49 protein-coding genes and 1 pseudogene are annotated in these 46,332 nt (G+C 50.1%); 34 read left to right on the forward strand and 16 right to left on the reverse strand.

All coding sequences use genetic code 11. The features are described 5' to 3' along the window. Positions 1-2 precede the first annotated feature (2 nt). Both AC9UG7_RS04260 and AC9UG7_RS04265 read left to right on the forward strand, forming a co-directional pair. Positions 3-128, forward strand: a complete 126-nt coding sequence (locus AC9UG7_RS04260; protein ID WP_509584757.1) for a DUF1330 domain-containing protein — start codon at positions 3-5, stop codon at positions 126-128. 96 nt (positions 129-224) lie between these two features. Then, positions 225-584 (forward strand): winged helix-turn-helix transcriptional regulator, encoded by a 360-nt coding sequence (locus AC9UG7_RS04265; protein WP_509584628.1) that lies wholly within the window; start codon positions 225-227, stop codon positions 582-584. A gap of 617 nt (positions 585-1,201) precedes the next feature. Here the strand turns inward: AC9UG7_RS04265 and AC9UG7_RS04270 are convergent. From AC9UG7_RS04270 to AC9UG7_RS04280, 3 genes and pseudogenes are all read right to left on the reverse strand, one after another. Further along, the gene (locus tag AC9UG7_RS04270) at positions 1,202-2,692 is read right to left on the reverse strand and encodes a sensor histidine kinase (protein ID WP_509584631.1); all 1,491 of its coding nucleotides are present in this window, start codon (positions 2,690-2,692) and stop codon (positions 1,202-1,204) included. A 74-nt stretch (positions 2,693-2,766) separates the two neighbouring features. Then, a pseudogene (locus AC9UG7_RS04275) lies at positions 2,767-3,810 on the reverse strand (rod shape-determining protein). A gap of 60 nt (positions 3,811-3,870) precedes the next feature. Then, positions 3,871-4,233, reverse strand: coding sequence for a helix-turn-helix domain-containing protein (locus AC9UG7_RS04280; protein ID WP_509584634.1), 363 nt, complete (start codon positions 4,231-4,233; stop codon positions 3,871-3,873). Between the two features lie 189 nt (positions 4,234-4,422). On the opposite strand from AC9UG7_RS04280, the gene AC9UG7_RS04285 reads away from it, so the two are divergent. Next, on the forward strand, positions 4,423-5,037 hold the full coding sequence (locus tag AC9UG7_RS04285) for a response regulator transcription factor (RefSeq protein WP_509584636.1): 615 nt from the start codon (positions 4,423-4,425) through the stop codon (positions 5,035-5,037). 240 nt (positions 5,038-5,277) lie between these two features. Here AC9UG7_RS04285 and AC9UG7_RS04290 read toward each other — a convergent pair whose 3' ends face one another. From AC9UG7_RS04290 to AC9UG7_RS04315, 6 genes are all read right to left on the reverse strand, one after another. Beyond that, the gene (locus AC9UG7_RS04290) at positions 5,278-6,042 is read right to left on the reverse strand and encodes a formylglycine-generating enzyme family protein (RefSeq protein WP_509584639.1); all 765 of its coding nucleotides are present in this window, start codon (positions 6,040-6,042) and stop codon (positions 5,278-5,280) included. Between the two features lie 12 nt (positions 6,043-6,054). Continuing rightward, positions 6,055-6,954, reverse strand: coding sequence for a hypothetical protein (locus AC9UG7_RS04295; protein WP_509584642.1), 900 nt, complete (start codon positions 6,952-6,954; stop codon positions 6,055-6,057). Next, the gene (locus AC9UG7_RS04300; RefSeq protein ID WP_509584645.1) at positions 6,945-7,301 is read right to left on the reverse strand and encodes a Rap1a/Tai family immunity protein; all 357 of its coding nucleotides are present in this window, start codon (positions 7,299-7,301) and stop codon (positions 6,945-6,947) included. The genes AC9UG7_RS04295 and AC9UG7_RS04300 overlap by 10 nt, the downstream gene beginning before the upstream one ends. Then, positions 7,288-7,599, reverse strand: a complete 312-nt coding sequence (locus AC9UG7_RS04305; protein WP_509584647.1) for a c-type cytochrome — start codon at positions 7,597-7,599, stop codon at positions 7,288-7,290. Before AC9UG7_RS04305 ends, AC9UG7_RS04300 begins: the two co-directional genes overlap by 14 nt. 81 nt (positions 7,600-7,680) lie before the next feature. Beyond that, the gene (locus tag AC9UG7_RS04310; RefSeq protein WP_509584650.1) at positions 7,681-8,934 is read right to left on the reverse strand and encodes a PQQ-dependent sugar dehydrogenase; all 1,254 of its coding nucleotides are present in this window, start codon (positions 8,932-8,934) and stop codon (positions 7,681-7,683) included. A 260-nt stretch (positions 8,935-9,194) separates the two neighbouring features. After that, positions 9,195-9,641 (reverse strand): tetratricopeptide repeat protein, encoded by a 447-nt coding sequence (locus tag AC9UG7_RS04315; RefSeq protein WP_509584653.1) that lies wholly within the window; start codon positions 9,639-9,641, stop codon positions 9,195-9,197. A 436-nt stretch (positions 9,642-10,077) separates the two neighbouring features. Here AC9UG7_RS04315 and AC9UG7_RS04320 point away from each other — a divergent pair, with 436 nt between their 5' ends. The 7 genes from AC9UG7_RS04320 (at position 10,078) to AC9UG7_RS04350 (ending at position 16,506) form a co-directional block, all read left to right on the forward strand. Beyond that, a complete protein-coding gene (locus AC9UG7_RS04320) occupies positions 10,078-10,836 on the forward strand; it encodes a hypothetical protein (RefSeq protein ID WP_509584656.1) in 759 nt (252 codons plus the stop codon). A gap of 135 nt (positions 10,837-10,971) precedes the next feature. Continuing rightward, complete coding sequence (locus AC9UG7_RS04325) at positions 10,972-12,603, forward strand: long-chain-fatty-acid--CoA ligase (protein WP_509584659.1); 1,632 nt, start codon at positions 10,972-10,974, stop codon at positions 12,601-12,603. A gap of 24 nt (positions 12,604-12,627) precedes the next feature. Further along, complete coding sequence (locus AC9UG7_RS04330) at positions 12,628-13,869, forward strand: branched-chain amino acid ABC transporter substrate-binding protein (RefSeq protein ID WP_509584662.1); 1,242 nt, start codon at positions 12,628-12,630, stop codon at positions 13,867-13,869. Positions 13,870-13,972: 103 nt separating this feature from the next. Continuing rightward, positions 13,973-14,323: a bactofilin family protein gene (locus AC9UG7_RS04335; protein ID WP_509584665.1), complete on the forward strand. Its 351-nt coding sequence runs from the start codon at positions 13,973-13,975 to the stop codon at positions 14,321-14,323. Between the two features lie 126 nt (positions 14,324-14,449). Next, positions 14,450-15,331, forward strand: coding sequence for a dienelactone hydrolase family protein (locus AC9UG7_RS04340; protein WP_509584668.1), 882 nt, complete (start codon positions 14,450-14,452; stop codon positions 15,329-15,331). Between the two features lie 20 nt (positions 15,332-15,351). Continuing rightward, positions 15,352-16,167 carry a ZIP family metal transporter gene (locus AC9UG7_RS04345; protein WP_509584671.1) on the forward strand — a complete coding sequence of 272 codons (816 nt, stop codon included), beginning with the start codon at positions 15,352-15,354 and terminating at the stop codon, positions 16,165-16,167. A gap of 99 nt (positions 16,168-16,266) precedes the next feature. Then, positions 16,267-16,506 carry a CDGSH iron-sulfur domain-containing protein gene (locus AC9UG7_RS04350; RefSeq protein ID WP_509584674.1) on the forward strand — a complete coding sequence of 80 codons (240 nt, stop codon included), beginning with the start codon at positions 16,267-16,269 and terminating at the stop codon, positions 16,504-16,506. A 35-nt stretch (positions 16,507-16,541) separates the two neighbouring features. Here AC9UG7_RS04350 and AC9UG7_RS04355 read toward each other — a convergent pair whose 3' ends face one another. Genes AC9UG7_RS04355 through AC9UG7_RS04365 form a run of 3 tightly spaced genes read right to left on the reverse strand, consistent with a single transcriptional unit; the run spans position 16,542 to position 19,413 of the window. Beyond that, the gene (locus tag AC9UG7_RS04355) at positions 16,542-17,390 is read right to left on the reverse strand and encodes a sulfurtransferase (RefSeq protein ID WP_509584677.1); all 849 of its coding nucleotides are present in this window, start codon (positions 17,388-17,390) and stop codon (positions 16,542-16,544) included. 2 nt (positions 17,391-17,392) lie between these two features. After that, positions 17,393-18,289, reverse strand: coding sequence for a DMT family transporter (locus AC9UG7_RS04360; RefSeq protein ID WP_509584679.1), 897 nt, complete (start codon positions 18,287-18,289; stop codon positions 17,393-17,395). Further along, positions 18,289-19,413 carry an aromatic ring-hydroxylating oxygenase subunit alpha gene (locus tag AC9UG7_RS04365; RefSeq protein WP_509584682.1) on the reverse strand — a complete coding sequence of 375 codons (1,125 nt, stop codon included), beginning with the start codon at positions 19,411-19,413 and terminating at the stop codon, positions 18,289-18,291. The genes AC9UG7_RS04360 and AC9UG7_RS04365 overlap by 1 nt, the downstream gene beginning before the upstream one ends. Positions 19,414-19,542: 129 nt before the next feature. Here AC9UG7_RS04365 and AC9UG7_RS04370 point away from each other — a divergent pair, with 129 nt between their 5' ends. The 17 genes from AC9UG7_RS04370 (at position 19,543) to AC9UG7_RS04450 (ending at position 34,671) form a co-directional block, all read left to right on the forward strand. Then, the gene (locus AC9UG7_RS04370; protein WP_509584685.1) at positions 19,543-19,803 is read left to right on the forward strand and encodes an exodeoxyribonuclease VII small subunit; all 261 of its coding nucleotides are present in this window, start codon (positions 19,543-19,545) and stop codon (positions 19,801-19,803) included. Next, positions 19,800-20,708, forward strand: coding sequence for a polyprenyl synthetase family protein (locus tag AC9UG7_RS04375; protein WP_509584688.1), 909 nt, complete (start codon positions 19,800-19,802; stop codon positions 20,706-20,708). The genes AC9UG7_RS04370 and AC9UG7_RS04375 overlap by 4 nt, the downstream gene beginning before the upstream one ends. A gap of 54 nt (positions 20,709-20,762) precedes the next feature. Further along, on the forward strand, positions 20,763-21,353 hold the full coding sequence (locus AC9UG7_RS04380) for an NnrU family protein (RefSeq protein WP_509584690.1): 591 nt from the start codon (positions 20,763-20,765) through the stop codon (positions 21,351-21,353). A gap of 180 nt (positions 21,354-21,533) precedes the next feature. Beyond that, the gene (locus tag AC9UG7_RS04385) at positions 21,534-22,439 is read left to right on the forward strand and encodes a polyprenyl synthetase family protein (RefSeq protein ID WP_509584693.1); all 906 of its coding nucleotides are present in this window, start codon (positions 21,534-21,536) and stop codon (positions 22,437-22,439) included. Between the two features lie 12 nt (positions 22,440-22,451). Continuing rightward, positions 22,452-23,612: a methyltransferase gene (locus AC9UG7_RS04390; protein WP_509584696.1), complete on the forward strand. Its 1,161-nt coding sequence runs from the start codon at positions 22,452-22,454 to the stop codon at positions 23,610-23,612. A gap of 118 nt (positions 23,613-23,730) precedes the next feature. After that, entirely contained in the window at positions 23,731-24,738 is a 1,008-nt protein-coding gene (locus tag AC9UG7_RS04395; protein ID WP_509584698.1) for a chlorophyllide a reductase iron protein subunit X, read from the forward strand. Positions 24,739-24,745: 7 nt separating this feature from the next. Continuing rightward, positions 24,746-26,275 carry a chlorophyllide a reductase subunit Y gene (gene bchY / locus AC9UG7_RS04400; protein ID WP_509584700.1) on the forward strand — a complete coding sequence of 510 codons (1,530 nt, stop codon included), beginning with the start codon at positions 24,746-24,748 and terminating at the stop codon, positions 26,273-26,275. Next, positions 26,275-27,747 (forward strand): chlorophyllide a reductase subunit Z, encoded by a 1,473-nt coding sequence (gene bchZ, locus AC9UG7_RS04405; RefSeq protein WP_509584703.1) that lies wholly within the window; start codon positions 26,275-26,277, stop codon positions 27,745-27,747. The genes bchY and bchZ overlap by 1 nt, the downstream gene beginning before the upstream one ends. A 136-nt stretch (positions 27,748-27,883) precedes the next feature. Continuing rightward, positions 27,884-28,030: a light-harvesting antenna LH1, beta subunit gene (pufB, locus tag AC9UG7_RS04410; protein WP_509584706.1), complete on the forward strand. Its 147-nt coding sequence runs from the start codon at positions 27,884-27,886 to the stop codon at positions 28,028-28,030. A 31-nt stretch (positions 28,031-28,061) separates the two neighbouring features. Then, positions 28,062-28,289, forward strand: coding sequence for a hypothetical protein (locus AC9UG7_RS04415; RefSeq protein ID WP_509584709.1), 228 nt, complete (start codon positions 28,062-28,064; stop codon positions 28,287-28,289). Positions 28,290-28,300: 11 nt separating this feature from the next. Then, positions 28,301-28,501, forward strand: coding sequence for a light-harvesting antenna LH1, alpha subunit (gene pufA, locus AC9UG7_RS04420; protein ID WP_509584712.1), 201 nt, complete (start codon positions 28,301-28,303; stop codon positions 28,499-28,501). Between the two features lie 90 nt (positions 28,502-28,591). Then, positions 28,592-29,425 (forward strand): photosynthetic reaction center subunit L, encoded by an 834-nt coding sequence (pufL, locus tag AC9UG7_RS04425; RefSeq protein ID WP_509584714.1) that lies wholly within the window; start codon positions 28,592-28,594, stop codon positions 29,423-29,425. 21 nt (positions 29,426-29,446) lie between these two features. After that, positions 29,447-30,424, forward strand: coding sequence for a photosynthetic reaction center subunit M (pufM, locus tag AC9UG7_RS04430; protein ID WP_509584717.1), 978 nt, complete (start codon positions 29,447-29,449; stop codon positions 30,422-30,424). Beyond that, complete coding sequence (gene pufC / locus AC9UG7_RS04435) at positions 30,421-31,473, forward strand: photosynthetic reaction center cytochrome PufC (protein WP_509584720.1); 1,053 nt, start codon at positions 30,421-30,423, stop codon at positions 31,471-31,473. The genes pufM and pufC overlap by 4 nt, the downstream gene beginning before the upstream one ends. A gap of 42 nt (positions 31,474-31,515) precedes the next feature. Then, positions 31,516-32,280: a hypothetical protein gene (locus AC9UG7_RS04440; protein WP_509584723.1), complete on the forward strand. Its 765-nt coding sequence runs from the start codon at positions 31,516-31,518 to the stop codon at positions 32,278-32,280. Beyond that, positions 32,273-33,805, forward strand: coding sequence for a 1-hydroxycarotenoid 3,4-desaturase CrtD (gene crtD, locus AC9UG7_RS04445; RefSeq protein WP_509584726.1), 1,533 nt, complete (start codon positions 32,273-32,275; stop codon positions 33,803-33,805). Before AC9UG7_RS04440 ends, crtD begins: the two co-directional genes overlap by 8 nt. 29 nt (positions 33,806-33,834) lie before the next feature. Continuing rightward, the gene (locus tag AC9UG7_RS04450) at positions 33,835-34,671 is read left to right on the forward strand and encodes a carotenoid 1,2-hydratase family protein (protein ID WP_509584760.1); all 837 of its coding nucleotides are present in this window, start codon (positions 33,835-33,837) and stop codon (positions 34,669-34,671) included. 28 nt (positions 34,672-34,699) lie between these two features. Here the strand turns inward: AC9UG7_RS04450 and AC9UG7_RS04455 are convergent, their stop codons facing one another. The 4 genes from AC9UG7_RS04455 to AC9UG7_RS04470 all read right to left on the reverse strand — a co-directional run bounded on the left by AC9UG7_RS04455 (position 34,700) and on the right by AC9UG7_RS04470 (position 37,585). Then, complete coding sequence (locus tag AC9UG7_RS04455; protein WP_509584729.1) at positions 34,700-35,485, reverse strand: enoyl-CoA hydratase/isomerase family protein; 786 nt, start codon at positions 35,483-35,485, stop codon at positions 34,700-34,702. A gap of 10 nt (positions 35,486-35,495) precedes the next feature. Beyond that, complete coding sequence (locus tag AC9UG7_RS04460; RefSeq protein WP_509584732.1) at positions 35,496-35,891, reverse strand: type II toxin-antitoxin system VapC family toxin; 396 nt, start codon at positions 35,889-35,891, stop codon at positions 35,496-35,498. After that, entirely contained in the window at positions 35,888-36,163 is a 276-nt protein-coding gene (locus tag AC9UG7_RS04465) for a YlcI/YnfO family protein (RefSeq protein ID WP_509584735.1), read from the reverse strand. Before AC9UG7_RS04465 ends, AC9UG7_RS04460 begins: the two co-directional genes overlap by 4 nt. Before the next feature lie 231 nt (positions 36,164-36,394). Then, positions 36,395-37,585, reverse strand: a complete 1,191-nt coding sequence (locus AC9UG7_RS04470) for an amidohydrolase family protein (RefSeq protein WP_509584738.1) — start codon at positions 37,583-37,585, stop codon at positions 36,395-36,397. Positions 37,586-37,682: 97 nt separating this feature from the next. Here AC9UG7_RS04470 and AC9UG7_RS04475 point away from each other — a divergent pair, with 97 nt between their 5' ends. The 7 genes from AC9UG7_RS04475 to AC9UG7_RS04505 form a co-directional block, all read left to right on the forward strand. After that, positions 37,683-39,281: a 6-hydroxynicotinate reductase gene (locus AC9UG7_RS04475; protein WP_509584763.1), complete on the forward strand. Its 1,599-nt coding sequence runs from the start codon at positions 37,683-37,685 to the stop codon at positions 39,279-39,281. Beyond that, the gene (locus AC9UG7_RS04480; protein WP_509584741.1) at positions 39,248-40,189 is read left to right on the forward strand and encodes a UPF0280 family protein; all 942 of its coding nucleotides are present in this window, start codon (positions 39,248-39,250) and stop codon (positions 40,187-40,189) included. Before AC9UG7_RS04475 ends, AC9UG7_RS04480 begins: the two co-directional genes overlap by 34 nt. Further along, positions 40,186-40,839 carry an amino acid synthesis family protein gene (locus AC9UG7_RS04485; RefSeq protein ID WP_509584744.1) on the forward strand — a complete coding sequence of 218 codons (654 nt, stop codon included), beginning with the start codon at positions 40,186-40,188 and terminating at the stop codon, positions 40,837-40,839. Before AC9UG7_RS04480 ends, AC9UG7_RS04485 begins: the two co-directional genes overlap by 4 nt. A gap of 16 nt (positions 40,840-40,855) precedes the next feature. Further along, positions 40,856-41,440, forward strand: a complete 585-nt coding sequence (locus tag AC9UG7_RS04490) for an amino acid synthesis family protein (protein WP_509584746.1) — start codon at positions 40,856-40,858, stop codon at positions 41,438-41,440. Positions 41,441-41,489: 49 nt separating this feature from the next. Then, positions 41,490-42,212, forward strand: coding sequence for a bifunctional nicotinamidase/pyrazinamidase (pncA, locus tag AC9UG7_RS04495; RefSeq protein ID WP_509584749.1), 723 nt, complete (start codon positions 41,490-41,492; stop codon positions 42,210-42,212). A 27-nt stretch (positions 42,213-42,239) separates the two neighbouring features. Then, complete coding sequence (locus tag AC9UG7_RS04500) at positions 42,240-42,731, forward strand: (2Fe-2S)-binding protein (protein ID WP_509584751.1); 492 nt, start codon at positions 42,240-42,242, stop codon at positions 42,729-42,731. Then, the coding region (locus AC9UG7_RS04505) for a molybdopterin cofactor-binding domain-containing protein (RefSeq protein ID WP_509584754.1) at positions 42,728-46,332 on the forward strand (3,605 nt) is incomplete at its 3' end. The genes AC9UG7_RS04500 and AC9UG7_RS04505, both read left to right, overlap by 4 nt.

Consider the following 46,332-nt stretch of genomic DNA (forward strand, 5'->3'; position numbering starts at 1 on the left):
TTTTGAAGTTTCCAAGTTTAGAAATGGCTCAGAATTGGTATAACTCCTCAGAATACAAGCCATTGAAGGAGCTTAGGATCAACGAATTGACAGAGCATGGACAAATTCTGTTAATTGAAGGTATGTGAATGGACTCGGAAATGTCAACAATCTAGAGTTAGATTGATGCTTGGATTCTTCATTTGCTATTGAAAATAAAATATCTCTTCAACAAGGAGTTGCAAGTGGGAAACAAAGACAGTCAAATGGAATGGCGTTCTCAATGTCCGATAAGTTCGGCATTGGACGTCATTGGCGATAAATGGTCGCTTTTGGTTATTCGTGATTTGATTATTCACGGTGCGCGAACTTACTCTCAATTGCTAGACTCAGCAGAGCATATTTCTACTAATATCTTGGCAAGCAGACTTGAGCTTCTGACATTTTTCAAAGTTATTGAACGAACAAATCCAGTAGGTTCGCGAAACAATGCATTCAAACTTACAAAAGCAGGGCTTGCACTAAAGCCTGCTATTGAATCATTGGCAAAATGGTCAGGTAAGTATTTACAAGACTTTCATGAAAACATAGTTCAATTACGCTAAAGCGTGTATTCATCTCTGAAATGCACTATTTTCCTCGCAACATATTCAAGTGCTGTTGCATCTCTAGTTCAAGAAGATGACGCTGGTCGTGGAGTTTGGGGGGTGAATTCGTTTTGGCATCGTCCTGTTGCTGGACGAATGTCAAGGTGTCGGTTCAACCGACACTGTTGCCCCAGGGTAGATAGATCTATAGGGTCTAGACACAGTTTGCTTGCTGCGCCGCCGGGGCAGGGTTGAGAAGTAGAAGGGGTGGTAGGAGGTGTCGTGAGAAATGACACTCCAACATCAGCAGATGGATTCAAACATCAACTCAATATCAAATTGAATTTACTGTTCAAACTTTAGAATCAAACAAGAAATAAATATGCTGTAAAAAATCCTTCAACGAAGAGCGAAATGGATTTGTGAAAGGATAAGCGAGCTGCAAGGCTCGCTATCAATACACCGCTAATGGATTAAGTAATTTCACAAATGCCATGTCATGGGTTCAAGCATACAAAGTCTGGTGTGGGTAAAAATCACCACCTTGAAAAGTCAAGTACTGGGTGCTAATTTTTCACAATGAAAAAAATAATTTGAACTCACCTCAAACTTCTATAAAAGTTGATGTTGGATTTTTAATAACACATAGAAGTAGTTGTAATAGGTAGATCAACAGTAAAGGTGGATCCTTTATTGATTTCTGTCTCAAAATTTATTGTTCCTTTATGTGACTCAACAATAGTCTTTGACAGCCACAAACCAATACCCATACCAGAATCCTTATTGGTTCTAAGTAAGTCAAACACTACGGCTTGTATTTCTGGTGAGATACCACTGCCATTGTCCATAACCGTTAGTCGAGTTTGGTCTACATTTAATTCAGTATATATTTGGATATGCTTAGAGCCTTTGAAATCTTGAGTGAATGCTTCACTGGCGTTTGTAATTAGGTTCAAAAGTACTTGTTGCAATTGGGATTTGTCGCCTGTGATGGTTAATGGCTGTGAACTTAGATCCACCTCTAAATGAATTGATTGTTTCTGTAAAGTAGAGCGGCACAACAAAACCACATCATTCACAAGTTCGTTTAAGTCAAATTCCGAGATTGACTTTCTACCACTGCCAAACATATTTCGAAGAGTGGAAATAATAGTAGCTGCTCGTTGATTGGCATTTCGCAAACCAGCCATTGCAATATCAATATTTTCGTCATGATTTAGCTTAGATTCATGATCATTGAGGACCAATTCAATCATGTCTGTATTTAGTTGAATCACAGTTAGTGGTTGATTCAACTCATGTGCCAAGCTCGCTACCAGTGCACCCATACCAGCAGTTTTATTGAAGAGACTAAGCTGTCTAATGATTTCCTCTCTCTCCTCAAGTAATTTTTTAAGGGTAAGACCGTTACGTTGCATGGCATCTGCTCGCTCACTTGTTAGTGACAGTTCAAGAGCTACGGCTGATTTTTTTCGTTCAGCAATTTCAAGAAAAATGCGAAGAAACGCAATATTTGAAAGTGTGATCGCCATGAATTGCCCAATGACCATTTGAGCTTGATGCCAGCTTGGTGCATAAATATCTTGGATGGATCCTGCCGTCCATACGCCAATTGCACGAACAGCAAGAGTGCTGGTGAGTATCAATCCTGCCCACATTAATAGTCTCGCACCCAGTGAATCTTGCTTTCTTTGTAGCTTGAGGCCAATCCGAAAATAATCAAAGCAAAGTAATGCATAAAAAGCATTGAACACAATCAACGCTTCCCAATCGGCTTGCATAAATTCAATCAAGTAGACAAAAAAAATGAAATAGCAAATGTTGAATATGTTGTAAGCCCTGTAAACCTGTGTCTGTGGTTCTGGCAGCAAGTACATTCGAAGAGCGACCATGCGTCCCCAGTTTCCTATTAACATCAAAAGCTGAGCTACGTAGTAAAAAAATATATCGGGTACATGACCACGCATGGCTAACAAAACAACCGCCATACCGCTAAACATGCCCGAAGCACACCACAGCTTTACTTGAAGACTTCGGTACTCTTGCAAGGCAAGCCAAATTGCTCCGTGCAAGATCAAATACACGAAGCAGATCATGAAAATAGTTGTTTGGGTATCTAAAGGCATTTGTAGCAGACTATAAGATCATTTAATGTATGCCATCAGTCATATATCAGTTCAATGATGGCATGATAGCCAATTCATTCACTTGAGAATATTCCGCTCAAGCCTTCTAATCGCTCTAGAGCCATTCCACATCCTCTGACAACGCAGGTTAAAGGTTCTTCAGCAACAATTACAGGAAGGCCAGTTTCCTCAGAAATCATCTTGTCTAAATCTTTCAATAGTGCCCCACCACCAGTGAGCACTATGCCTCTCTCGGCAATGTCAGAACTTAGTTCAGGGGGTGTACTTTCTAAAGCCATTTTGATTGCATTCACCAAGCCATTGAGTGGCTCAGTAAGTGCTTCCATGATTTAACTCGTTGATACGGAAAAAGACTGCGGTATGCCAAGCGCCAAGTTTCTGCCAGTTATCTCCATCTCTTTGAACTCAGCACTGGGGTATGCAACACCTATATTTTTTTTCAATGATTCTGCTGTTTGGTCCCCAATTAACATCCCGAAGTTTCTTCTTATATAGTTAATGATGGCTTCATCAAATTTATCACCGCCAATACGGACACTTCCTTTGTAAACCATGCCCCCTAATGAAATAATCCCTACCTCGGTTGTTCCGCCACCTATATCTACAACCATTGATCCACATGCATCTGCCACAGGCAGTCCAGCACCAATCGCAGCTGCCATGGGCTCCTCGATTAAAAATACTTCGGAAGCTCCGGCACCAATAGCTGATTCACGTATCGCTCTGCGCTCTACTTGCGTGGAACCACATGGCACACAAATGATGATGCGAGGGCTGGGTCGCAAAATACTTTTGGGATGTATGGTACGAATGAAGTGCTTGAGCATTTGCTCAGTGATTGTGAAATCTGCAATCACGCCGTCTTTCATCGGTCGTATAGCCTCTATGCTGTATGGCACTCTTCCCAGCATGGACTTGGCTTCTGTGCCTACAGCAATGACATTTTTCTTTCCACCGACTCCAGCAACATGCTGTATAGCAACAACGGAAGGTTCATTAAGAACAACACCTAATTTTTTAGCATAAATTAACGTATTGGCAGTGCCAAGATCTATTGCTAAATCTGTTGAGTACCATTGCGTTAGAAAAGTAAACAGTCTCATCTGGAACTGTTAGTCATGTGATCCTCAGGAATATACAAATCATTGGCTTTAGGGTTAATTTCTTCCATCATTGGTCTTCGTGGGTTCAGTGTGTGAAATCGATTTCAATAGAAAAGCTGGAATTTTCTGCGCAGGATTTGATGGTGTACTGGATGATCGTGTAATGTCGGTGAATACTAATTCTGGCAACACAACACCAAACTTTTTTGCATACAACCGAGCATGCCAAATTAAAGATTGCGTACTTTTTTTGAAGAATGCTGTGTTGCCTTCTTCAATTGCATTAACGTGGTCCCGGCTCATACCCAGCAGTTTGCTGGTTTGATCAAGGGATAAACCTTTCGAAGTTCGCGCTTCTTTGAGTAAAAGCCCAGTCGCAATTACTTTGTCTGGGTCTGATGCAGAGTCATTTGACATAGATTACTCATAGCATTCAAAAATGATCATTTAATATCACATTAACGATGCATTTACAGCATCCCTAAAGGGGGATGAATTTCATTTCAATATGCAATGGTAAACCCTAATAACTAATGCTTTTTTAATAATGTGTATTGAAATCCGTGCCCGATCAGAATTGAAGTTTCTTGTGTAATAGTAGTGACCATGTCAAAGATTGGGCACATTTTTTTAGTTGACGACGATAGCGATATACGCATCCATTTAGGAAACATGCTGCGGCAACTTGGTTACGCAGCAAGCGAATATTCAAATGCCGCAGAATTTCTCAACTCAGCCAAACCTGTGTCTCCAGCAGTACTTGTCTTAGATATGCGTATGCCTTTAATGAGTGGCTTAGAACTCCAAAATTCATTGCTCTCGCGAGGTTGGGATTTGCCTATCATTTTTATGAGTGGTGAAAGTCAGAATCAAGAAATCATAGATGCAATGAAAAACGGTGCACTTGATTTTTTATGGAAACCATTTTCCTATAAGCAACTCATTGATGTAATCGATAAAGGAATCCAGATTGATATCGTCAGAACTTCAAAAAAAAATCGTTTAGATAAAGTGTCGAATCTTTACCAAGAACTTAGTGAGAGAGAAAAAACCATGTTCAAGTTGATTCTGTCAGGACATGGGAATAAATCCATAGCTTTGTCTACTGGTTTGATGTCAGATACTGTTAAAAAACATAGGGCTCAAATTTTTGCAAAGATGCAAGTTGAATCTTTAGCAGAGTTAATTGAATTTTGTAATGATTTTTTGCCATCTTCTTAAAATTTTGGTTACTGAATAAATTTCCTGCTGCCGACACAAATAAGGTGCTTAGCTTATAAATTAAGCCCTACAGCGAAAGATCAACTGAGCCCAGCAGCCAACGCTACCCAGCTGGTGAATAACATCTTGTCTGACCACGGAGTTCCAAACATTCAGCGGTACTCAAGTGGCTTCGCGGATGCATTAACAGTCACGGAAGTGGATAGCAGCAGGTGGTTTGAATGGCAGCCGTCTAAAGTTTTATTCTTCTCTAACTACACGTAACCCGCTGAAACTATAAGAAATTTCAGACTCGACAAAGAATCGGGTAGTGGTTTTAAGAAATTGAGGGCTAAGATTCCACGATCCTCCTCGTAAAACACGTAAGGAACATTCACCAGTCTCCCAAGCTTTGCCATCATCAGGGGCTGAAACGTACTCTACATTCCAACAATCTTGTATCCACTGGTAGACGTTTCCAACCATGTCATACAAGCCAAATGGGTTGGGTTTTTTTTGACCAACCGCTTGCGTTTTCCCATTCGAGTTTTCTGAGTACCAAGCATAGTCGTATGCTAATTTTTCATCACTACCCCAAAAAAAATCAGATGTGGTTCCAGCTTTTGCTGCATATTCCCACTCAGATTCAGAAGGTAATCTGTATTTTTTTTCGGTTACTTGACTGAGTTTTTGAACAAACAATTGGGCATCATCCCAAGATATATTTTCGACAGGTAATAAATCGCCTTTGTTTTTACTGGGGTTGTTTCCCATTAATGCAAACCACTGCGCTTGAGTGACTGCATATTTACCCATTGCAAATCCACGTACATGAACCAAGTGCTGAGGCTTCTCGTTATTGTGTCGTGGTTTTTCGTTGCTGTGTTCTCGTTGATGTAAGGAGACTGAACCCATTAAAAAGCTACCAGATGGTATTTCCACCATCTCGGGACACTCTGAGCAGTCTTTGAATGCCCAGGACGAACCCGCATACATCATCAAAGAAATAGCCAGTATTTTTCTCATGATTCTCAATTGTTATTGGCGATCAAAAGCTTCTGTGAATTCCACGGCAAGTTCTGAAGAATTCCCCAAGCCTTGATAATGGATTTTTATTTTCATCCCAGCGAGCGGTTGTTGCGGTTCTATAAGACTGCCCAAACTCAGTAAGTCACCGGCTTTGAGTTTTATTCCCGCTTGCTTTAAGGCTTTGGCAAGCCAAATAGCAGCATTCAGAGGATGACCCATCAATACATCAGCTTGGCCTGAACCAAGCTCTATACTGTCTCGGCTTTCGTCCACCATTCGCACTTTCAAGGTAGCCAAGGCATCAGCAAAATCTTGTGTTGCTTGAACAGGTATTTCAGCCCCTTTGATACCACCGCGGAATGAAAGATTGGTGGCTACCCATTCGTTAGCAGTATGAGTCCCAGAAAGCATGAGATCGCTGAGTTCAATGAATGGCATGACAGAATCAATGTGCTTCAACGCTTCCAGCGGACTGGTCGATTCAGCCAAGCCTTCGTCTTTGACTTCAATCAACAAATTGGCATCAAACAAAGGGTATGCCCCGAAATTAGCGGGAATGACAGCGATGATATCGATCAAATTGCGCTCAAACATGAAGCCCCAGCGAGGCTGCTCCGTGTTGTAAGCCATGCGTGAGTTTTGAGTCACGAAGCCTATTTTGTAACCGCTCAGGGCACCAAGGTGCTTGGGCAATTTTTTGGCCAGCTTGAATTTGGCGCATTCGGCATCACTCTCGCTTAAGCCCGAACCAAAACCAGTGGTGGAAACACCTTTGGCAAAAGCAGCCAAATACTTGTCAACAGTTGCGTCGTCTGGACAAAGCGAATTAGCTGCAGTTGAGCATAACAATGCCCCAATACAAGCTGTAAGTCTGCAATGCCCTTTCAATGTCAAAAACATCAAACGCATGGAAAGTTAGCCACCATGATCTCTCGCACGACGCTGGCTGCGTTGTAACGCAAGAGTTCAGGTCGTTGTTGCAACTGAAGAACTACCAACTCCGTAATCTGGTTGATTTCGGTATTTTCATTCATACAAACAGGTACAGATTTCGTGAGCATCAAGGTATCCACAACACCCATGATGTAATTTCGCCCACTGAAGCGCACGTCCTCTTGCGGGGAAAGCAAGCTTGACTGCAATTCAGAGGCCGTCAAAAAGCGGATACTCTGCGCCGCATGGATAGACGCTACAGGCCCAACGCACATTAAGCCGGCAAGACAAACTGCTTGCACAAAATGATCAGGGAGCTTCAACGGTGACCTTGATTGAGTTGTACCAAGCAGAGAGTTGATTGATTTCCGCATCGGTCAATGGCTTGGCTATGTAACTCATGACTTCATGCTGACGTTTTCCACTGCGATAGTTTTTTAACTGCTCGCTCAAATAAATAGCTTGCTGACCTGCAAGGTTCGGTGCGCCGGGCATGGTTGCCAGGCCATTAGGTCCGTGGCAAAGAGCGCAGGCGGCATCTGCTTTTACACGGCCGTTTTCAGCGTCGTCTGCAAAACTGTTGAGGACGCAAAACGCTAATAAAAAAACTAATTTCTTCATTTTTCTCTTGTAAAAAAGCGGGGACTCGTGAGAGACCCCGCTAGTAAACACAACACAGACCGAAGCCTGTGTCAAAACTGATTACTGACCGGTGTAGCTGATGCGGTAGATTGCACCTGCGTAGTCATCAGAGACCAGGATAGAGCCGTCAGGCAGGTTTGCCACGTCAACTGGGCGACCAAGCGCACGTTGGGTGGTTTTGTCTAAGAAGCCGTCAGCAAAAACTTCTGCAGGACCTGCGTTGCCATCGGCCTTGATTGGCACGAAGTTGATCAGGTATCCGCTAGGTGTGCTGCGGTTCCAAGAACCGTGTGAAGCCACAAACAAACCACCTTGGTACTTGGCAGGGAAAGCCTTGCCAGTGTAGTGAGCCACGCCCAATTGTGCTTGGTGAGCAGGGAACTCGACTTGAGGATAGGTCATGCCTGCTGGCTCTTTCATGTCTTTCAGGTCAGGAGCTGCAGAAGAACCAGCCACTTTGAAATGACCGTTGTAGAAGGGAAAACCGAAGTGTTCGCCAGCCTTGGTCAACTTGTTCAGTTCGCCTGGAGGAATGTCGTCACCCAAACCGTCGACTTGGTTGTCGGTTGTCCAGATGTCGCCCTTTGGCCCAATGGTGATACCAGCAGGATTACGCATGCCTTTAGCGTAAACCATGCGGCCAGTACCATCTAAGCCGTTATAGCGAACAACACCACCGATACCGACTTCGTCATACAAAGCAACTTTGTCTTTGGGCTGAACGTTGTAAGGCTGGCCCAATGTCACGTAGATTTTGCCGTCGTTGGCAACTTTACAAACGCGACCGGTGTGGTTGAATGACTGCTCTTCGACAGGAATCAACTTACCTTCTGGAACGATAGTGCCGACAGCAACGTCCGGACCTTCGTAGAAGTATTCGGCAGCTGGGAAGTGCAGAATGCGGTTAGATTCAGTCACCACTAGGAAACCGTCTTTGGTAAAGCAAACACCATTGGGGTTGCTGAATTTGATGGCTGGAGCAAAAGGTTTGACTTCAGTTGCTGCGTCACCGTTGTTGCGGTTGGTCACTGCCCAAACAGTTGTTTTACGTGTACCGACAAACAACATGTTTGTTGAAGGTGCGACAGCCATGTAACGCGCATCAGGCACAACAGCGTACAAGTCGATTTTGAAACCCTCGGGCAACTTGATTTTTTTCAAGTTTGCACGGATGGCATCTGCATTCTTACCTTCTTGTGGAATGGTAGGAATGTTCATGTTGGTGTCTGTGTTGCCCATGCGTTGCAGGGTGGACAGATTTTTGTCTTGAGCAAATGTTGATGTAGAAACCAACGCAGCTATAGCAAAAGTCATGGCTGAGATTTTTTTAAAGCTCACTTGATAGTCCTTAAACTTACTGTAGGCAAAATTACCTGCGAATATCTTATCAATAAAGGAGACTTCCCATACAAAATATCCTTACTAGGGTTTATCTTAGATCAAATGTATTTGAATCAATTTGGATTCAATATTATTCAAATTCAGATCGACACGCAGCGCGATCCACGACCCGTCAAGTCCGACACCTGTTAAGAGGTTGGGCCGATCCGTCTGGCCATTGAAGAATGCCTGACCTATTTGTTTGATTTAAATGCTTGAATGCTCTTCTTGAGATCGCGGTATTCTTCGCAGCTGAAAGTGCAAATCTGGTCTAGTCGCTTCAGTAGTGACTCCGCACCAGTTAAATCATTTTTTAAAAGCAAAAGTTCACCGTAATATTCTAGTGCTCCTTTGTGCTTAGGATCGATGTCAAGTGCAGTTTGATAGTAATTTTCTGATTTAACCAAATCGGGTGGAGATTTCTTTCTATGGGTGTATCCCATCAGATTATTCCAATCAGCTGAATTCTTTTGCTCTGAGTTTTTAGCCAATATTTCAATGGCTGCTTCATATTTTTTAGCTTTGATAGCTTGACGTGCCTCAGTTAACCAAGTTGGCGTTTGTTGGAAATTGTTAGGCGTATCGTCTGCAACTGCGAAAAATGCAAAAAACAAAGCTGTTATGAACAATACAAATTTCATACATTCTTTCATCAACCAATTAAAAACTTAATATCAAGAAACACCTGATTTACAGCTTAGCATATGGATTGTTCGATGAGGATTTAAACAATATTCATTAAAAAATATGTTCTATAGCCATCAAAGTTGATTTGCGAGACTGGGGCAAAGGTATGGCCTGGCATTTTTTACCAATCCAGTCGGAGTTAAATTGGCTGAATTTATCAACCTTAGGTTTTTTACTAGACACGTTGGTCAAATTAAGTGGTACAAGGTAGGCATTGAGCCAAGTGATTTTTTTGTCAATAGAAAGGAAAGGGTCTGCCAATCTGAGCAGTTTGGATTTCCAAACAGGTTTTGGCAGTTTGCATCAAAGGAAAGAAAACTTAGCAAAAAGAATAAACTAGCGTTGTGGCGTATTGACATAAGCAATGTAAAAATTTTTATGAATCATATCTTGGCAATCAAATTGGAATTGGAGTCACTGAGTTGGACATCCAAGTTTTTAATAATCTATGGGTTGATGATGTTTTTCGCATTGATATTGACCTACGCATGGTCAATCAACGACGATAGGTTTATCCGAGGGGTAGGTATTTGGGTTAAACCCATGAAATTCATGGCAGCAACAGCCATGTTTGCATTGACTACAGTGTGGGTGCTCAAAGTTGCGAATTCACATGTTGATCAAACCAATACCTATGTCTGGATAGTGGCATTGTTGGTATCCACCTCTTTATTTGAAGTCGTTTATATCAGCTACCAAGCTTCCCAAGCCTCTGCATCGCACTACAACGTCAGCGATCCCTTTCATGCGTTCATGTTTGGCGTTATGGGGCTTGCCGCCGTTGGATTGACTGCGTCACAAGCTTGGTTGGCATGGGAAATTTGGAAGGAGCAACGTGGCGCAAACATGCCTGTTGAAACCTTGGGAGTTGTTATTGGATTGACCATGACCTTTGTTCTCTCCACGGTCAGCGGTTTCATGCTGGGTGGCAATCAACCACCTGCAGGGCAAGGATTACCCATAGTTGGTTGGCACATGGTTAAAGATATTCGACCTGCACACTTTCTTGGCGTACATGCCCAGCAATTGATCCCTTTGTGGGGTTTGATAGCTGCCAAATACATGGACTCATTGGCTCAAGGTATGTTGATTTCAGGCTCTATGTTGTATTTTGTCATCTGGGGTATCACGACTTGGCTAAGCATTTAGTGCAGCTTAAGCCATCATTGTCGAATCAACCCACACAACGGCATCTGTCTGAAAAACAAAAGCCTAGATCAAAGATCTGTTTTGTCTATGCCTACAATGTGAACGGTTTTTGACAATCCATCGAAAAGGTCTGAAATGAGTTTAATCGGAAGCATGATGGATAGGCCACTGCTGATCTCAGCTATTTTGGAGCATGGGGCAGATCAATTTGGCCAACAAGAAATTGTCAGTCGCGAAACTCACGGGCCTTTGCATCGTTATTTATTCATAGACATGGCCAGAAGATCAAAAAAACTGGCTAATGCTTTATCAGGTTTGGGTTTAAAGCCAGGCAGCGTAGTTGGCTCAATTGCTTGGAATAACTATAGACATATAGAAGCGTATTTCGGCGTTTCTGGCAGTGGCATGGTCATGCATACTTGCAATCCCCGCTTACACACAGAACAACTTGCTTTCATCATCAACCACGCAGAAGATGACGTTATCTTATTTGATGCGACTTTTGCGCCGTTGATACATTCACTTGTTGCCCATTGTGCGAATGTGAAGCATTGGATTTGTTTAAGTGATTCTGAGAACACGCCAACCATTGACGGCGTAAAGTTGATGAGCTACGAAGACCTCATTGCGTCACACAGCGAAATTTTTGAATGGCCCGAGCTCGATGAAAAATCGGGAGCTGCTCTTTGTTACACCTCAGGCACTACCGGTAACCCCAAAGGGGTGATGTATTCGCACAGAGCCATTGCGCTGAGTGCATTATCTGCATGCGCACCTAACGTTTTGTGTATTTCTTCTCAAGATACGGTATTGCCCGTAGTTCCCATGTTCCATATCAATGCTTGGTGTTTACCTTATGCATCAATGATTGCTGGTGCGAAATTGGTGCTGCCAGGACCTAAGTTAGATGGTGCAAGCTTGTATGAAATGATGGAGTCAGAGAAGGTGACCATCAGTGCAGGCGTTCCCACTATTTGGATGGCGCTGATTCAACATTTAGAGCACCATAATCTCGCCTTTTCAACAATGCGCAGAACAGGTGTAGGTGGTTCAGCCATGCCTCAATCGTTGATTGCAAAATTCAATGATGTTTACAACGTAGATGTTCGGCATGGGTGGGGAATGACGGAAACAACTGCAATTGCAACCATGAGCAATATCGGTTTGGAAGAATCAAATTTAACGCATCAACAACGCCAAGAAATTATTGCTAAGCAAGGCAAAACAGTGTTTGGTGTTGAATTAAAAGTGGTAGATGAAGAAGGAAATTCTTTACCTAGAGATGGTTCTTCTCAAGGTGAATTGATGGTGCGTGGGCAGTGGATAGTTGACAACTACCACAAGGCGGATAAGTCGGCGCTGGTCAACGGTTGGTTTCCGACGGGGGATATTGCAACTATTTCTTCAGACGGGATCATGCATATTCGAGATCGTTCAAAAGACGTCATCAAGTCTGGCGGCGAATGGATCAGCTCTATCGATATGGAAAATGCAGCCATGTCCCATCCCCATATAGCGATGGCCGCGGTGATTGGCGTCAAGCATCCGCAATGGGATGAACGTCCATTGCTTTTATTGGTACTTAAGCCTGAGATGTCGCTAGGCAAGCAAGAAGTGAAAGATTTTCTCAGTGAGCGGGTGGCCAAATGGTGGATACCAGATGAAGTATTGTTTGTGAATTCCTTGCCTGTAGGTGGTACGGGCAAGGTGCAAAAAAATGAGTTGAGAAATAAGTACGGAAATATTTACACATCCTTTGATAGTTAATTAAAAAATTTTTTGGAGTTTGTCATGAGTTACCTATCGGTTTTTCGAGTTCTGATCTGCCCCATTTTCTTGATCCTAGCTTTCCATGTACAAGCAGCTGAAACTGTCAAGATCGGATTTATTGATTTGCTGTCTGGGCCTTTTGCTTTGACAGGGCAGGGGTCATTGAAGCAATTGAAAGAAGTGGTCGATCAACTGAATGCGAAGTCCGCGCCAACAGATCCCAAATTCGAAGTGGTTGAATTTGATAACAAAGGATCCACGCAGGAAAGTGTCAATATGCTCAAAGCTGCGACAGATCGCGGCATTCATTTCATTACGCAAGGGGGCGGATCGGGTGTTGCACTGACACTGGTCGATGCCATCAATAAACTTGCAGAGCGCGAGCCTGAAAGAGCGGTAGTCTATTTAAATTATGCGGCGATGGATCCGTCGCTGACCAATGACCGTTGCAGTTTCTGGCATTTCCGCTTTTATCCATCAAGTGAAATGAAAATGGAGGCGCTGACAACGTATTTGGTCGGACGTAAAGATATACAAAAAGTGTATCTCTTCAACCAAGACTATACCCACGGTCGTCAAGTATCCAAGGCAGCCAAAGAATATGTGGCGAGAAAAAGAGCTGACATACAACTGGTAGGTGATGAATTCATTCCCATAGCTCAGGTCAGGGATTTTGCGCCCTACATTGCAAAAATAGCTGCCACTGGTGCAGATACCGTCATTACATCTAACTGGGGCAGTGACTTAACACTTCTTTTAAAAAGTGCGAAAGATTATGGTTTGAATGTGAACTTCTTCACTTTGAACGCCAACAATCCAGGGACTCCTGCACAAATTGGGTCTTGGGGTGTTGGCAAAGTGAATGTCATTTGGAATTGGAACCACAACGCCAATACGCCTGAACTTGAAAAAATTTACGTGGCCTACAAAAAGAAATTTAACGAAGACTTTATATTTGCCGCACACTGGAATTCAATGAATATGCTGCTTGCAGCCATTCGCAAAGCCAAATCAACTGATGCAAAACAAGTAGCCTTTGCGTTAGAGGGTATGACCTACCAAAGTCCATTGGGCGAAGTAAAAATGCGAAAGACAGACCATCAACTCGAAGCGCCTTTGTATTTAGGCGTATGGGCCAAGCAAGGCAGTAAAGGCGTGAAATACGATGCTGAGAACACCGGTTACGGCTTTCGAACAGAGGTGGTTTGGGATAGCTACATCAGCTCTCAACCCACATCGTGTCAGATGAAGCGACCGTCTTAGCCAAACCCTGAATAAGTCGATTTTCAGGGTTGCAAGCAATTGCAAGCCGGTTTTTTGACATATGCCATATGATTAGACTTAATTAATTAATTCAAATATCCCAATGTCTACCGAACCTATTGCAAAAAAATCCAATCTCAATAATGATTTATTTATACCTAGCGGTGTCACATTTGTAGGAACTATCAATGTGCCAGGACTGGCTCAGATTAATGGAGACATCACAGGTGAGATTACTTGCAAAGAACTTGATGTGGGGCCGCAGGGCAATATCAAAGGGAAAGTGCATGCACAGTTAATTGAAGTGCATGGTCAATTAGAAAACGATATCAATTGCACTGGATTGGTAAAGATACACAACACGGGCAAAGTTTCTGGCAAGCTTACCTATTCCGAGATTGATATTGAACGTGGCGGGCAATTTGTGGGTGTAATGAGTAGCACCAAGTCTTAAAGACTCTCATTTCTCATCACTACTTTTTAAAAGTAAACTATGCTTGGCTAAAGCTAATGGCTAAGATAAAAAATGCTTGGCTTTTGAAAATGCTTAATCATTATTTTTTCCAGGGCTGAATCCAATATGAATCCTTCAACTGGCAAAGATTCTCAATCGACACAGATGCAACTGAGCCACTCAACCAGACGAACTTTGTTAAAGACGGCATTAGGTGTTGGATATGCTGCTTGCTTGCCTTTGCCCGCCCAAACGGCCATACGTACATCAGGCGAGAATTTATTGCACGGCGAGGTCTTGATTGATGTCAATGGTTTTCAAATGCCAGCTTACAGAAGTATGCCCGCAGGTCGTTCTCAATATCCGGTTGTATTGGTTGTATCTGAAATATTTGGTGTGCATGAATACATTGCAGACATCACCAGACGATTGGCGCATCAGGGCTACATGGCCATCGCTCCCGAGTTAATGAAGCGCCAAGGTGATCCAGGCAGTTACGCTGACATGGGAAAGTTGATAGCAGAGGTGGTATCTAAAGTACCGGATGCTCAGGTCATGTCTGATTTGGATGCCACAGTTGCATGGGCTTCGCGCAACGGTGGCGATACAACAAAACTGGGTATCACGGGTTTTTGTTGGGGAGGGCGAATCACCTGGCTGTATGCGGCGCATCAACCTCAGGTCAAGGTAGCTGTGGCTTGGTACGGTAAATTGGTGGGTAAAAACTCCTCTCTCACACCCTTTCACCCGCTCGATATTGCAAATGATTTGAAAGCGCCAGTATTAGGCCTGTACGCAAGTGCAGATACTGGTATTCCCATGGAAAGTGTTTCGAATATGCAGGATCAATTGGCTAAAGGACAAAAGGGCTTCACAAGTAACATACACGTTTATCAAGATGCGCCACATGCATTCCATGCTGATTACCGATCTAGCTACAGACAAGCGCAAGCCGAAGATGGATGGCAGCGTATGCTCCAATGGTTTTTACGCCATGGTGTCACTTGATTTTTTAATGTGATTGAGACGTGAATTTAACGCTGCTGGCTATTTTCGCTGGAACCTTGGTCGCAGGGGTAGGCAGTGTCTTACTCGCTGCTGTATTTGCCCGTGCATTGATGACACGTTTTACACAACATTTGTTAAGTCTTGCCGCAGGGGCTTTGTTGGCAACGGCATTCATGCATTTATTACCTGAAGCATTTGAATCCGAGATCACTCCACAGATGTTGTTCATGACATTGTTGGCAGGGTTGGTGTTTTTCTTTTTACTCGACAAGGCTGAGTTATGGCACCACGGTCATGAGCACAGCGATGGACATTCCCATCAGCATGCGCACGACCTTACACACCTTCACACTGACCATTCGCATTCCCAGGATGACGCTGGGTTTGCCGGTAGTTGGGCGGTCTTAACAGGGGACAGTGTGCATGCCTTTGGTGACGGCATATTGGTCGCAGCAGCTTTCATGACCAATTTCACTTTAGGCGCTGCGGCGTCCGTTGCCGTTCTGGCGCATGAAATTCCACACCATATGGGAGACTTGGCTGTGTTGCAGCGAGGCTTTGGCCACGGTCGGACGGCTTTGTTCAAATTATGTCTGGCCGGTGGTGTCACTATTGTCGGAGGCTTGCTGGGGTATTTTCTGATCGAGGGTCATGAAACTTGGTTGCCATTCATGCTGGTGATCGCAAGCAGCAGTTATGTGTATGTAGCTTTGGCAGATTTGATACCCCAGTTGCAGAAACGTTTATCTGCCACAGAGACCGCTATGCAAATTGTCTGGCTATTGGCTGGGATTGCTTTAGTCACTCTAGCCACACAATCCATGCATATTCATTAAATGTTTATTGATAGGGGTCAAGCGACACAGATATTTTTTTAAATGTTTCTTTGAGCTGGGCTTATCATGAAGCTTCATTCAAATTCAAAGGAGTTTTTCATGGATCCCCATATTGCACAAAAAGCGCCTTACAAAGTAGATGTTGAGGCTGGTAAAAGCTATTACTGGTGTTCGTGTGGCCAAAGTAAATCTCAGCCTTTTTGTGATGGTTCACACAAAGGTTCAGACTTCACGCCTCAGAAATTTGATGCGGATGAAAGCAAGACGGTGTATTTTTGTGGTTGCAAGCACAGTGCCAACAAACCTTTATGCGATGGTGCGCACAATAAATTGGCTTGATCTAAAAAAACAGACTGGCTAAGCCGGCTGTTTTTTTAACCTTGTGCACAAGGCAGGCCAGGTGTGTTGCTCCACTCGCTCCAACTGCCTGCATAAAGGGCTGTGCGACCCATACCGGCAACCTCCATCGCCAAAATATTAGGTATGGCACTGATGCCGCTGCCACAGTGGTGTACCACCCCCGAGTGTTCATGACCTGCCAACAAAGCTTCAAATTCAGTGCGCAAAGTTTGCGCAGTTTTCATTTTTCCATCAGCACTTATATTGTTACTAAACGGACGGTTCAATGCGCCGGGGATATGACCAGCTACCGGATCAAACGGCTCGGTTTCGCCCTTGTAACGTGCAGGTGCACGGGCATCCACTATGGTTTGTGCCGGTTTGCCCAATGAAGCCATCACATCGGTTGTGTGTTTCAAAACCACCAGCGGATCAAGTAGTTCAAACTTTGTTGCTAAGGGTTTTGGAACTCTTCCATGTTGCACTTCACCAGCATCAGCTAGCCACGCTTGCAATCCGCCGTCTAGCACTGCCACGGCCTCATGGCCGCACCATTTCAGCATCCACCACAGCCGGCCGCAGTAGTTCATGCCTTGCCTATCGTAAACAACAACTTGGGTTGTGTTGGATACACCTTGGGAAGCAAGCCAAGACGCGAAATGTTCGCGTGAAGGCAGAGGGTGGCGTCCGCCGTTGACAGCCAAGTTTTTGTCGTGCGTTGATAAATCGGAATTGATATCAGCAAACAAGGCATTTGGAATATGTTTTTCTTCGTACTGTTCAATACCGGCTTGTGGGTTGGTCAAGTCCGCGCTGCAATCAAATATGCGTATATCACTTGAAAAATTTTTTAATTCTGAAGCTGAAATGAGTGTGGTGTACATGGTTAATGTTCCTCGGCAGGTGAATCAGGTACGGCGCGGGTACGCAAGACGGTGGAGGCGATGCCGCTGGAGATGATAAGCAGCATACCCAGCCAACCTATCCATGGCAATTGTTCATCAAATAAGAATAAGCCATACAAAGCAGCAAACACAATACCTGAGTATTGGAGATTGGCTACCACCAATGTAGCGCCTTGTGAGTATGCGCGGGTCAAACACATTTGCCCTAAGGACGCCAATATGCCAATGGGTAACAACCACATGGCATGCGACCACTCCCAGGTGGACAAGCCGGTAACCGCCATACCGACCAAACCAGCTACGGAGGTACCCAATGCAAAATAAAACACAATCCGAGCCACGGGCTCTCCGGCGCGACCCAAAGCCATGACGTGCATATAGGCAAATGCAGAAATAAAACCCGACATCAAACCCACCAGTCCGGCAAACACCTGATCTTGTTCAATGGTGGGGCGTAGCATCAGCACAACCCCAGCAAAACCACTGAGTACAGCAAGCACTAACGGACCCTGGCGGCTGGCGTCATTGACAGTGCCTGACAACGTACCCATCAAAGTGCCGCCAACCAGAAAAGCTGCGATCCAAACACTGCTCATATAGTTCAATGTCATCGCTGTCGCAAGAGGCAGTTTGCCAATGGCATAAAACCAGAAACCCAACGAGGTGACGCCCACAATATTGCGCCAAAAATGCATGGCAGGGACTGGGGTACGAAGGCTCAGGCCTGCAAAACGCGCATATGCAGCCATCATCACCAAACTGATAAATCCACGAAAAAATACCAGTTCACTGGCTTGGAAATACGCAGATGCAAATTTGACACATACCCCCATGCTGGCCAAAAAAGCAGCCGCCAGCAACATCCATAGCGCTTGCATTAGGCTTGTTGTGCCATGTGCTTGTGGTACCACTCGTGAAAGTGCTGCATGCCGTCTTCCATGGGACTTTGGTAAGGCCCGACTTGGTTGTCGCCGCGTTGCATCAATGCCATGCGACCTTGATCCATGCGTTCAGCGATCTCATCGTCTTCAATACAAGTTTCCATGTAAGCAGCACGTTGCGCTTGGACAAAATCTGGTTCGAATGCAACGATCTCTTCAGGATAAAAGAACTCGACGATGTTCATCGTTTTGTTCGTACCCATCGGATGAAGGGTTGACACAGTCAGCACATGCGGGTACCACTCGACCATGATGTGAGGGTAATAGGTCAACCAAATGGCGCCGTGTTGAGGAGGTTCGCCGCTGTTGTAATTGAGCAAAGCGTGATGCCAACGTTCGTAAACCGGACTGCCAGCTTTGCCTAAGCGGTTGGCGACGCCTACGGTTTGAACGGAATAGTTTTCTTTTAATTCCCATTGCAAATCGTCACAGGTGACGAAGTTGCCCAAGCCTGGGTGAAACGGACCCACGTGGTAATCCTCAAGATAAACCTCAATGAATGTTTTCCAGTTGTAGTTGCACTCATGCATTTCCACATGGTTGAGCGCATAGCCTGAAAAATCAAGTTGTTTACGTGGACCCAGATTCGCCATGTCTTGGGCCACATTTCTGCCATTGGCTTCGAACAACATGCCGTTCCACTCTTGCAGTGGGTAATTTTCCAGATTAAGACACGGGTCTTGTTGGAAATGCGGCGCACCTAGCAATAGGCCTTCGGGGGAATACGTCCAGCGGTGCAACGGGCAGACGACATTGCCGCCCATGGCCTTGGCTGGGTCATTCAAGTTGCCGCGCCCTTTGAGCATGACCGCCTGACGGTGTCTGCAGACATTGGATATAAGTTGGATACCTTTTGCCGTGCGCACCAAGGCTCTGCCTTCGTTTTCTTGCGGTAAGGCGTAATAATCACCTATCTCAGGAACTGACAACACATGGCCGATGTAGCGCGGCCCCTGTTTGAACAGATATTGCAATTCGCGCTGGTACAGCGCTGGGTCAAAATAGCTTGTAACTGGGAGTTGGCCAATGGCCTGCTGCAGTTGAAGACTTAAATCAGACATTCGACGTCCTGACCTAAAGACTCCCCACAGGGAGAGAGAAAAAAACTGGCTCAATGCCAGGCGGAGGGTGATTGTAGCCGTGTGGCAGCAGACACCTACAATCTCGCAAACCCTGACTCCACATACACCATGACCAAGGCCTCCCAAACACCAGCCAACGGCACATCCGCACAAGCGCAACCCAACAGCTACGAATCCGCAGTGCAGGAATTGGAGCAATTGGTTGCGCGAATGGAATCCGGCCAAATGCCATTGGCTGATATGTTGCAGTCTTATCAGCGCGGCGCATTTTTGCTTGAACATTGCCGCAGCCAGCTACAAGCCGTTGAAGCGCAGATTCAAGTCTTAGAAGCGGGTACTTTGAAGAATTGGTCAGGCGCAACGGAATGAACAGCTTTGACATCCAAGCTTGGAGTAGCCGACAGTTGATGTCGGTTGAGCAATCGCTCATGCAATGGGTACCTGCAGATGCGCCTGCAGGACTGGGTGAAGCCATGCGTTACGCTGTTCTAGACGGTGGCAAGCGTTTAAGACCGCTGTTGGTTTTGGCCAGTATGCAAGCCTGTGCAGGTGACCAACTCACTGCGCCTATGTCAGAGGCTGGTATGCGTGCTGCATGTGCGGTTGAATTGATTCATGCGTATTCGTTGGTCCACGACGATATGCCTTGTATGGACAACGATGTACTCAGGCGCGGTAAACCCACGGTGCATGTGAAATACGGGCAGGCCGGTGCGCTACTGGCTGGGGATGCACTGCAATCATTAGCGTTTGAATTATTGACACCCCAAGACAGCGCTATCCCTGCACAAGTACAAGCCCGCTTGTGCGGTTTGCTCGCGCACGGCGCCGGCCATGCCGGCATGGCCGGAGGCCAGGCCATCGACTTGGCAAGCGTTGGCATACAACTGTCTATCGCGCAATTGCGACAAATGCATCGCTGCAAGACTGGGGCATTGCTGGAAACCAGTGTGCTCATGGGAGCGCAAGCCGCGCAGGCAAGTATGCAAGCGACGAATGCCTTGCTATCCTATGGTCAGGCTTTGGGCATTGCGTTTCAAGTGGTTGACGACATATTGGACGTCACGGCAGATACGTCCACGTTGGGCAAAACCGCAGGCAAGGACGCAGAAAACAACAAGCCCACCTATGTGTCTTTCTTGGGCTTAGATGGCGCCAGAAAAGAAGCGGCAGCATTGGCAGCGCAGGCGCAACAGGCGTTGGCAGACAGTGCACTGTTGCAAACGCAGGCTTTACAGGGTTTGGCGGATTGGGTGTTGCAGCGTCAACATTGAAGCAGTTCACCGTGGCTTGATACGGTGTTTACTTAGGTGAAACCGAGGAAAAAAATGTCATTATTTATTTTGGGATTGGTTCTGTTTTTAGGCAGCCACTCTGTGCGTGTGTTTGCCGATGGCTGGCGCAGCAAAATGATCGAGAATATGGGCGAAAAAATGTTCAAAGGCATGTACAGCGTGGCCTCATTGGTCGGGTTTGTGTTGCTGGTGTATGGATTTAGCCAAATTCGCTGGGAGAGTCCGGTGTTGTGGAACCCTCCTTTGGCAACGCGGCATATCGCTGCTGTTTTGATGTTGATTGCCATGGTCTTACTGGTGGCTAGCCAAGTTCCGCACAACGCTATCAAAGACAAACTCGGCCATCCGATGGTCTTGTCTGTCAAGGTATGGGCCTTGGCGCATTTATTGGCCAATGGCAAGCAGGCAGATTTGGTGTTGTTCGGTGCGTTCCTGGTCTGGTCGGTGCTCAACTTCCGAGCTGCCAGACAACGTGACCGACACGTTCAAGCGGACGGCACTGCGGTGGAACCTACAGCTTCCCCCAACACATGGCGTGTGGTTGTGATTGGCGTGGTTGCATGGGCTATTTTGTTGTTTGGCGGACATACTTGGTTGTTTGCTGTGAGTCCATTGGGCTGGTAAGCCCGCCACACCCTGTCTGCGCAAGCCTTCATGACAGATTTCATCAGTTAAAGATCCCCGGTAATTCGGGTCAACCCTTATATATAGCCATTGACAAAGTCAAGTGTCATGTTAAATTGACACTTGTGGATGTCGCTTTGAATTGTCGAGGCGGCGGTTGCCACCCCACCAGGGGGTCACATGAGCTTAATAGTACGCATAGAAACTGCGCTTAAACATCATTTTTTAATGACCCAAGGTGCCAGTGCACCGCCTCGATTGATGGAAGCCATGCGACACGCGGTATTTCCGGGTGGCGCACGTATACGTCCTCAGCTTTGCATCGCCGTGGCCAAGGCATGTGGTGAAAATGATTCAGGCCTGACCAATGCCACAGCAGTTGCCATTGAGTTGATGCACTGTGCTTCGCTGGTTCATGACGATATGCCGTGTTTTGACAATGCTGATACGCGCAGGGGGCAGGTCACTGTCCATAAACAATTTGGTGAATCACTTGCGCTTTTGACGGGCGATGCCTTGATCGTCATGGCTTACCAAGTGCTCGCGCGCAGCGGTCGTTTACATCCTATGCGCACGGTCGAGTTATTTAACGTGATCAGTGATGGCGTTGGTGCACCCGATGGCATCGTTGCCGGTCAGGCTTGGGAATGCGAATCCCGGGTGGAGCTCAGTCAGTACCAACGCGCTAAAACCGGCGCTTTGTTTGTCGCAGCAACGTGTGGCGGCGCATTGGCCGCAGGCGTTGACCCCCAGCCATGGCGCAAGCTTGGCGACACTTTGGGCGAAGCCTACCAAGTCGCCGACGATATCCGTGACGTGATGATGCAAGCCGATCAATTGGGTAAGCCTGCGGGTCAGGACGCGCACTTGGGTCGTCCGAGTGCCGCCGCAGATTTGGGATTGGTCGGTGCGCTCGACTATTTCAATAACCTGATGCAAACCGCTGCGGACTCGGTTCCAGCTTGTGAAAGCCGTGCCGCCATGCGTCAATTGGTTTTGAGCGAATCCGAACGATTGGTGCCACCCTCTGCATGCGAAATGATTACCCGTCAGCATGCTACTCAATCGTCGCGCGTCAGCGCTTGACAGGCGTCGAGCATGAAAAGCCTGGACCTGGCCAAGCCAACGCAAGCGCGGGGTTTTTCTAGACCGGGATGGCGCCAGCAACTCGATCAGTGGCTAGACCAGCGAATGACCTCACCTGCTTTTTACCGGTGGGCAATTTCCAATCCGTTGACACGCTGGGTCACACGCAGGCGTGCAGCCCAATTATTTGATGTCATGGCGGGATTTGTACACAGCCAAGTCTTGCTGGCATGTGTGCGTTTGAACCTGTTTGAATTGTTACGCGATAAACCACGTTCGCTTGAACAATTGGCGCAACACGGACGCATGCCAGTGGCCGCTATGCAGCGCTTATTGCAGTCAGCGGTGGCTATTCGATTGATTGAATTGCGTGGCTACAACCGCTATGGGCTGGGTGCCTTGGGCGCGCCGGTGGCTGCCGACCCCGGTTTGCGATTAATGATTGAACACAACGCGGTTTTATTCGATGACATGCGCGACCCACTGGCGTTGCTGCGCGACGAAATTCAGCCGCATATGCAGGCCTGCTGGCCGTATATGAACGGCGACAACCCGCAGGGTTGGGAAGCAGAAAAAGTAGCACGTTATTCAGAACTGATGTCGGCGTCACAACGCTTTGTGATTGAGGAATTGTTGGCCTCCTATGACTTCTCGGTGCACCAGCAGGTGTTGGATATTGGGGGCGGCAAGGGTGGCTGGGTGTTGGCTTTGGCACAAAAAGTACCGGCGCTTGAATTGCACATGATGGATCTTCCGCCGGTGGCTGCGCTGGCTGCATCACGCATGGAAAAGGCTGGGGTGTCAGAACGTGTCAAGGTGCACGGCGGCAGTTTCATCAGCAACGCATTACCCGCTGGCGCCGATCTGGTCACGCTGGTGCGGGTAGCGCATGACCACCCAGATGCGGTTGTCAAAGCCTTGCTGAACAAGATTTACCAGATGTTGCCCAGTGGCGGTCGAATGTTGCTGGCTGAACCCATGGCACAGCCCGCTGGTGAAAAACCAGTGGGTGATGCTTATTTTCACTTTTATCTGCTTGCGATGGGTAGTGGGCGCTTACGTACTCCTCAAGAGCTGCGAAGTCTGATGCTGGAAGCAGGTTTTGATTCGGTTGAGCCGATTGCGAATCCCATGCCCATGCACACACGCTTGTTGCTTGGACAGAAAAGATAAGTGAATACCCTTGTATGCCAGATAAAACGTCAATTAGAGTTGACACAAATTACTGTAAATCTAACAATACAGACAAGACAAGTGCATTTTCATCCTAGGTTGGTTAACGGAGAGACTGATGAGTGACCCTAACAGCAATGAAAAGCCCATCCAATTCGTCGAACGGCTGCGCGAAGAGGCATTCCAAGAGCCTGATGCCGTGCATACGGGCGAAGTGACCAAAGAAACACAGGTCATTGCCATTTACGGCAAAGGCGGCATTGGTAAAAGCTTTACGTTGGCCAACCTCAGCTACATGATGGCCCAGCAGGGTAAAAAAGTGTTGCTGATTGGCTGCGACCCTAAAAGTGACACCACCAGTCTGCTGTTCGGCGGCAAAGCTTGTCCGACCATCATCGAAACATCCTCCAAGAAAAAACTCGCAGGCGAAGAAGTCAAGATCGGCGATGTTTGCTTCATTCGTGACGGGGTGTTTGCCATGGAACTCGGCGGACCAGAAGTCGGGCGCGGCTGCGGTGGACGCGGCATCATCCACGGTTTTGAAACGCTGGAAAAACTCGGTTTCCATGAGTGGGGTTTTGACTACGTATTGCTCGACTTTTTAGGCGATGTGGTGTGTGGCGGTTTCGGTTTGCCGATTGCCCGTGACATGTGTCAAAAAGTCATCGTTGTGGCATCCAACGATTTGCAGTCGCTGTATGTCGCAAACAACGTCTGTAGCGCTGTTGAATATTTCCGCAAACTCGGCGGTAATGTAGGTGTAGCGGGCATGGTCATCAACAAAGACGATGGCACAGGTGAAGCGCAATCATTCGCAGCCAATGCAGGTATCCCTGTGCTGGCAGCTATTCCTGCCAACGAAGATATTCGCCGCAAAAGTGCAAGCTACGAAATCATCGGCAAGCCTGATGGCGAATGGGGTTCGTTGTTTGCAGAGTTGGCCAAAAACGTGGCAGAGGCACCGCCCCAGCGACCCAAGCCCCAAACACAGGATCAGTTGCTCGGTTTGTTCAGTGCCGACGTTACCGGACGGGACTTTGTCATGACACCTGCAACTGAAGTGGACATGACCGGCAAGACAGTCATTGACAGGCCAACCCTCGAAGTGGTTTACGACGAAGTCTGAGACTCAAATGCGCGACATCATTCCCATCACTCCCCTGGCCAATGCTGCTGCAACAAGCGCAGACGGCTTGGGCTGTCATGCAGGAAAAGACCAAATGCTGGACGCAGCGGCCAAAGCAGGCAAAAGCGACGTGCTGGCTCAGTATGCAGCTGACTATCCCAAAGGTCCGCATGACCAACCACAGTCCATGTGTCCTGCTTTCGGCTCATTGCGTGTTGGATTGCGTATGCGGCGTACAGCCACCATCCTGAGTGGCTCAGCTTGTTGTGTTTACGGACTGACATTCACATCGCATTTTTATGGCGCACGTCGAACCGTGGGCTATGTACCTTTCAATTCTGAAACTTTGGTCACCGGCAAATTGTTTGAAGACATCCGCGAAGCGGTGTACGAGCAAGCCGACCCTGAAAAACTAGACTGCATCGTCATCATCAATCTGTGTGTACCCACCGCCAGTGGTGTGCCCTTGCAGTTGTTACCCAAAGAAATCAACGGGGTGCGCATCATTGGTATCGACGTACCCGGTTTTGGCGTACCCACCCACGCAGAAGCCAAAGATGTACTCGCTGGCGCCATGCTTCAGTACGCACGGCAGGAAGCTATGGCAGGTCCCGTAGCAGCGCCGCGTCAAGGCCGCAACAGCAAACCAACCATTACGTTGTTGGGCGAGATGTTCCCGGCTGATCCGATGATGATTGCGCAAATGATCGGCCCCATGGATTTGGCCGTTGGCACCGTGGCACCTACCCGTGAATGGCGAGAACTGTATGCCGCACTCGATTGCAAAGCGGTTGCAGCCATTCATCCTTTCTATACCGCCAGTGTGCGCGAATTTCAAATGGCAGGCCGTCCTGTCGTTGGCTCAGCGCCAGTAGGTATTGAAGGCACTCACCACTGGCTGGGTGCCATCGGTGAAGCCTGCGGTGTGTCGCAAGACAAAATTGACGCCGCCCGTAATCAAACACTGGGTGCCATGCGAGGCGTCATGGCTTCACAAAAAATCAACGGTCGCATCACGCTCAGTGGTTATGAAGGTTCCGAATTATTGGTAGGCCGTTTGCTGATCGAATGCGGGGCCGATTTACGTTATGTGGGCAGCGCTTGCCCGTCTACGCCTTGGAACCAGCACGATGCCGAATGGTTAAGAGCCAAGGGCGTGCATGTTCAGTTCCGTGCTTCGCTGGAGCAAGACATGGCGGCTGTTCACGAATTCAAACCTCAATTGGCCATCGGTACCACCCCTGTGGTTCAGGCGGCCAAAGAACTCTGTATTCCTTCTTTGTATTTCACCAACCTGATTTCCGCACGTCCACTCATGGGTGTTGCTGGCGCCGGTTCCCTGATCCAAGTGGTCAATGCAGCCATTGGTAACCAGGCCAGGTTCGATGAAATGAAAGCGTTTTTCGGAACTGTCGGGCAAGGCGATGAGGCTGGTGTTTGGGAGGGCGTTCCTGTCATGCACCCGGACTTCAAAAAAGAAGTACGTCGCCAGTTCGAAAAGAAGCAGAAAAAACGCAAAGCCGAGGAGATGGGCTGATGTTTGTTCTAGACCACGACAGAGCTGGCGGTTATTGGGGTGCGGTGTACGTATTCACCGCCATCAAAGGCTTGCAGGTTGTCATTGACGGCCCCGTAGGTTGCGAAAACCTGCCGGTCACATCGGTGTTGCATTACACCGATGCACTGCCGCCCCATGAGTTGCCCATTGTGGTCACTGGTTTGGCCGAAGAACAGTTAGGACGCGAAGGCACCGAAGGTGCGATGAAGCGTGCGCACAATGTGCTCGACCCCGATTTGCCTGCTGTGGTGGTCACTGGCTCTATTGCAGAAATGATTGGTGGAGGAGTCACGCCTGAAGGCACCAACCTGATGCGCTTCTTGCCGCGCACCATCGACGAAGACCAATGGCAATGTGCCAACCGTGCCATCTACTGGTTGTGGACCGAATACGGCATGAAAAAAGTGCCTAAGCGTGTGCGTAAAGAGGGCGAGAAGCCACGCGTCAACATCATCGGACCTTGTTACGGCACTTTTAACAGCGCCAGCGATTTGGCTGAAATTCGTCGTTTGGTGCAAGGTATTGGTGCTGATATCAACTTGGTATTCCCATTAGGCAGCCATTTGGCTGAGGTATCGCAATTGGTGGAAGCCGATGTCAATATTTGCATGTACCGTGAGTTCGGACGCATGCTGTGCGAAGCACTTGACCGCCCGTATTTGCAAGCGCCTATTGGCTTGCACAGCACCACTAAATTTTTGCGTAAATTGGGTGAATTGTTGGATCTTGACCCCGAACCATTTATTCAGCGTGAACGTCACACCACCATCAAGCCGGTGTGGGACTTGTGGCGCTCGGTCACACAAGATTTTTTTGCGACAGCCAGTTTTGCCGTCGTTGCCACGGACACCTATACGCGCGGTATTCGAAAATTTTTAGAAACAGAAATGGGCATGCCTTGTAAGTTTGCAGTCTCGCGTATGCCGGGACAGAAAACAGACAACGCCGCAGTACGCGAAATGGTCCACAAACAAATGCCACTCATTTTGTTTGGCAGTTACAACGAACGCATGTACTTGGCCGAGGCGGGCAGTACCGGACCGATGAAGGCGTCGTTCATTCCTGCATCATTTCCAGGCGCCATCATTCGTCGTCATACAGGTACGCCTTTCATGGGATACAGCGGTGCCACCTACTTGATTCAAGAAGTGTGCAATTCTTTGTTTGATGCTTTGTTTCATATTTTGCCGTTAGGTACGGACATGGACAAAGTGGATGCAACGCTGGCTCGCGGTATCAGCGGCGCACAGGAAAACACCCCTTGGGAAGACGCAGCTCAAAACCGTTTGCATGCATTGGTATCCGGTCAACCGGTATTGGTACAAATTTCTGCGGCCAAGCGATTGCGCGATCTCGCCGAAGGCAAGGCCCGTTCTGGTGGCGAAGAACTTGTCACCGAAGACCATGTCAACAAAGCCGGCCTTGAACTCGGTCTGGGAGAGACAGTTTGAAAACGGCTGATGTATTTTTTTCATATGCACTCGCGTATGAAACTACCCCGATGTCGTGGCAGCAGCTGCGGCTACCCAGGTTGCGCGGGTTGGGCGCAGCGTTGGCCTTGCGGCCATTTTGAAGAAGGAGCATCGCATGTCAAATCATCGGACATCAATTTCCGGCCTGACTGACGAAGAAGCTCAGGAGTTCCACCAGTTCTGGATCCAGGGAACCGTTGGCTTCACAGCAGTTGCTGTGTTGGCCCACATCTTGGTCTGGGCATGGCGGCCCTGGTTCTGAGTCAAGTTCTTTAACCGAATGGAGTAAACCCATGGCTAACACCACCTCTTTTGAATCGCATAAAGCATCCGATTGGGATGAAAAAATTGCGTTTGTTCTGATATTTGTTCCCTGTTTCGTTGTCTTGTTTTCGTTTGCTTTTGTCGGTCAAATGATTGGCATGCGTTGGAAATCCTGGCTACCCGGGGCGGAGAACATGCCAAACATCATTTCAGGTGTCAAGGCTTCGGTTTATACGTTCATGTCTCACATCATTTAGGAGAAATCATCATGTGGAGAATTTGGCGCTTGTACGACCCTTTGCGGGCCATGGTGGTCCAGGGTATTTTTCTGTTCGGTTTGGCAGCAATGATCCATCTCATTTTGCTCAGCACGAACAAGTTCAACTGGCTGGATGGCGCGAAAAAGCCTGTAGCTGCATCGGCGCAAAACTCGCCTATGCCTGCGGCTGTTCCTGCCGAAAAGTCCTGAACTTTGTCAGCACCGGCAGGTGCTGTTTAAAAGACAGCACCTGCACTTTTAAATTCTTTGTGACATCACTTGCGGCAGGAGGGCTAACACATGGCCATGCTCAGCTTTGAAAAAAAATACCGAGTCCGGGGCGGAACCCTTGTCGGTGGTGATTTATTTGACTTTTGGTTAGGCCCGTTTTACGTGGGCTTTTTCGGGGTCACCACCATCTTTTTTGCGTTCCTCGGAACAACCATGATTTTGTGGGGCGCGTCACAGGGCCCAAGCTGGAATTTGTGGCAAATCAGCATTGCTCCGCCCAACCTCTCCTACGGCCTGCGCTTTGCGCCGCTGATGGAAGGGGGCTTGTGGCAGCTCATCACCATTTGCGCCTTGGGTGCGTTCGTGTCTTGGATGCTGCGTGAAGTTGAAATTTGTCGCAAGCTAGGCATGGGTTATCACGTGCCCGCTGCTTTCAGCATGGCGATATTTGCTTACTTCACATTGGAAGTGATTCGTCCGGTGTTGATGGGCGGATGGGGACATGCATTTCCCTACGGCATTTACAGCCACCTCGATTGGGTGTCCAACGTCGGCTACCAATACCTGCACTTTCATTACAACCCAGCTCACATGCTGGCGGTGAGTTTCTTCTTTGCCACCACGTTCGCGTTGTCGTTGCATGGTGCTTTGATTTTGTCGGCCACCAATCCAGGCAAGGGTCAGGTTGTCAAAACACCTGAGCATGAGGACACGTTTTTCCGCGACACCATCGGTTACTCCATTGGCACCTTGGGTATCCATCGTCTCGGGGTATTTCTCGCTATGGCTGCTGTGGCTTTCAGTGCTTTGTGTATTGTGATAAGCGGTCCGTTCTGGAGTCGCGGCTGGCCAGAGTGGTGGGGTTGGTGGCTGAATTTGCCGATCTGGTCTCAGTGGCCTTGACGATTGACAGGAGCAATATAAATGGCTGACTACTACAACCTTTTCACAACTGTCCAAGCCAAGGGACCGGTACACCATGGTGTGGAACTGGGCAAGGGCAATGACACCCGCTTCGGACACCCTGCTATTTTTTGGATATTAGGCAAACTCGGCAATGCACAACTCGGCCCTATTTACCTTGGTGGTTTTGGTGTGCTGTCCCTGGTCTGCGGCATGTTGGCATTCAACATCATCGGTTTGAACATGTTAGCTTCTGTCAACTGGGATCCGGTGCAACTGGTGCGTCAGTTGTTTTGGCTGGCGCTTGAACCGCCACCGCCTGAATACGGGTTGTCGCTGCCACCGCTGAACCAAGGCGGTTGGTTTTTGATTGTGGGTTTATTGCTCTCCATCTCTGTTTTGGCTTGGTGGGTGCGTATGTACCGCCGTGCCATTGCTCTGGGTATGGGCACGCATGTGGCTTGGGCTTTTGCAGCAGCCTTGTGGTTGATGTTCGTACTGGGTTTATTCCGTCCGATTCTGATGGGTTCTTGGGGCGAGGCTGTTCCCTACGGCATCTTCCCTCACTTGGATTGGACAGCGGCTTTGTCCATTCGTTATGGCAATCTTTTTTACAACCCTTTTCACGCTTTGTCGATTGTGTTCTTGTATGGCTCGGTGCTGCTGTTTGCGATGCACGGCGCGACCATCTTGGCTGTGACCCGTTACGGCGGCGAGCGCGAGATTGAGCAAATCGTTGACCGCGGCACTGCCTCTGAACGTGCTGGATTGTTTTGGCGATGGACCATGGGCTTTAACGCCTCCATGGAATCCATACACCGTTGGGCATGGTGGTTCGCGGTGCTGTGTCCGTTGACCGGTGGTATCGGCATCTTGCTGACCGGTACTGTAGTGGACAACTGGTATTTGTGGGCGATCAAGCACGGTGTCGCGCCGCCGTATCCAAATGTTTTTCCTGCTGTGATTGATCCGGCACTGACCCTGGGAGCGAAGCCATGATTGCATACCAATGGACCCAACGCTTATGGCAATGTGCTGTGGGCTTGTCAGCCGTGTTGCTATTATCAGGATGCGAATTGCCAAGCCCTAACAGCGTACAGCATGGCTACCGTGGCACGGGCATGGTGCAGGTGTACAACACCCGGTTGCTTGCCGATAAAGTCTTGGTCAATGTGCCACCTGTGGCCCTTCCTCAAGCACCGTCTGAAGGACCCAAAGCCTCACAGACTTACAAAAATGTAAAGGTACTTGGCAATCTGAGCACCGCCCAGTTCAACCGATTGATGGTTTCCATTACGGCATGGGTTGCTCCTAACGAAGGTGGTTGCGTCTATTGCCACAACCCGGCCAATTTTGCCGAAGATGCCAAATACACCAAAGTGGTTGCCAGACGCATGCTACAAATGACGCAATACATCAACAGCGAATGGAAAAACCACGTTGCTGAAACTGGCGTGACTTGTTATACCTGTCACCGTGGACAACCTGTGCCATCGGCCATATGGTTTACCAAAGACCATCAACCGCATGGTTCTAACTTCATGGGCGACAAGGCAGGACAAAATGAGCCCGCAGTTGAAGTGGGCCTGGCCAGCTTGCCTAACGATCCCTTCACACCGTTTTTGTTGCAAGCCAAAGACATCCGCATGAATGGTCCTACCCCGTTGCCTTCCGGTAACCGACATTCAACCAAACAAACCGAATGGACTTATGCGTTGATGACGCACATGTCAACCTCGCTGGGTGTGAATTGCACTTATTGTCACAACAGCCGTTCATTCCAAAGCTGGGAGAACAGTCCGCCGCAACGCGCCACTGCATGGTGGGGCATCCGCATGGCACGTGATTTGAACGTCAATTACATGGAGCCTTTGACACCGGTATTTCCTGAACATCGCAAAGGTGAACTCGGTGACGCACCTAAACTTAATTGCAACACCTGCCATCAAGGTGCTTACAAACCTTTGTTCGGTGCACCCATGGTCAAAGACTTTCCTGAGTTGTCTCCCCTTTGGTCTGGAAAACCGCCGCAGGTTGCCAGTCAGTGACCGCTAGCTAAGCTGTATCCAACCATCAAGCATGAAATTCCCATGGTCAACCAAGATCCCTTGTCCATGGCAGTTTCAGGTGTGGTGGTGGTACTGCTGGTGGATTACCTGAGAGCGCACCAAGGATGGGGTTGGATGCGACTGGTGCAAGGCGCCTCAGGATTGAAAGACACGCCGGGTTTGCTGTTCACCAAAGTCATGGGCAGTGGCCATGAAGGCGGCTTTGTGCTTCGACCCAGTGCCACCCACCAAGGGTTGATTTGCATGTTTGAAACCGCAGAGCAAGCCGATCAATTCATAGACGGACCCGTGGTGCAGGCTTATGCAGACCGTGCCAAATCATTGTTTGTCAGTGCATTGGCTGTGACTTCGGTACGCGGCAGCTGGGATGGACACCACTGGGGTGTCACACCAGAGCAAAGCCTTGGCAAATACACCGATTTGGATACCGCTTCTGCCGGCATGGTGGCGCTCACACGCGCCAGTATCCGGCCCGCCAAAGCGGTGGCGTTTTGGCGTTATGCACCTGCTGCACAAGATGATTTGAAAAAAGCACCAGGCTGCTTGCTGGCCATGGGCTTGGGTGAGGCTCCATTGGTGCGCCAGTGCACTTTCAGTCTTTGGAAAGACACACCCTCCATGGTTACTTATGCGCATTCAGGGGCGCACCAAGAGGCGATACAAGCCGCCTATAAAAGTGATTTCTTCTCCGAGTCCATGTTTGTGCGTATGCGCGTGTTGAGACGTGTGGGGGACTGGGCCGGTGTGATGACAACCCATGGGGCGCAAGGAGATGGTCTTGGCTGAACACAAAGTTGTCGTGGTCGGTGCTGGCATGGCCGGCTTGGTGACCGCATTGCAATTGGCGCACGCAGGTGTGCAAGTAACCGTGGTGGATAAAGCTGCTGGCCCTGGGGGAAAAATCAGGCAATTGATGCCCAATGGCATACCGGTTGACAGCGGCCCCACCGTATTCACTATGCGTTGGGTGTTTGATCAAATAATGGCCGATGTAGGTACTCGGCTTGAATCCGAATTGCGCATACATCCGCTGAATATTTTGGCCAGACATTTTTGGGAAGATGGCTCGCAATTGGATTTGTATGCAGATCCCGCGCAATCCTTGGATGCGGTCGCCCGTTTTGCGGGAGGTGCCGAGGCAGACAGGTTCAAGAAATTTTGTGAAACAGCCCGTCAGGTGTATGACTTGCTTGAAGGGCCATTCATCAAATCTCCATCTCCATCGATGGCTCAGATGATGGGTAGTTTGGGCCCGCGCGGTTTGGCCACGTTAGCTTCCGTAGGGCCCATGCGCAGTTTGTGGCACAGCTTGGGGCGACATTTCACCGATCAACGATTGCGTCAATTGTTTGCGCGATATGCCACTTATTGCGGTTCATCGCCATGGGAAGCACCGGCTACATTGATGCTGATTGCACAGGTAGAAATGGACGGTGTCTGGGCGGTAGACGGTGGCATGCATGCATTGGCAGCGTGTTTGATGCGATTGGCGCAAGCCCGTGGCGTCAATTTCTTATTCAATAGCGAATGTGAACGCATCGAATTGGACAAAGGCAAAGTGTCTGGTGTGCGATTGATGCAAGGAGACAGTTTGCGTGCGGACAGCTTGGTATTCAACGGCGATATTTCAGCCTTACGCAAAGGATTGCTCGGACCCGGCTTGCAAAAATCAGTCCAAGAAAAAGTACAACCCCGATCGTTGTCAGCGGTGACATGGTCTATGCATGCTGACACTGGTGGCATGGCACTAGACCGACACAATGTGTTTTTCAGAAACACCTATGCGAGTGAATTTGAAGACATCTTCACGCATGGCAAATTGCCGCATCAGCCGACGGTGTATGTGTGCGCCCAGGATCGCGGGATAGGCACACAACCAGATGGCGCTGAGCGACTTTTGTGTCTGGTCAATGCGCCAGCGCGTGGCGACAAGCCACAATCAGAGGATGAATTGCAGGCTTGCGCACACAGCAGTCAAGCATTGATGGCCGCTTCAGGTTTGCATTTAAATTTGGAATCCACCGCATCATGTATTCGCACCACACCCCAGGACTTTCATCATCTGTTTCCAGCGACGGGCGGGGCCTTGTACGGACAGGCCACACATGGATGGATGGCGGCGTTCGCCCGCTCCAACGCCCGTTCGCAAATACCGGGTCTGTATTTGGCGGGGGGCAGCGTGCATCCGGGGCCGGGGGTGCCGATGGCAGCGATGTCCGGGCGATTGGCGGGCGCAGCGTTGATGGCAGACCTCGGTTTGACCAGTTTGTCCCGCAAGACGGTTATCTCTGGTGGTACGTTGACGCACTGAGTGACGATGGCCACTGGGGCTTTAGCATCATCGCGTTTGTAGGCAGCGTGTTTTCGCCTTATTACGCTTGGGACAGGTCACGCAAACTCACATTACCTGACAACTATTGTGCGTTAAATGTCGCGCTTTACAGCAAGCATGCCAAACGCTGGACCATGACCGAACGCGGTGCACGGCACTGTTACCGGGACGATACCCAGTTCACCATTGGCCCCAGCCAATTGCGTTGGGACGGAAATGCATTGGTGATCGACATCGATGAAGTTGGCGTGCCATTGCCACACCGTGTGCGCGGGCAAGTGCGTGTGCATGCAGACACTTGGTTTAACTTCAGCACACCCATAGACCACAGCGGCAAACACCGTTGGGGACCGTTGGCACCGACTGCACGCGTGGAGGTGAATTTGCAGCATCCATCGCAACAATGGACGGGTAATGCGTATCTGGATTCCAACGAGGGCGATGAACCCATAGATCGTTCATGCCATGAATGGGATTGGTCGCGCAGTCCCATGAAAGACGGCTGTACGGCAGTCATTTATGACTTGCAAGGTAAACCTGGCATACAAGAGGACAAGCTGTTGGCTTTGCGATTTAAACCCGATGGCTCTATAGAAAAATTTACAGCACCTGAAAGACAGGCGCTCAACCCCACGCTGTGGCGAATTCAACGGCGTATGCGCAGTGAATCGTCGGTGCAAGTGCAGGAGCAATTGGAAGACACGCCTTTTTACCAACGCGCTTTACTTAAAAGCAGATTGTTGGGCGAAGAGGTGCAAAGTTTTCATGAGACTTTGTTTGTGCCAAGGTTGGTGTCGCCGGTGGTGCAAGCCATGTTGCCTTGGCGCATGCCACGGCGCAGTTAATCACCAACGAAGCGCGTATTCATTTGCTTTATGTGCCTTTGAAAACCGGTTGGCGTCGCTCAGCAAAAGCAGCCAGACCTTCGGCAAAATCTTGGCTGCTTGAGCTGGCGTTTTCACGCGCACGCAAGCGGTGTTCGTCATACTTTGCGCAAGCAATTTCATTCAATGATTGTTTGGTGGTTTGAGCAGCGAGCGGCGCGAGTGCCAGCACATCATCGACCAAGGCTTGCAAGCCGCTGTCCCATTCGTCGGGCGAATGCCAGCTTTCAAAAATACCCAAGGCATTCAGTTGTGATTGATTGAACACCCGCGCAGTCAAAAAGGCACGTTTGGCCGCAGCGATGCCAAAGTGACTGACGTAACGTTGCAATCCACTGGGGTAGTAATGCAAACCTAATGCCGTGGCTGGCATACGCCACTCAATGCCATGCAGTGCGATGCGTAAATCGCAGGCCAGCACCAAATCGGTGGCGCCGCCATACACACTGCCATTCAAAGCGCACACGGTGACAGGGCGCAGTGACGCCAAAGCATCAGCGATTTTTTCAAATGCGTGAGAGCCTTGTGCGTTGTCTTTGAAACCGCCAATGTCATAGCCCGCACAAAACACCGGTTTGGGCTGGCCGTGCGTGTTGGCAGTCAATACCAATACACGCACATTTTCATCTTGGTTGATCTGATCAAACTGTTCCAGCAACGTGACAAGGTCGGCGTTTTCCAAACGGTTGCGTTGCGCTGGACGGTTCAAGGTGAGGGTGGCAACTCCTGCAGCGATGTGTAGCGATGGCGGGGTGCTGTCGTGGGTGGAGGTCATTCAGGGGCTTTCAAGGGCAAATCAATTTGATTTTTGGGAAGTAGGTTTTGTAGCGGCCTGCATCGCGGGTAAGTAATTTGAATTTTTCAGCTTCGGCATGAGCACCAATGAAAAAATCGGGCAACACACCGGTCTTGGTTCCACCGCTTTGTCGGTATTGGCGAAACGCTTTGCCTGCCAACAAAGCAGCAGGGCGCGTCAGATCAAGCACTTGGATACTCAGCGTCGCCAGAAACCCGTCGAGCAGTTTGTGTTCTGTCGGGTAAGCAGACAACTCGGCGTAGACCACCATGTTGATCGCCAGTTGACCTGGCTTTGCACTGCGCAATTGCTTGACAGACCAAGGCATCCAAATAGCGTCTGCCTTGTAAATATCGAGCAGCACATTGGTGTCCACCAAAATCATGGCTTGTTCCAGTCATCGCCTCGGGTGATGGCCATCCACTCGTCGGTGCTCGGACCTTCTTTAGCTATGCCGATGAATTGGCGGATAGGGTCGTCCGGTGACAGAAAAGACAAGTCAGGAGCGGGAAACTGCCGGGCGGCTGTGTCTGACTTGGCCGCCACCATGTATTCGGCCAAAGCTTGTTGCACCACGTGAGATTTGGACAGATTGCGAGAGGCACAAAACTGTGTCAGATCGCGCTCAATGGACTCGGGTAAACGGACAGACAGCATGGTTGCTCCTCGTCAAAAAGTAACGGTTTATCGATGAACGTTATTGTATGACAAATTAAATTTTAATGTCATACAGAATGAATAAAGGAAATTCGTCATGGCCGCGAATAAGCCAGCGTTGACTGGGGGAGAGGTGAGTCAGGCTTATGTGTTCACCTGATGTTGCAAATATTGTTAAAAAAGTGATAACAACAAGTATTGCAGAGAGTACTTACCGGATGTTTATAGAGTTCAGTGCACCACCACCGGCACTTCCGTCGCAGGCGGCGTATTGCGCGAACGGTGGCAGCGCACCAAGCCGTCGATCATCACCATGCCTATGCCGGGTATGTCGCCAAGTTGTACGCTCTCCAACAAGGTTTTTCCAGCGGTGTGTTGCGCGCGGTCCATGAACACAAAGTCGGCGGCGCGTCCGACTTCAATCAAACCGCAATTCAGGTTGCGTATACGCGCCGTGTTGCCTGTTGCAAAACAAAACACCAGCTCGGCGGGTATGTGGGCCAAGCTGGAGAGCAAGGCGATCATGCGCAACATGCCCAGTGGTTGCACGCCTGAACCCGCAGGTCCATCGGTGCCCAAAATCACGCGGTGCGGGCACTTCAGTTCGAGCGCGGCAATGGCGGCTGCAATCGCCACGCGTTCGTTACCGTTGTGCACGATCTCAATGGCGCGGCTGGACTTCTCGCACAACTCGCACACATGGGCTTCACTTAATGAGGTGTGGCCGCCGTTGATGTGACCAATGACATCGGCATCGGCTTCAAGCACCACGTCTTTGTCGATCAATCCCGATCCTGGAATCGATGGCCCGCCCGTGTGTATGGTGCTTTGTATGCCATGTTTGCGTGCCCAAGCCACCATTTCTTTGGCTTCATAACCGGCTTTGACCGAGCCCAATCCCACTTCACCCAAGAGCGTCACGCCCGCGGAGGCGAGTTCTGCAAAGTCGTGCTCGGTCATGCCTTTTTCGATGATGGGTGCACCGGCAATCACTTTGACACCGCCGGGTCGGAAGTTGCTGAAGGCGCGTTGTGCGGTGATCGCAAGCGCTTTCAAGCCCACGATGTCTTTGGGGCGTCCCGGCAAATGCACTTCACCCGCAGACACCATGGTGGTCACGCCGCCGTTCATGGTCGAGTCTATCCAACCGATTTGGTTTTGTCTGGGGGTCCAATCGCCGAAAACCGGGTGCACATGGCTGTCGATCAGGCCAGGTGCCACGCAGGTCTGGCGCACATCTATGACGGTTTTTGCGCCCTCGGTGTTCAAGTCTTTGTAGTTGCCCACTGCCATGATGATGCCGTCCATGACGACGATGGTGTCGGCTTGCAAAACGGGTTGGTCAATGTCGCCCGAGAGCAGCAAGCCGATGTTTTTGATAACGACTTTGCCGGATGCTTCTTCGATTGCAGCGGTGGCCATGACGGACTCCTTGGTACTATGGTGTGATGGGGCAATGGCAAAGCCACAAGCATAATGCGTCTTGGCCTTTGCCCAGATCCTCACCCATCCGAACGGCATGCACACACCGAGCAACACACACACCGATGGATTGCCTGCAGCAGACAACACGCTGCCCACAGGCTTGCAGCGCGTCGAGCCCAAACACGGACCAGTGCGCGAGGGCAAGGTGGAATGCAATGCCTGCCCGGTGCTGTGTCAAATTTCAGAAGGCCGTGTCGGTGCCTGCGATCGCTACGCCAACCACGAAGGTGTGCTGGTGCGCTTAGATCCCGTGGTGATGCTGAGCCGCCAAGCGGCAAGCACGGCAACTCAGCCGTTGATGCCACGTACCGAATCAGACACTTTGCCGCAAACACTGTCCATGGGTGACAGCGAAGAACGCGGCGTTTTCGTCACCGGCATAGGCGCGTCCACGACTTATCCGGATTACAAGCCTGCGCCTTTCATTGTCGCGTCCAAATCGCGTGGCGTGGACATGGTGACGGTGGTGACCGAGGGCATCTTCAGTTATTGCAGTCTCAAGGTGAAGATAGATACCGACCGTTACCTCGGCAACGAGCGGGCAGCCGTGCTGTACCAAGGCGAAGAAGTCGGCCATGTCACGACAGCGGAGTATGGTTCGCAAATGCTCAGCTTGGGCGGCGTACATCACTTGACAGGTGGTAGCAAAAAGCAAGGCCGCATGGCGTTGGAGTTGATGCACAAACTGGGCAATCAACAGTCCTTGGAAGTACAAATTGAGAACGGTGCCAAGCTTTTACTGCAAGCAGGTAAAGCACCGGTGGTGGACGGGGTCACTGAACAGCGCATGCGTGTCGGTTGCGGCTCTGCGGCCATTGGCATGTTTGCCCGTCAATGGTGGGGTACATGCGATGAAGTGGTGGTGGTGGACGACCACATCACCGGCGTGTTGACCGAGCACCAAGCCGGACGTTGTTTGCACATGAAGCCCAGTGGTATCGCCATCAACGGGCGCAAGTCCACACCCGGGCGTTATTTTCAAGTGGCGCTACCCGGCACCGGTTGGGGAGGCACCAGCATCACCGACCCCCTGTCTATTTTGGGTGAATGGAACCCCGAAGAGGCGTGGCCGGGTTTGCGTTTGCTCATGACTTCAACCACCGGTGAACATTCTGCTTGGTATGTATTGGACACACAACTCAGGCCGCAGCCGGCTGAAATGCCTGCTGAGGTGAGGCAAGTGGTGGAGCGCATCGGCGAGAACTGTGAACCCTCTTTGGTGTCGGTACTGTTTCTCGGTGGTGCAGGCGGGAGTCTGCGCTCCGGTGTCACCGACAACCCGATTCAACTCACCCGTGCGGTCAAGCAGGCCTTGGTCAACGTCAGTTGCGGCGGCGCTCCTGCTTATGTCTGGCCGGGCGGTGGTATCACTTTGATGGTGGATGTGATGCGTATGCCGGCCCACAGTTTTGGCACGGTGCCGACGCCTGCCATCGTGGCACCGATTGAATTCACTATGCGGCTGAGTGACTACCAAGCTTTGGGCGGCCACATGGGTTTTGTGCGTACGCTGGATGACAGTATCCGCCACGGTGCATGGCACAACGACGGCGCACCCACGCTTATGCGCTGGGAGTCACCACCTTCAGAATCCAGTCCATGGCCATTGGACGCGCCACCGATGTTGGGCTGATGTATATGCACGCACAACGCCGATCACTGTCTGAGGGTCGTTGGCATTTTCAGCACGGGCCTATCGATATTGTTTTGCAATTGCAGGGTAAGCCCGATGCTTGTGCCACTGCGTTGGAAAAAGCCTGGCATCGGTTCGAGACCCTACTGCCCGAACTGGTGAGTGAATTGATTTTCCTCAGACAACCCGTCGCTGAGTTGAGTGACCATGTGTTCAAACACCCAGTGGCCCAACTCATGCACCGTGCGGTTGCGCAGGCTGCATTCGCCGCCACTGATGGGTTTGTCACACCCATGGCCGCAGTGGCGGGATCAGTGGCGCAAGCGTTGTTACCGTATCTTGCGCAACCCGGTGTCGATAAAGCCTATGTCAACAATGGAGGTGATATCGCTTTGCACTTACACCCTGCAGAGCACTGGCGCATAGGTTTGGTCAGCGACTTGTCGCAAGCCTTGTCTTGCTTGTCTGTGGATGACGCGGGTGAAATAGATGCTGTGGTTGACGGTGCGTTCATGATAGAGGCTCACATGCCGGTGCGCGGCATTGCCACCAGCGGCTGGCAAGGACGCAGTTTTTCATTGGGTATTGCTGACAGCGTGACAGTGCTTGCCGCCACCGCCGCGCAAGCCGACGTGGCTGCGACCTTGATTGCGAACGCAGTCAACATTGACGACCCACGCATTCAACGTCGCCCGGCCGACAGCTTGCGCGACGACACCGATTTGGGTGCGCGTTTGGTGACTGTGGATGTGCCGCCTTTGTCAGAAGTGCAGATTCAGCAGGCTTTGCAACTCGGGCTAGACTGTGCCCAAGCTATGCAGACGCGTGGTCTGATCCATGCGGCCTTTTTAAGTTGTCAAGGCCAGAGCGTGCTGGTTGAATCTATGGAGTGTAGGGTTGAATCATGAATGACTTCATTGATGTGCGTCGAGTATTCACTCACGTGGAACACATACACCACGAGTTTGGTCCACCCGCAGACATACCCTTGGTACGAGGCGCAATTGCCGCTGTGCTGCGCAATCCGTATGCTGGTGCCTATCACGCAGACATCTTGCCTATGATGGAAGCACTCAATCCTTTGGGTGTGGACTTGGCCAAGCAACTGTGTGATGCCATGGGTGTGACGCCGCAACACATTCAAGGCTACGGCAAAGGCGCCATCGTAGGCGCAGCGGGCGAACTTGAACATGGTGCACTGTGGCATGTACCAGGTGGGTACGCCATGCGAGAACTGCTGGGTTGGAAAGGTGAGCGTGCCGCTTACACCCAAGGCGGTGGCGGCGACAAACCCAGCGGTCAACCTGGCAACGCTTTGGCGATTGTGTCTTCTACCAAGAAAGTCGGCCCGCCAGGTGCGGCATTGGATGTACCGATGACGCACATCAACGCCAGTTATGTGCGCAGCCATTTTGATGCGATAGAAATGCGTGTGCCGGGTGCGCCTCGTGCCGATGAAATCATTGTCATATTGGCCATGAGTACCGGCGCCCGTGTGCATGCGCGTGTGGGCGGCTTAAAAGCGCAAGACATCAGCCAATGGAACGGTTTGCGCTGAACGCGCAGGAGACAATATGAAAGCAAATATCCGCAAAATCATTGTGCAACTGGACGAAATCCATCAGGATGGCGGTCAATCTGTGTCTCCGCCGACCCGCCGTGCGTTGGCCATGGCGGTGATTGCCAATCCGTATGCGGGACGCTTTAGCGATTCCTTGGATGAGCTCATTGACATTGGCGAAGAGCTCGGTGGTCTGTTGGGCGAACGCTGTGTACAGGCCTTGGGCATTGCGCCAGATCTTGCCCAAAGCTATGGCAAAGCCGCCATCGTCGGTGAGGGCGGTGAACTCGAGCACGCAGCCGCTATTCTTCATCCTAAGCTGGGCGCGCCCTTGCGCAAAGCCGTGAGCAAAGGCGCAGCTTTGGTCCCCTCAGCAAAAAAACAGGGCACACTCGGTACTGCGGTGGATGTGCCGTTGGGCCACAAGGACGCGGCGTTTGTACGCAGCCATTTCGACGCCATGGAAGCGCGTGTCGCCGATGCACCACGCGCCAACGAAATCGTGGTTGCCGTGGTGGTCACTGACAGCGGGCGGCCTCATCCGCGCATTGGTGGCTTACAAATACAAGAGATCGTAGGTCAGGACGGCCTGCGTTAAGTCGGTATCCCTACGCACGGGTTGTGCGGTTCTTGATTGGAGTTGATGTATGAAAGCTGATCGTAGAAAACTTCTGACCGCCTTGGGCACCATGGGCGCCTTGGGTGCGGTTGCGCCTTGGGCTTGGTCTGCCAGCAAAGTCAAACCTGGCGCTGATTCGGTATTGATCGTGGTTGATGTGCAAAATTGTTTTGTAGAAGGCGGCACTTTGCCCGTGGCCAAAGGTTCTGAAGTTGTGCCAGTGATCAACCGCATTTCAAAAGCATTTGACAATATCGTGGTCACACAAGACTGGCATACCCAAGGCCATGCGTCGTTTGCTTCAGCTTACACCGGCAAGAAACCGTTTGAAACCACCAAACTCACCTACGGCACCCAAGTGCTCTGGCCAGACCATTGTGTGCAAGGCACGCAAGATGCAGAGTTGCACAAAGACTTGGCCTTGCCATCCGCTCAATTGATCATCCGCAAGGGCTACCACCCCAAGGTTGACAGCTATTCGGCTTTCATGGAAGCAGATAAAAAAACTGCAACGGGTTTGTCTGGTTACTTGAAACAACGCGGTATCAAGAAAGTTTTTGTCACAGGTCTTGCCACTGACTTTTGCGTGGCTTGGACAGCGATGGATGCTCGCGCCGCCGGTTTTGAAGTGGCTGTGGTGGAAGATGCCTGCCGTGGCATTGACTTGAACGGCTCGCTGGCTGCAGCTTGGAAAAGCATGGCCGACAAAGGTGTCAAGCGCATCCAGTCTGACGATATCCAAGTCGGCTGAAGCTAAAGCCTGATCACACCGACGTCTATGACTCCCTTGCGTTCAGTGGAGGTCACACTCAAGGTCAATCAACACACTGTTGATCTGACCTTGAGCGACGCGGCCAATTTGTTGCATGTGCTGCGCAACGACCTTGGACTGAACGCACCTAAATACGGTTGCGGGCTAGGCGAATGCGGGGCGTGTACCGTGTTGGTCGACGATATTCCCGCCCGTGCTTGCGTCATACCTGCGTTAGAAATGCAAGGCAGAAACATCACTACGTTGGAAGGTTTGGGCGATGCGCAATGTCCGCATCCAGTACAACAAGCTTTCATTGAGACCCAAGCCGCGCAATGCGGCTATTGTTTGAATGGCATGCTGATGATGACCGTGGCATTGTTGCGCCGCCACCCGCATCCCACGCAACAGCAAATACGACAAGCCCTGTCGGCCAATTTGTGCCGCTGCGGCACACACCTTGAAATCATCGCCGCTGTGCATCGTGCAGCAGAATTAATGGGTTCGCATACACCATGAACATGCGCGCGTCACAAGTCAAGTCGCGCGAGGATATATGGCAGGCAAGCGGTGTGTGTCGCGTTGTGCGTGCGCCCTTGCCAGCAGCGCCGCCTGCGCCAGGTCAACCCGGCTTTGTGTTCAGCCAACCAGACGAAGGTCATGAATGCTTCATTGCTTTGTGGGACGACGGCAGCGTCACAGCGCTTCACGGCCATGTGGATTTAGGCACAGGATTGCGCACTGCGCTCACGCAAATCGTGGCCGAAGAATTGTCCGTATCGCCATCGCGCATACACCTGTTGATGGGAATGACGGGTGTTTCACCCAACCAAGGCGCGACCATTGCCAGTGCTTCGATACAAATACACGCTGCGCCATTGCGTGCCGCAGCCGCACAAGCCGCGCAATGGCTGTTGCAACAAGCGGCGCGTTTATGGGTGTTGCCTGTAGATGATTTACGTTTGACCCCGGCAGGTATACAAACCAAAGACCGTTCGCCTGTGCCCTGGGGTAAGTTGCTCACCGGCTTGAACATTGAATTGACTTTGGACTTGAATACGCCACTCAAGCCATTGAATGAACACAGCTTGTCTGGCCAGAGTCTGGGGCGTATCGACATACCTGCCAAGGTATTTGGCGAATTGGTGTTTGTGCATGACATGCGGTTGCCGGGGATGTTGCACGGGCGTGTGGTGCGACCGCCTTATGCAGGTGCTGACAGCGGGGACTTCATCGGTCATACTTTGGAGCGTGTTGAAGCTCAATCAATCGCCCATATACCCGGCATACGTTCGGTGGTCGTACAAGGTGACTTCGTCGGCATCGTGGCCGAGCGCGAAGAACACGCCGAGCAGGCCATGCGCGAACTCACGGTGGTTTGGAAAACCTGGCCTGGTATGCCTGATGTGTCTGACAGTGAAAACGCGATCCGAAGCAACCCGTCAACGCAGCGCCAATTGATCAACGACGGCGATATTGACAAGGCATTGGGCGATGCTGCACAACAATTGCAACGCACTTATGTATGGCCTTATCAAATGCACGCGTCCATCGGGCCATCGTGCGCAGTGGCGCATTGGCAACCGTTACAGAAAAATGCGTCTGGGTATGCATTACGTATCTGGGCTGGCACACAAAACCCGCATGCCTTGCGCGCCGACATTGCCATGCTTTGCGGACTGCGCGATACACAGGTGGAAGTGGTGCGCATGGAGGCGGCAGGTTGTTACGGACGCAACGCTGCAGATGATGTGGCCGCGGATGCAGCCTTGTTGTCCAAAGCGGTGGGTGCACCGGTGCGTGTGCAACTCAGCCGCGAGCAAGAGCACTTGTGGGAACCCAAGGGTGCGGCTCAACTGATGCAAGTGCGAGGCGGTTTGTCTGTCAGCGGTGAACCCAGTGGTTATGACTTTCAAACATCGTATCCGTCCAACGGCGCTACGACGCTGGCGCTGTTGCTCACGCGCACGGTAGAACCGCTGGCGCGTGCCTACGAGATGGGCGACCGCACCGCACGCCCGCCTTATGACTATGCCGATTTGCGAGTCACTGTCAACGACATGCCGCCTATATTGCGAGCTTCTTGGTTGCGTGGTGTATCGGCTTTGCCGAACGCCTTTGCGCATGAAAGTTTCATCGATGAACTGGCGACTGCCGCAGAAGTGGATCCGTTGCAATACAGACTGGCGCATATGTCTGATGAGCGTGCCAAGGACGTGTTGCAAGCCACCGCCGACAAAGCCGGATGGAAGTCGCACACAAAGGCACAGCAACAAGCTGCACAAGGTGAATGGTTGCAAGGACAAGGCGTGGCTTATGCACGCTACACGCACAGCAAATGGCCAGGCTTTGGCGCAGCATGGGCGGCATGGGTGGCTGATGTGCAAGTACACAAAATCACAGGCGAAGTACAGGTCAAGCGCGTGGTGGTAGGGCATGATGCGGGGCGCGTCATCAACCCCAAAGGCGTCGAACAACAAGTACACGGCAATGTGTTGCAAACCACCAGTCGGGCATTGCTGGAGCAGATACAAACCGATAGCGTCAACGGCAGCGTGACCAGCGCCGAATGGGGCAGCTATCCGATTTTGAATTTCAATCAAGTGCCGGTGGTTGAAGTGGTGCAAATGCCGCGCCCATTGCAAGACCCTTTAGGTGCTGGCGAGTCTTCTTCAGTACCTGGAACAGCAGCGATAGCGAATGCGATTTTTGATGCGACCGGTGTGCGATTTCGTAACCCACCGTTCACGCCGGAAGTGGTACGTGCCGCTTTACATCCATTGGCCGCACCCGCGACCCCAGCACCGCAAGCTGATCAAGTCACACCTCATGTGCCACGTGCCACACAACCGGGCATGGTCAGAGGTTGGCGCTGGCAACAGTTGAGCGGTGTATTGCTCGCTGGGCTTGCTGTGGGTGCAACCGTCATCGGTTGGCGCAGTGCTTTGCCGCGTGTATCTCCGGTGAGTTCCTCATTCTCATCCGCGCAAGTAGAGCGCGGCTCACAGTTGGCAGCCTTGGGTAATTGCGTGAGTTGTCATACAGCTGATCAAGGGGCCGCATTGGCTGGCGGTAAACCTTTCGTCACGCCCTACGGCACGGTCTACAGCACCAACCTGAGCCCTGATCCTGAAACCGGTATGGGCGCATGGTCATACCAGGCGTTTGCACGCGCCATGCGTGAGGGTGTGTCGCGTGACGGTCATGCCTTGTATCCGGTGTTTCCGTTCACCTCATTTGCACGGATGAGCGATGAAGACATGACTGCCTTGTACGCTTGGTTGATGGCGCAAACGCCGGTCACACAATCAACGCCTGCAGCAGTCATGGTGCTGGGTTTGAATATGCGCCCTTTGTTGTCCGTATGGAACGCTTTGTTTCACACCGACAGAGCAGACCGCTACGACAGCAGCCAAACCCCACAATGGAACCGCGGCGAATACCTGGTCAATGGCGTAGCGCATTGCGGTGCGTGTCACACACCGCGCAACATCATTGGGGCCGAGCAAAAGCAAACGGCTTATATGCAAGGGGCTTGGGTAGATGGCTGGCAGGCACCGGCATTGACAAGTTTCAACCATTCACCGATGCCTTGGCGCGAGCAGGACTTTTTCAATTACTTGCGCAAAGGCTATACGGGTTTTCATGGCACAGCCAGTGGGCCGATGGCGCAAGTGGTGCGTAATTTACGAACCGTTTCTGACGATGACTTGCAAGCCATGTCTTTGTATTTGGCGTCTTTGAATCCTAGTTCTACCGCTTTAGATGAGGCTGATTTCGGGGGCCGTGCCCTCGCGGTAGTCACGCAAGCCGCAGACCGCGCACCCTTGTCTGACGCTGCAGCCAGACAGTTTGCGGGCAGTTGCGGTGCCTGCCACCATGACGGTGATGGTCCGCAGTTGCTCGGTGTGAATCAACCGCTTGCACTCAACGGTAATTTGCACAGCGACAGTCCAGCCAATTTGGTACGGGTTATTCTGCAAGGTGTGCAGCAAGCGGCTTCACGCGACATTGGCTACATGCCGGCATTTGAAAACAGCTTGAGCAAGGCGCAAATCACGGCTTTAGTTCAGTGGATGCGACAACGTTATGCACCTGATAAACCCGCTTGGACGCAAGA

Origin of the sequence: Limnohabitans sp. (genome assembly GCF_046052765.1) — a bacterium.
Classification (GTDB): domain Bacteria; phylum Pseudomonadota; class Gammaproteobacteria; order Burkholderiales; family Burkholderiaceae_C; genus Limnohabitans.

What these genes read in the sequence shown, in the direction of transcription:
- AC9UG7_RS04315 (WP_509584653.1), bottom strand. Translation starts at nt 9,641, where the DNA reads ATGAAATTTGTATTGTTCATAACAGCTTTGTTTTTTGCATTTTTCGCA.
- AC9UG7_RS04310 (WP_509584650.1), bottom strand. Translation starts at nt 8,934, where the DNA reads ATGACTTTTGCTATAGCTGCGTTGGTTTCTACATCAACATTTGCTCAA.
- AC9UG7_RS04280 (WP_509584634.1), bottom strand. Translation starts at nt 4,233, where the DNA reads ATGTCAAATGACTCTGCATCAGACCCAGACAAAGTAATTGCGACTGGG.
- pufC (WP_509584720.1), top strand. Translation starts at nt 30,421, where the DNA reads ATGATTGCATACCAATGGACCCAACGCTTATGGCAATGTGCTGTGGGC.
- AC9UG7_RS04270 (WP_509584631.1), bottom strand. Translation starts at nt 2,692, where the DNA reads ATGCCTTTAGATACCCAAACAACTATTTTCATGATCTGCTTCGTGTAT.
- AC9UG7_RS04500 (WP_509584751.1), top strand. Translation starts at nt 42,240, where the DNA reads ATGACTCCCTTGCGTTCAGTGGAGGTCACACTCAAGGTCAATCAACAC.
- pufM (WP_509584717.1), top strand. Translation starts at nt 29,447, where the DNA reads ATGGCTGACTACTACAACCTTTTCACAACTGTCCAAGCCAAGGGACCG.
- AC9UG7_RS04470 (WP_509584738.1), bottom strand. Translation starts at nt 37,585, where the DNA reads ATGGCCACCGCTGCAATCGAAGAAGCATCCGGCAAAGTCGTTATCAAA.
- AC9UG7_RS04365 (WP_509584682.1), bottom strand. Translation starts at nt 19,413, where the DNA reads ATGTCTGATTTAAGTCTTCAACTGCAGCAGGCCATTGGCCAACTCCCA.
- AC9UG7_RS04395 (WP_509584698.1), top strand. Translation starts at nt 23,731, where the DNA reads ATGAGTGACCCTAACAGCAATGAAAAGCCCATCCAATTCGTCGAACGG.
- AC9UG7_RS04390 (WP_509584696.1), top strand. Translation starts at nt 22,452, where the DNA reads ATGAAAAGCCTGGACCTGGCCAAGCCAACGCAAGCGCGGGGTTTTTCT.
- AC9UG7_RS04440 (WP_509584723.1), top strand. Translation starts at nt 31,516, where the DNA reads ATGGTCAACCAAGATCCCTTGTCCATGGCAGTTTCAGGTGTGGTGGTG.
- AC9UG7_RS04340 (WP_509584668.1), top strand. Translation starts at nt 14,450, where the DNA reads ATGAATCCTTCAACTGGCAAAGATTCTCAATCGACACAGATGCAACTG.
- AC9UG7_RS04370 (WP_509584685.1), top strand. Translation starts at nt 19,543, where the DNA reads ATGACCAAGGCCTCCCAAACACCAGCCAACGGCACATCCGCACAAGCG.
- AC9UG7_RS04355 (WP_509584677.1), bottom strand. Translation starts at nt 17,390, where the DNA reads ATGTACACCACACTCATTTCAGCTTCAGAATTAAAAAATTTTTCAAGT.
- AC9UG7_RS04375 (WP_509584688.1), top strand. Translation starts at nt 19,800, where the DNA reads ATGAACAGCTTTGACATCCAAGCTTGGAGTAGCCGACAGTTGATGTCG.
- AC9UG7_RS04460 (WP_509584732.1), bottom strand. Translation starts at nt 35,891, where the DNA reads ATGATTTTGGTGGACACCAATGTGCTGCTCGATATTTACAAGGCAGAC.
- AC9UG7_RS04465 (WP_509584735.1), bottom strand. Translation starts at nt 36,163, where the DNA reads ATGCTGTCTGTCCGTTTACCCGAGTCCATTGAGCGCGATCTGACACAG.
- AC9UG7_RS04330 (WP_509584662.1), top strand. Translation starts at nt 12,628, where the DNA reads ATGAGTTACCTATCGGTTTTTCGAGTTCTGATCTGCCCCATTTTCTTG.
- AC9UG7_RS04360 (WP_509584679.1), bottom strand. Translation starts at nt 18,289, where the DNA reads ATGCAAGCGCTATGGATGTTGCTGGCGGCTGCTTTTTTGGCCAGCATG.
- AC9UG7_RS04335 (WP_509584665.1), top strand. Translation starts at nt 13,973, where the DNA reads ATGTCTACCGAACCTATTGCAAAAAAATCCAATCTCAATAATGATTTA.
- AC9UG7_RS04415 (WP_509584709.1), top strand. Translation starts at nt 28,062, where the DNA reads ATGGCTAACACCACCTCTTTTGAATCGCATAAAGCATCCGATTGGGAT.
- AC9UG7_RS04490 (WP_509584746.1), top strand. Translation starts at nt 40,856, where the DNA reads ATGAAAGCAAATATCCGCAAAATCATTGTGCAACTGGACGAAATCCAT.
- AC9UG7_RS04385 (WP_509584693.1), top strand. Translation starts at nt 21,534, where the DNA reads ATGAGCTTAATAGTACGCATAGAAACTGCGCTTAAACATCATTTTTTA.
- bchY (WP_509584700.1), top strand. Translation starts at nt 24,746, where the DNA reads ATGCGCGACATCATTCCCATCACTCCCCTGGCCAATGCTGCTGCAACA.
- AC9UG7_RS04380 (WP_509584690.1), top strand. Translation starts at nt 20,763, where the DNA reads ATGTCATTATTTATTTTGGGATTGGTTCTGTTTTTAGGCAGCCACTCT.
- AC9UG7_RS04485 (WP_509584744.1), top strand. Translation starts at nt 40,186, where the DNA reads ATGAATGACTTCATTGATGTGCGTCGAGTATTCACTCACGTGGAACAC.
- AC9UG7_RS04475 (WP_509584763.1), top strand. Translation starts at nt 37,683, where the DNA reads ATGCACACACCGAGCAACACACACACCGATGGATTGCCTGCAGCAGAC.
- AC9UG7_RS04350 (WP_509584674.1), top strand. Translation starts at nt 16,267, where the DNA reads ATGGATCCCCATATTGCACAAAAAGCGCCTTACAAAGTAGATGTTGAG.
- AC9UG7_RS04295 (WP_509584642.1), bottom strand. Translation starts at nt 6,954, where the DNA reads ATGCGTTTGATGTTTTTGACATTGAAAGGGCATTGCAGACTTACAGCT.
- AC9UG7_RS04305 (WP_509584647.1), bottom strand. Translation starts at nt 7,599, where the DNA reads ATGAAGAAATTAGTTTTTTTATTAGCGTTTTGCGTCCTCAACAGTTTT.
- AC9UG7_RS04480 (WP_509584741.1), top strand. Translation starts at nt 39,248, where the DNA reads ATGGCCATTGGACGCGCCACCGATGTTGGGCTGATGTATATGCACGCA.
- AC9UG7_RS04285 (WP_509584636.1), top strand. Translation starts at nt 4,423, where the DNA reads ATGTCAAAGATTGGGCACATTTTTTTAGTTGACGACGATAGCGATATA.
- AC9UG7_RS04290 (WP_509584639.1), bottom strand. Translation starts at nt 6,042, where the DNA reads ATGAGAAAAATACTGGCTATTTCTTTGATGATGTATGCGGGTTCGTCC.
- AC9UG7_RS04325 (WP_509584659.1), top strand. Translation starts at nt 10,972, where the DNA reads ATGAGTTTAATCGGAAGCATGATGGATAGGCCACTGCTGATCTCAGCT.
- pufL (WP_509584714.1), top strand. Translation starts at nt 28,592, where the DNA reads ATGGCCATGCTCAGCTTTGAAAAAAAATACCGAGTCCGGGGCGGAACC.
- AC9UG7_RS04455 (WP_509584729.1), bottom strand. Translation starts at nt 35,485, where the DNA reads ATGACCTCCACCCACGACAGCACCCCGCCATCGCTACACATCGCTGCA.
- bchZ (WP_509584703.1), top strand. Translation starts at nt 26,275, where the DNA reads ATGTTTGTTCTAGACCACGACAGAGCTGGCGGTTATTGGGGTGCGGTG.
- pufB (WP_509584706.1), top strand. Translation starts at nt 27,884, where the DNA reads ATGTCAAATCATCGGACATCAATTTCCGGCCTGACTGACGAAGAAGCT.
- pufA (WP_509584712.1), top strand. Translation starts at nt 28,301, where the DNA reads ATGTGGAGAATTTGGCGCTTGTACGACCCTTTGCGGGCCATGGTGGTC.
- pncA (WP_509584749.1), top strand. Translation starts at nt 41,490, where the DNA reads ATGAAAGCTGATCGTAGAAAACTTCTGACCGCCTTGGGCACCATGGGC.